Source organism: Streptomyces sp. NPDC101776 (genome assembly GCF_044766845.1).
Taxonomy (GTDB): domain Bacteria; phylum Actinomycetota; class Actinomycetes; order Streptomycetales; family Streptomycetaceae; genus Streptomyces.
The window spans coordinates 994-57,550 of sequence record NZ_JBIWMV010000009.1 but is presented as its reverse complement, the minus strand read 5'-3'; the positions used below and the strand labels follow the sequence as shown (position 1 = coordinate 57,550).

54 protein-coding genes (1 of these 54 cut by a window edge) are annotated in these 56,557 nt (G+C 71.3%); 17 read left to right on the top strand and 37 right to left on the bottom strand.

Features of this window, described 5'->3' with window-relative positions:
• A protein-coding gene (locus ACIRRY_RS26680; RefSeq protein ID WP_019059292.1) for a cell division protein SepF crosses the window boundary here: on the top strand, positions 1–39 show its 3' end. It extends 402 nt beyond the left edge of the window; 39 of the gene's 441 nt are visible here — the last part of the coding sequence; the start codon falls outside the window, past its left edge; the stop codon is at positions 37–39.
• A gap of 54 nt (positions 40–93) precedes the next feature.
• On the opposite strand, the gene ACIRRY_RS26675 is transcribed toward ACIRRY_RS26680, so the two are convergent.
• Together ACIRRY_RS26675 and ACIRRY_RS26670 are read right to left on the bottom strand one after the other, a co-directional pair.
• On the bottom strand, positions 94–1,287 hold the full coding sequence (locus ACIRRY_RS26675) for an acyl-CoA dehydrogenase family protein (protein ID WP_403977102.1): 1,194 nt from the start codon (positions 1,285–1,287) through the stop codon (positions 94–96).
• A 293-nt stretch (positions 1,288–1,580) separates the two neighbouring features.
• On the bottom strand, positions 1,581–3,188 hold the full coding sequence (locus tag ACIRRY_RS26670) for an MFS transporter (protein ID WP_403977100.1): 1,608 nt from the start codon (positions 3,186–3,188) through the stop codon (positions 1,581–1,583).
• A gap of 260 nt (positions 3,189–3,448) precedes the next feature.
• Between ACIRRY_RS26670 and ACIRRY_RS26665 the strand changes: the two genes are divergently transcribed.
• On the top strand, positions 3,449–4,591 hold the full coding sequence (locus ACIRRY_RS26665; protein WP_403977098.1) for a hypothetical protein: 1,143 nt from the start codon (positions 3,449–3,451) through the stop codon (positions 4,589–4,591).
• Between the two features lie 237 nt (positions 4,592–4,828).
• Positions 4,829–5,866: a phosphatase PAP2 family protein gene (locus ACIRRY_RS26660; RefSeq protein WP_403977096.1), complete on the top strand. Its 1,038-nt coding sequence runs from the start codon at positions 4,829–4,831 to the stop codon at positions 5,864–5,866.
• A gap of 111 nt (positions 5,867–5,977) precedes the next feature.
• On the opposite strand, the gene ACIRRY_RS26655 is transcribed toward ACIRRY_RS26660, so the two are convergent.
• The 4 genes from ACIRRY_RS26655 to ACIRRY_RS26640 form a co-directional block, all read right to left on the bottom strand.
• The gene (locus tag ACIRRY_RS26655) at positions 5,978–6,193 is read right to left on the bottom strand and encodes an I78 family peptidase inhibitor (RefSeq protein ID WP_403977094.1); all 216 of its coding nucleotides are present in this window, start codon (positions 6,191–6,193) and stop codon (positions 5,978–5,980) included.
• A gap of 263 nt (positions 6,194–6,456) precedes the next feature.
• Positions 6,457–7,458, bottom strand: coding sequence for a helix-turn-helix transcriptional regulator (locus tag ACIRRY_RS26650; protein WP_403977092.1), 1,002 nt, complete (start codon positions 7,456–7,458; stop codon positions 6,457–6,459).
• Between the two features lie 35 nt (positions 7,459–7,493).
• Positions 7,494–8,789, bottom strand: coding sequence for an ABC transporter substrate-binding protein (locus ACIRRY_RS26645; RefSeq protein WP_403977090.1), 1,296 nt, complete (start codon positions 8,787–8,789; stop codon positions 7,494–7,496).
• Complete coding sequence (locus ACIRRY_RS26640; RefSeq protein WP_403977088.1) at positions 8,758–9,318, bottom strand: hypothetical protein; 561 nt, start codon at positions 9,316–9,318, stop codon at positions 8,758–8,760. The genes ACIRRY_RS26645 and ACIRRY_RS26640 overlap by 32 nt, the downstream gene beginning before the upstream one ends.
• A gap of 122 nt (positions 9,319–9,440) precedes the next feature.
• Between ACIRRY_RS26640 and ACIRRY_RS26635 the strand changes: the two genes are divergently transcribed.
• Genes ACIRRY_RS26635 through ACIRRY_RS26625 form a run of 3 tightly spaced genes read left to right on the top strand, consistent with a single transcriptional unit; the run spans position 9,441 to position 13,431 of the window.
• Positions 9,441–9,917: a hypothetical protein gene (locus ACIRRY_RS26635; RefSeq protein ID WP_403977086.1), complete on the top strand. Its 477-nt coding sequence runs from the start codon at positions 9,441–9,443 to the stop codon at positions 9,915–9,917.
• The gene (locus tag ACIRRY_RS26630) at positions 9,917–12,796 is read left to right on the top strand and encodes an ATP-binding cassette domain-containing protein (protein ID WP_403977084.1); all 2,880 of its coding nucleotides are present in this window, start codon (positions 9,917–9,919) and stop codon (positions 12,794–12,796) included. Before ACIRRY_RS26635 ends, ACIRRY_RS26630 begins: the two co-directional genes overlap by 1 nt.
• Positions 12,793–13,431, top strand: a complete 639-nt coding sequence (locus ACIRRY_RS26625) for an ATP-binding cassette domain-containing protein (RefSeq protein WP_403977082.1) — start codon at positions 12,793–12,795, stop codon at positions 13,429–13,431. Before ACIRRY_RS26630 ends, ACIRRY_RS26625 begins: the two co-directional genes overlap by 4 nt.
• Positions 13,432–13,487: 56 nt before the next feature.
• On the opposite strand, the gene ACIRRY_RS26620 is transcribed toward ACIRRY_RS26625, so the two are convergent.
• On the bottom strand, positions 13,488–14,207 hold the full coding sequence (locus tag ACIRRY_RS26620; RefSeq protein ID WP_403977080.1) for a transglycosylase family protein: 720 nt from the start codon (positions 14,205–14,207) through the stop codon (positions 13,488–13,490).
• Positions 14,208–14,710: 503 nt separating this feature from the next.
• Between ACIRRY_RS26620 and ACIRRY_RS26615 the strand changes: the two genes are divergently transcribed.
• A complete protein-coding gene (locus ACIRRY_RS26615; protein ID WP_403977078.1) occupies positions 14,711–15,499 on the top strand; it encodes a hypothetical protein in 789 nt (262 codons plus the stop codon).
• A 37-nt stretch (positions 15,500–15,536) separates the two neighbouring features.
• Positions 15,537–15,923, top strand: a complete 387-nt coding sequence (locus ACIRRY_RS26610) for a hypothetical protein (protein WP_403977076.1) — start codon at positions 15,537–15,539, stop codon at positions 15,921–15,923.
• 96 nt (positions 15,924–16,019) lie between these two features.
• Here ACIRRY_RS26610 and der read toward each other — a convergent pair whose 3' ends face one another.
• The 5 genes from der to aroH all read right to left on the bottom strand — a co-directional run bounded on the left by der (position 16,020) and on the right by aroH (position 20,523).
• The gene (gene der / locus ACIRRY_RS26605) at positions 16,020–17,504 is read right to left on the bottom strand and encodes a ribosome biogenesis GTPase Der (protein WP_403977588.1); all 1,485 of its coding nucleotides are present in this window, start codon (positions 17,502–17,504) and stop codon (positions 16,020–16,022) included.
• A 75-nt stretch (positions 17,505–17,579) separates the two neighbouring features.
• Positions 17,580–18,167, bottom strand: coding sequence for a lysophospholipid acyltransferase family protein (locus ACIRRY_RS26600; RefSeq protein ID WP_403977586.1), 588 nt, complete (start codon positions 18,165–18,167; stop codon positions 17,580–17,582).
• 53 nt (positions 18,168–18,220) lie between these two features.
• Positions 18,221–18,916 carry a (d)CMP kinase gene (gene cmk / locus ACIRRY_RS26595; RefSeq protein ID WP_403977074.1) on the bottom strand — a complete coding sequence of 232 codons (696 nt, stop codon included), beginning with the start codon at positions 18,914–18,916 and terminating at the stop codon, positions 18,221–18,223.
• A 147-nt stretch (positions 18,917–19,063) separates the two neighbouring features.
• Positions 19,064–20,158, bottom strand: coding sequence for a prephenate dehydrogenase (locus tag ACIRRY_RS26590; protein ID WP_403977072.1), 1,095 nt, complete (start codon positions 20,156–20,158; stop codon positions 19,064–19,066).
• Complete coding sequence (gene aroH / locus ACIRRY_RS26585) at positions 20,155–20,523, bottom strand: chorismate mutase (RefSeq protein WP_403977070.1); 369 nt, start codon at positions 20,521–20,523, stop codon at positions 20,155–20,157. The genes ACIRRY_RS26590 and aroH overlap by 4 nt, the downstream gene beginning before the upstream one ends.
• Before the next feature lie 308 nt (positions 20,524–20,831).
• Between aroH and ACIRRY_RS26580 the strand changes: the two genes are divergently transcribed.
• The 4 genes from ACIRRY_RS26580 to ACIRRY_RS26565 all read left to right on the top strand — a co-directional run bounded on the left by ACIRRY_RS26580 (position 20,832) and on the right by ACIRRY_RS26565 (position 23,374).
• Positions 20,832–21,506 (top strand): hypothetical protein, encoded by a 675-nt coding sequence (locus ACIRRY_RS26580; RefSeq protein WP_403977068.1) that lies wholly within the window; start codon positions 20,832–20,834, stop codon positions 21,504–21,506.
• 27 nt (positions 21,507–21,533) lie between these two features.
• Positions 21,534–22,118: a DUF6529 family protein gene (locus ACIRRY_RS26575; RefSeq protein ID WP_403977066.1), complete on the top strand. Its 585-nt coding sequence runs from the start codon at positions 21,534–21,536 to the stop codon at positions 22,116–22,118.
• A gap of 68 nt (positions 22,119–22,186) precedes the next feature.
• The gene (locus ACIRRY_RS26570; RefSeq protein ID WP_403977064.1) at positions 22,187–22,609 is read left to right on the top strand and encodes a Rieske (2Fe-2S) protein; all 423 of its coding nucleotides are present in this window, start codon (positions 22,187–22,189) and stop codon (positions 22,607–22,609) included.
• A gap of 21 nt (positions 22,610–22,630) precedes the next feature.
• Entirely contained in the window at positions 22,631–23,374 is a 744-nt protein-coding gene (locus ACIRRY_RS26565; RefSeq protein ID WP_403977062.1) for a DNA polymerase beta superfamily protein, read from the top strand.
• On the opposite strand, the gene ACIRRY_RS26560 is transcribed toward ACIRRY_RS26565, so the two are convergent.
• The 12 genes from ACIRRY_RS26560 to ACIRRY_RS26505 form a co-directional block, all read right to left on the bottom strand.
• Positions 23,300–24,049 carry a DNA polymerase beta superfamily protein gene (locus ACIRRY_RS26560; protein WP_403977060.1) on the bottom strand — a complete coding sequence of 250 codons (750 nt, stop codon included), beginning with the start codon at positions 24,047–24,049 and terminating at the stop codon, positions 23,300–23,302. The genes ACIRRY_RS26565 and ACIRRY_RS26560 overlap by 75 nt on opposite strands.
• 3 nt (positions 24,050–24,052) lie before the next feature.
• Positions 24,053–25,075 carry an ADP-ribosylglycohydrolase family protein gene (locus ACIRRY_RS26555; protein ID WP_403977058.1) on the bottom strand — a complete coding sequence of 341 codons (1,023 nt, stop codon included), beginning with the start codon at positions 25,073–25,075 and terminating at the stop codon, positions 24,053–24,055.
• The gene (locus ACIRRY_RS26550; RefSeq protein ID WP_403977056.1) at positions 25,072–25,857 is read right to left on the bottom strand and encodes an NUDIX hydrolase; all 786 of its coding nucleotides are present in this window, start codon (positions 25,855–25,857) and stop codon (positions 25,072–25,074) included. The genes ACIRRY_RS26555 and ACIRRY_RS26550 overlap by 4 nt, the downstream gene beginning before the upstream one ends.
• A 155-nt stretch (positions 25,858–26,012) precedes the next feature.
• On the bottom strand, positions 26,013–27,284 hold the full coding sequence (locus ACIRRY_RS26545) for a pseudouridine synthase (protein WP_403977054.1): 1,272 nt from the start codon (positions 27,282–27,284) through the stop codon (positions 26,013–26,015).
• Positions 27,284–27,940 carry an SMC-Scp complex subunit ScpB gene (gene scpB / locus ACIRRY_RS26540; protein ID WP_403977052.1) on the bottom strand — a complete coding sequence of 219 codons (657 nt, stop codon included), beginning with the start codon at positions 27,938–27,940 and terminating at the stop codon, positions 27,284–27,286. Before scpB ends, ACIRRY_RS26545 begins: the two co-directional genes overlap by 1 nt.
• Positions 27,937–28,899: a segregation and condensation protein A gene (locus ACIRRY_RS26535; RefSeq protein ID WP_403977050.1), complete on the bottom strand. Its 963-nt coding sequence runs from the start codon at positions 28,897–28,899 to the stop codon at positions 27,937–27,939. The genes scpB and ACIRRY_RS26535 overlap by 4 nt, the downstream gene beginning before the upstream one ends.
• An 18-nt stretch (positions 28,900–28,917) precedes the next feature.
• Positions 28,918–29,469 (bottom strand): hypothetical protein, encoded by a 552-nt coding sequence (locus ACIRRY_RS26530; RefSeq protein WP_403977048.1) that lies wholly within the window; start codon positions 29,467–29,469, stop codon positions 28,918–28,920.
• On the bottom strand, positions 29,454–30,632 hold the full coding sequence (locus tag ACIRRY_RS26525; RefSeq protein WP_365308520.1) for a ParA family protein: 1,179 nt from the start codon (positions 30,630–30,632) through the stop codon (positions 29,454–29,456). Before ACIRRY_RS26525 ends, ACIRRY_RS26530 begins: the two co-directional genes overlap by 16 nt.
• A 360-nt stretch (positions 30,633–30,992) precedes the next feature.
• The gene (gene ald, locus ACIRRY_RS26520) at positions 30,993–32,108 is read right to left on the bottom strand and encodes an alanine dehydrogenase (RefSeq protein ID WP_403977046.1); all 1,116 of its coding nucleotides are present in this window, start codon (positions 32,106–32,108) and stop codon (positions 30,993–30,995) included.
• Positions 32,109–32,250: 142 nt separating this feature from the next.
• Positions 32,251–34,317: a tetratricopeptide repeat protein gene (locus ACIRRY_RS26515; protein WP_403977044.1), complete on the bottom strand. Its 2,067-nt coding sequence runs from the start codon at positions 34,315–34,317 to the stop codon at positions 32,251–32,253.
• A gap of 171 nt (positions 34,318–34,488) precedes the next feature.
• Positions 34,489–35,115: an NUDIX domain-containing protein gene (locus tag ACIRRY_RS26510; protein WP_403977042.1), complete on the bottom strand. Its 627-nt coding sequence runs from the start codon at positions 35,113–35,115 to the stop codon at positions 34,489–34,491.
• A 127-nt stretch (positions 35,116–35,242) separates the two neighbouring features.
• Positions 35,243–36,925 (bottom strand): CTP synthase, encoded by a 1,683-nt coding sequence (locus ACIRRY_RS26505; RefSeq protein ID WP_403977040.1) that lies wholly within the window; start codon positions 36,923–36,925, stop codon positions 35,243–35,245.
• A 511-nt stretch (positions 36,926–37,436) separates the two neighbouring features.
• On the opposite strand from ACIRRY_RS26505, the gene ACIRRY_RS26500 reads away from it, so the two are divergent.
• The 3 genes from ACIRRY_RS26500 (at position 37,437) to ACIRRY_RS26490 (ending at position 42,529) form a co-directional block, all read left to right on the top strand.
• Positions 37,437–39,239: a glycoside hydrolase family 15 protein gene (locus ACIRRY_RS26500; protein ID WP_403977584.1), complete on the top strand. Its 1,803-nt coding sequence runs from the start codon at positions 37,437–37,439 to the stop codon at positions 39,237–39,239.
• A gap of 217 nt (positions 39,240–39,456) precedes the next feature.
• Positions 39,457–40,839 (top strand): FAD-binding protein, encoded by a 1,383-nt coding sequence (locus ACIRRY_RS26495; RefSeq protein WP_403977038.1) that lies wholly within the window; start codon positions 39,457–39,459, stop codon positions 40,837–40,839.
• A gap of 43 nt (positions 40,840–40,882) precedes the next feature.
• A complete protein-coding gene (locus tag ACIRRY_RS26490; protein ID WP_403977037.1) occupies positions 40,883–42,529 on the top strand; it encodes a PucR family transcriptional regulator in 1,647 nt (548 codons plus the stop codon).
• Between the two features lie 12 nt (positions 42,530–42,541).
• Here the strand turns inward: ACIRRY_RS26490 and ACIRRY_RS26485 are convergent, their stop codons facing one another.
• The 7 genes from ACIRRY_RS26485 to ACIRRY_RS26455 all read right to left on the bottom strand — a co-directional run bounded on the left by ACIRRY_RS26485 (position 42,542) and on the right by ACIRRY_RS26455 (position 48,553).
• Positions 42,542–42,643: a CGNR zinc finger domain-containing protein gene (locus ACIRRY_RS26485; RefSeq protein WP_403977036.1), complete on the bottom strand. Its 102-nt coding sequence runs from the start codon at positions 42,641–42,643 to the stop codon at positions 42,542–42,544.
• 15 nt (positions 42,644–42,658) lie between these two features.
• Positions 42,659–42,892, bottom strand: a complete 234-nt coding sequence (locus ACIRRY_RS26480) for a hypothetical protein (protein WP_403977035.1) — start codon at positions 42,890–42,892, stop codon at positions 42,659–42,661.
• A 34-nt stretch (positions 42,893–42,926) separates the two neighbouring features.
• Complete coding sequence (locus ACIRRY_RS26475) at positions 42,927–44,066, bottom strand: glycosyltransferase family 4 protein (protein WP_403977033.1); 1,140 nt, start codon at positions 44,064–44,066, stop codon at positions 42,927–42,929.
• Between the two features lie 541 nt (positions 44,067–44,607).
• Positions 44,608–46,326, bottom strand: a complete 1,719-nt coding sequence (gene recN / locus ACIRRY_RS26470) for a DNA repair protein RecN (RefSeq protein WP_403977582.1) — start codon at positions 46,324–46,326, stop codon at positions 44,608–44,610.
• A gap of 157 nt (positions 46,327–46,483) precedes the next feature.
• Complete coding sequence (locus ACIRRY_RS26465; RefSeq protein WP_026179466.1) at positions 46,484–47,389, bottom strand: NAD kinase; 906 nt, start codon at positions 47,387–47,389, stop codon at positions 46,484–46,486.
• On the bottom strand, positions 47,386–48,201 hold the full coding sequence (locus ACIRRY_RS26460; RefSeq protein WP_403977031.1) for a TlyA family RNA methyltransferase: 816 nt from the start codon (positions 48,199–48,201) through the stop codon (positions 47,386–47,388). The genes ACIRRY_RS26465 and ACIRRY_RS26460 overlap by 4 nt, the downstream gene beginning before the upstream one ends.
• Positions 48,202–48,256: 55 nt before the next feature.
• On the bottom strand, positions 48,257–48,553 hold the full coding sequence (locus ACIRRY_RS26455) for a hypothetical protein (RefSeq protein WP_403977029.1): 297 nt from the start codon (positions 48,551–48,553) through the stop codon (positions 48,257–48,259).
• Between the two features lie 42 nt (positions 48,554–48,595).
• Here ACIRRY_RS26455 and ACIRRY_RS26450 point away from each other — a divergent pair, with 42 nt between their 5' ends.
• The gene (locus ACIRRY_RS26450) at positions 48,596–48,943 is read left to right on the top strand and encodes an SCP2 sterol-binding domain-containing protein (RefSeq protein WP_403977027.1); all 348 of its coding nucleotides are present in this window, start codon (positions 48,596–48,598) and stop codon (positions 48,941–48,943) included.
• 1 nt (position 48,944) lies between these two features.
• Here the strand turns inward: ACIRRY_RS26450 and ACIRRY_RS26445 are convergent, their stop codons facing one another.
• Genes ACIRRY_RS26445 through ACIRRY_RS26430 form a run of 4 tightly spaced genes read right to left on the bottom strand, consistent with a single transcriptional unit; the run spans position 48,945 to position 53,064 of the window.
• The gene (locus ACIRRY_RS26445; protein ID WP_403977025.1) at positions 48,945–49,844 is read right to left on the bottom strand and encodes an ABC transporter ATP-binding protein; all 900 of its coding nucleotides are present in this window, start codon (positions 49,842–49,844) and stop codon (positions 48,945–48,947) included.
• Positions 49,841–50,881 carry a FecCD family ABC transporter permease gene (locus ACIRRY_RS26440; protein WP_403977580.1) on the bottom strand — a complete coding sequence of 347 codons (1,041 nt, stop codon included), beginning with the start codon at positions 50,879–50,881 and terminating at the stop codon, positions 49,841–49,843. Before ACIRRY_RS26440 ends, ACIRRY_RS26445 begins: the two co-directional genes overlap by 4 nt.
• A 50-nt stretch (positions 50,882–50,931) precedes the next feature.
• On the bottom strand, positions 50,932–51,975 hold the full coding sequence (locus ACIRRY_RS26435; protein ID WP_403977023.1) for a FecCD family ABC transporter permease: 1,044 nt from the start codon (positions 51,973–51,975) through the stop codon (positions 50,932–50,934).
• A 60-nt stretch (positions 51,976–52,035) separates the two neighbouring features.
• A complete protein-coding gene (locus ACIRRY_RS26430; protein ID WP_403977021.1) occupies positions 52,036–53,064 on the bottom strand; it encodes an HAD hydrolase-like protein in 1,029 nt (342 codons plus the stop codon).
• Positions 53,065–53,136: 72 nt separating this feature from the next.
• Here ACIRRY_RS26430 and ACIRRY_RS26425 point away from each other — a divergent pair, with 72 nt between their 5' ends.
• A complete protein-coding gene (locus ACIRRY_RS26425) occupies positions 53,137–54,429 on the top strand; it encodes a DUF1015 family protein (RefSeq protein WP_403977019.1) in 1,293 nt (430 codons plus the stop codon).
• An 85-nt stretch (positions 54,430–54,514) separates the two neighbouring features.
• Here ACIRRY_RS26425 and ACIRRY_RS26420 read toward each other — a convergent pair whose 3' ends face one another.
• Together ACIRRY_RS26420 and ACIRRY_RS26415 are read right to left on the bottom strand one after the other, a co-directional pair.
• Complete coding sequence (locus ACIRRY_RS26420) at positions 54,515–55,444, bottom strand: hypothetical protein (RefSeq protein ID WP_403977578.1); 930 nt, start codon at positions 55,442–55,444, stop codon at positions 54,515–54,517.
• On the bottom strand, positions 55,381–56,557 hold a 1,177-nt coding region (locus ACIRRY_RS26415; RefSeq protein WP_403977599.1), incomplete at its 5' end, for a hypothetical protein. The genes ACIRRY_RS26420 and ACIRRY_RS26415, both read right to left, overlap by 64 nt.

Below are 56,557 nucleotides of genomic sequence, written 5' to 3'. Positions count from 1 at the left end.
GCCGTGCGCCGTGAGGACGGATTCTTCAACCAGAGCTGAGGCAGGGCCGCTTACCGGCCCTGCCTCCCGCAGGGTTGTCCCCGGGCCGCCGGTCTACCGGAAGGCGTCGAGTCCGGTGAGCGCCTTGCCCAGCACGAGCTGGTGCATCTCGACGGTGCCCTCGTACGTGAGCACCGACTCCAGGTTCGTCGCGTGCCGCATCACCGGGTACTCCAGTGAGATCCCGTTGGCACCGAGGATCGTCCGTGCGGTACGGCAGATCTCGATGGCCTCCCGTACGTTGTTCAGCTTGCCGAAGCTGACCTGCTCGGGACGCAGGCGCCCGGCGTCCATGCGCCGCCCCAGATGATGGGCGAGCAGAATCCCCTTGTGCAGTTCGACCGCCATGTCGGCGAGCTTGGCCTGGGTGAGCTGGAAGCCGCCGATGGGCCGCCCGAACTGCTCCCGGGTCTTCGCGTACGCGACCGCGGACTCGAAGGAAGCGCGCGCCGCGCCCATCGCACCCCACACGATTCCGTAACGGGCGTGCGACAGACAGCTCAGCGGCCCCTTCAGCCCGACGACCTCGGGCAGTACGGCAGCGGCCGGCAACCGCACGGCGTCGAGGACGAGTTCACTGGTGACGGACGCGCGCAGTGACCACTTGTGCTTGATCTCGGGCGCGGAGAAGCCGGCACTGTCGGTGGGCACGACGAAGCCGCGGATGCCGTCGTCGGTCTGCGCCCATACGACGGCGACGCCGGCCACCGAGCCGTTCGTGATCCACATCTTCCGGCCGTTGAGCACCCAGTCGCCGCCGGCGTCGCGCTTGGCGTACGTCCGCATCGCGCCCGGGTCGGAACCGTGGTCGGGCTCGGTCAGCCCGAAGCAGCCGATGACGTCACCGGCGGCCATGTTCGGCAGCCAGGTCCGCTTCTGCTCCTCGCTGCCGAAGCGGTGGATCGCGTACATGGCGAGGGAGCCCTGCACGGACACGAGTGACCGGATCCCGGAGTCGGCGGCCTCCAACTCCAGGCAGGCGAGCCCGTATTGCACGGCGGAGGCCCCGGCGCACCCGTACCCGTCGAGCGACATCCCGAGCGCCCCGATCCCGCCCAACTCCCGCGCGAGCTCCCGGATTCCGGGCAACTCCCCCTTCTCGTACCACTCGGCGACATACGGCAACACCTTGTCGGCCGCCCAGGCCCGCACGGTGTCCCGGATCGCCAGGTCCTCGGGGTCGAGCAGGTCGTCGATGCCGAGGGGGTCGGTGGGGTCGAACGGGGGCAACTTCGGGGACACGGACATGACAGACACAGCCTCCGGCAACTAAAAACTATCACCGCTAGTTACGACAACGGGCTCGACGTTACGACGCCGGGTCGGGCACGTCCACCACTTCTCCCCCCCGCCCACCCGTTTACGGGCGACGGAGGGGTGAGCGTGTGGGGTGGGGGCTGAGCGCCGCGGGCGGCCGCGACTGCGTCCGAGCGCGCCCTCTCCGGCCCACCGCCCCGCAGGCGCCAACGGTGTGGCACCCCCACGGGACACGGTCACCTCTTGGATGCCCGTAAACGGGTGGGCGGGTGGGAAAGGTTTGGTCAGGCTGGGATTCGGGACTCTGCTACTTCCCTGGGGGCAGGCACCCCGACAGCCGCCGCAGGCACCTCGCACTGCATGATCCGGGGCAACCGCAACGCCATCACCGCGCCCAGCAGCAGCAAGCCCGCGCTGACGAGCAACGTGACGTGCAGGCCGTGGACGAAAGCGTCCCGTGCCGCGTGGCGCAGGGCCGCGCCACGTACCCCACCGAGCCGCCCGGCCACGTCGTACGCCTCGCCCAGTGAATGCCCCGCCGAGACCGACGCGGAGGTCGGCACCCCGGGCACGGACCGCAGCCCGGGAGCGTACGCCGCGTTCATCACGCTGCCGAGAAGCGCGATCCCGATCCCCGCCCCGAGCTGGTACGAGGTCTCGCCGATCGCCGCCGCGCCCCCCGCCTGCGCCGGCGGAGCCTCGCTCAGCATCGACTCGTACGCCCCGAAGAGGGTCATCTCCAGCCCGAACCCGAGCAGCAGGAACCCGAAGAGCAGCAGCCCGGCGTTGTCCCGCCCACCCATCGCGGTGAGCGCCAGCACCGAGACCGCGGTGAGGCAGAACCCGAAGCACACCATCCGGCGCGGCCCGAACCGCCGGAGCATCCGCGCCCCGAACAACCCCGCCGCCATCGCCGCGAACGTCAGCGGCAGGAGTCGTAGACCAGTCTGGAGAGGGGACAGACCCAGCACCAGTTGCAGGTACTGCGCCGCGATCAGTTCCAGGCCCACGAGCGCCAGCATCGCCAGCACGATGCAGCCGACGGACGTGCTGAACGCCGGCCTGCGGAACATCTTCAGGTCCACCAGCGGATGCGTACGGCGCCGTTGTCGTCGTACGAAGAGAACCAGCAGCACCGCGCCCACGAGCAGCGGGGCCACGGTCCAGCCGCTCTCCACGGCCTCCCCGCCACCGAGCCGCTTCACGCCGAAGACGACGCCGAAGAGACCGCCCGCGGCCATCAGCGCGCCGACGACGTCCCACGGGCCGTCGCGGTCGCCGCGGGACTCGGGGAGCAGGAGTCGGCCGATCGGCAGGCTGATCAGCATCAGGGGGATGTTGACGAGGAAGACCGAGCCCCACCAGAAGTGCTCCAGGAGGAAGCCGCCGAGGAGTGGGCCGATCGCCGCGCCGACCGCGGCCACCGCGCTCCACACGCCGATCGCCACCGCCCGCTCCCGCCGGTCGGGGAAGACCTGGCGGAGGATCGACAGCGTGGCCGGCATGATCATCGCGCCGCCGACGCCGAGCAGCGCCCGCGCGAGGATCAGGACCTGGGCGTCATGGGCGAGGGAGGCCAGCCCGGAGGCGATGCCGAAGAGGCCGTAGCCGAGGAGCAGGATGCGTCTGCGGCCCACGCGGTCGCCGAGCGTGCCGAAGAGGATGAGGAGCGAGGCGCAGACCAGCGGATAGACGTCGACGATCCAGAGCAGCTCTATCGCGCCGGGTTTGAGGTCCTCGGTGACGGCGGGCACCGCGACATGCAGCACGGTGGCGTCGAGCGCGACCAGCAGCAGGCTGACGCAGAGGACGACGAGGACGACCCAGCGGTTGGCACCGGCCCCGGCCGCCCGACGGCGCAGCGCTGCGGCGGCCGTGGTCGTCCTGGACATGTACTACCTCCCAGATGTTCCCTCGCGTTCGGCGGGGCTCACGGGGTGGGGACTCCCCGTGACTTCGGTCGGAGAGGAGCGGTGTCTCCGACCCGCGCAACGAAGGCGAGTGAGCCGTCAGAGTACGCGAGTTCACGCCAATGCCACGTGGTGGACCTCTCACACTCCCCGGAGAACACGTGTGGCGTACACCACTTACCTCCCTCTCGACCACGCCCCGCCTGGTCTTCCGGTTCCGTACGCCCTCGATAATCGGGCCCGTGACCGATCTCGCAGCACCTCTGCGCCGGGCGGCCCCGGCCCTCCTCGGGTACGCCACCGTCCGCGCCCTGGGCCTGGTGGTGCTCGCGGTGTGGAGCGCGGCGCGCGGCAAGAGCGCCCACACCTTGCTGACCGCCCGGTGGGACGCCCTCTGGTACACCCGGGTCGCCGACCTCGGTTACGGCTACGAGGTCCGCCTCCCGAACGGCGACGTCCACTCGAACCTCGCCTTCTTCCCGCTGTTGCCCTGGCTGGAACGGTTCATGCACGCGGTCTCCCCGCTGTCGTACGCCGACGGCGGTCTCGTGGTGAGCCTGCTCGCCTCGCTCGCGGCGGCCTGGGGGATCTTCGCGGTCACCGACCATGTCTACGGCCGTCGCGTGGGCGTCGCCGCCGTACTGCTGTGGGCCGTGCTGCCGGTCGGGATCGTGCAGTCGATGGCGTACAGCGAGTCGCTCTTCACCGCGCTCGCCGCCTGGTCGCTGTACGCCGTGCTGACGGGCCGCTGGCCGGCGGCCGGAGTCCTTGCCCTGTTCGCCGGTCTCACGCGGCCGGTGGGGCTCGCCGTGGTCGCCGCGGTGTGGGTCGCCGGCATCACCTCTTTCGTGCGGGACCGCAGCACGGCGCCCGCGCCCGGCGCGCGGGTCTGGCCGCGCGCCCTGGGCATGGCGCTCGCGCCTCTGGGCGCCGCCGGGTACGTCCTGTGGGTCGGCCATCGCACCGGCAAGGGCCCGCTGGGCTATCTCGACGTGCAGGCGGGCTGGCGCAACGGTTTCGACGGGGGCGCCGCTTTCGCCCGTTTCGTGGGCGACAAGTTCACGTCGTTCCCGTCGGCCCTGGCCGGGGTGGGGCTGATCGCCGGAGTCGGACTGGTGCTCTGGCTGTACGTCGTGGGCGTCCGACAGGGCCAGCCGCTGCCCCTCCTGGTGTACACAGGCGTCGTCACCGCGCTCGCGCTGTGCGCGTCGAGCTACTTCGGCTCGAAACCGCGCCTGCTGATGCCCGCCTTCGCCCTGTTGCTCCCCCTCGCGCTCGCCCTGGCACGACTGCGTACGTCCAGGTCAGCATGGGTGGTGGGCGGTGTCGCACTGGCATCGGCCGCGTACGGGGCGTTCTGGCTGAACGGCTCCGGTCCGCCATGATCCACTCGTCACGCTCCATGAGCGCCCGGCCAATTCCACCCCAGCATTTGGTGAACTAATTCATAAGGGCCATAAAACTCGACCCGGCATGATCAAAGGAATTGAAGGACGGAGCCGTCCGGGATTGCGGAATCCTCGGAAATAAACCTGGCCCTGAGAGCTTTCCCACATCACATCGTCATCACAAAGCCGCTGTTTCGACGGGGATCCACACTCACTCGCTGTAACGTCGATTGAGTGCGTACCGAACGAAACCTCACCCGTCTGGACCGGGTGTTCGCGAGGCTGGACCGTGAACCCGAACGGCCGGCCAACATCGATGTGCCGAAGATGAGCCGGCACAGGGTCGTGCTGTTTGCCGCGACCCTGGCCTTCTATCTGTCGATCGTATGGCTCGTCGTGACCACGTCCTGGCTGGTCCGGTTCGACTGGCAGGTCATGTTCTTCCGGCCGTACCAGCAGTGGGCGGGCATCCACTGGTTCGTCGACTACTACGTGGTCCTGGGCCAGCGCGGCCCCACCGCGGTGATGGTCGCGGCCTGGCTGGGCTGGCGCTCGTGGCGGCAGCACACACTGCGCCCACTGCTGACCCTGGGCACCCTGCTGCTGCTGCTGAACATCACGGTCGGCGCCGCCAAGCTCGGCATGGGCCGCCTCGGCCCGCACTACGCCACTGTCATCGGCTCGAACGAGATGGGCCTTGGCGGCGATATATTTCCCAGCGGCCACACCGCCAACGCGGTCGTGACCTGGGGAATCCTGGCGTATCTGGCCTCCACGCCGGCCGCCCGCCGGTGGCTGTCCGCCGCGTCCGCGGTGACCTCGCTCGGCGTCGGTCTCGCCACGGTCTACCTCGGCACGCACTGGCTGAGCGACGTACTGCTCGGCTGGGCCGCCGGTCTGCTGGTCCTGCTCGCCCTCCCCTGGTGCGAGCCGCTGATCGCGCGCGCCGAGACCTCGATCTTCGACCTGCGCGACCGCTGGCGCGCCCGTCGCGGCCGCAGGACGCCCGCACCGGTGCCCGCGTCCCCGGTCACCGCGCCGGTGCTGCTCAAGCCGCGCGCCTCCTCCGGCGACGAGGTCCCGGCGGCCCGCGAGACGGTCACCACGAGCCGTTCGGCCCGGCCGCCCGCCCATCTCGCCCCGAGCCCGCACACGGCCCGTTCGGAGCGCACCCCGGTCACCCCGATCGGCAGCCGCCGGCCGCCGCACCCGGACCGGGTCGCGCGCGGGACCACCGGCACGGCCGCCCCCCGCCCCGTACCGGGCGGCTGACCCGGCACGTACAGACCGCGGGGCCGGTACGCACCACCATCCCCGCACCGAGAAGGCCCCGGTTCCTTCAGCGGAACCAGGGCCTTCGTCATGGGTGCCCGACGGGTGCGCTCAGCCCTTCCAGGCGCGCGCCACCGTGCCGTCGGCGACCTCGAAGTTGAGCCGTCCCACGCGGAACTCCATGGTGATGATCGCCCCCGGCGGCAGCGACCGCACGGTCGACCACCCGCGCTCCCGTGCGAGCCGTTCGGCCTCTGCGGCGTCGAGGCCCACATAGCTGTTCGGACTGTCCTGGGGCTCTGCCGGTGGAGTCGGAATGGATGCCATGCCCGCCACGCTAGCCCCTCTCCCGCTTCATCCGTCCCTCTCCGGTCACACTTCTGTCACAGGATCAGGACGTGTGTTTTGTGCTGCCTCCCTCACACGTATGAGCGGTTCCGTACGCCTTCCGCAGGCATTCGAACGTAATTCCCGCATGTCGGTCCGGCTCGCCGAATAGCCCGGCGGAAAGCACCGCGAGAACCGGCCCGGCGCCCTCATTCCATTCCGATTCCATGCGCTACGGCGGGAGCTGACACCGCATAAGAGTTTCACCGTTCCGGCACAGAATCGCCGTGGGCCGCCCGGTCGTGCCGGTCCAGCGCCCGGGACAGCCGGTCCCGCGCCGCCCTGATCCTCTCGGTCAGCCCGACGGGCTCCACGACCTCGAACTCGAAGCCCGTCATCACCACGTGGACCACCATCACGTCGAGGTTCGGGGCGCCGGTCCGCAGCAGACAGGTGGTCGGCCCGTCCGCCTCCAGCGTCCCGGCGGACGGCGAGATCCGCTCGGCGGCCTCCTGGAGGGGCACGAGCAGCCGTACGACGGCATGCGTGGCGTACGCGCGCGTGGAGACCCCTTTCGAGACGTACGCGGCGAGGTCCTCGGCCGGGGGCGGGCGCGGGGTGAAGCGCGGCCCGTGCGGCGGCCGGGGCGTGATCCGGTCGACGCGGAAGGTGCGCCAGTCCTCGCGGTCCAGGTCCCAGGCGACCAGGTACCAGCGCCGCTCGGTGCACACCAGGCGGTGCGGTTCGACGGTGCGGCGGGTGGCGGCGCCGTCATGGCTCTCGTACGCGAAGCGCAGCCGCTCGGCGTCCCGGCACAGGGCCGCCAGTTCGGTCAGCACGGCCGGGTCGACGGCGGACGGCGGCGTGTTGTGCAGCATCGGCACGGTGAACGCGTTGAGGGCGCCCACCCGGCGGCGGAGCCTGCTCGGCAGGACCTGTTCGAGCTTGGTCAGGGCGCGTACGGAGGTCTCGCCGATGCCCTCGATGCCCTGCCCGGCGGCGGTGCGCAGACCGACCGCCACGGCGACCGCCTCGTCGTCGTCCAGCAGCAGCGGCGGCAACTCGGCGCCCGCGCCGAGCTGGTAGCCGCCGCCCGTACCGGGGCTGGCGTTGACGGGGTAGCCCAGCTCGCGCAGCCGGTCCACGTCCCGGCGCACGGTGCGCGGTGTGACCCCGAGCCGGTCGGCCAGGTCGGCGCCGGACCACTCGCGATGGGCCTGGAGCAGCGAGAGCAGTCGCAGGAGTCGTGCCGAGGTCTCCAACATGGTCACAGTCTGTGGCACGTGCCGTAGGGCAGTGATCAAGGGCGGTACGGCAGTTGGGGCACCTCGAAACAGGTGGCGTTCATGTCCCCCTGCGGGACCCACCCCCTGCCGTCCTGCCACCGGGCGACCGACAGACACGTCCTGCGTGTCCTCGGCGGTTCGGTGAGCCGCTCGAAGGAGACGGGAACCAGGAGGCCGTCGGCGGTGTAGTTCTCGCTCCGGTTCATGAAGCCGTCGACGCACGCACGCGTGACGCCCGTTTTCGCGCAGGCCTTTGCCGCGTCCGTGAACCACATCGCCGCCGCCCAGCCCTCCAACTGCCACTGGGAGTGCGTCTTCAGGCCTTTGGTCGCGTCCCGGAACTCCCGTACGGCCGCCTGCGAGGTGTCGTCGAAGTCGCGGCTGGACCCGGTCGCCCACAGCGCGTTGCGGCAGCGCGGGGAGTTTTTGTAGTCCTCCGGGACGGTGGATGTCCAATTCTGTACGTTCGTTACCTTGGCGACGACGTGCGCGCCGACCTGGTCCATCGCCGCGCACAACTGGGCGTTCCCGTGCGTGTCGAGGGCGTCGAAGACCAGGTCGGCGCCCTGCTGCTTCAAGTCCGCCGCAATGGCACGGAAGTTGGGCAGCGCGAAGTCGACCTGCTCGGTGACGACCTTGTAGCCCTCCGCCTTCAGCCCCTGCTCGACGAGCCGGGCGTAGGCGGCCGAGGCGGCCTGGTTGTACGACACGACGGCGGCGGTACGGGCCCCCTGCTCGCGCTTGAAGTACCGGTAGACCTCCGTGCCGCCGTACAGCTTCCCGCCCCAGCCCGGGGTGCCCGCGCGGGGCGCGAGGCTGCCGTAGACGCCGTACAGGTGCGGCCAGGTGTCGTAGGCGGCGCCGACGGGCTGGCCGCCGATGTCGGGCACGCGTGCGTGGGAGACGCGGGAGGCGCCGGCGTAGTCGAGGGCGGTGGTGGCGACCAGGGCGACGACCTTCTCCTCGTCGATCAGCTTGTGCACGCACTCGTTGTTGCCGACGCCGCTGCCGCCGTCGTCGCACAGGCGCACCTCGACCGGGTGCCCGTCGATGCCCCCGCGCGCGTCGAGGCGGTCGAAGTACGCCTTCGCGCCGTCGCGGGGGCCGGTGAAGGTGTCGCCGCCGACCGGGCTGGTCGCGCTGGTGATGATGCCGACCCGGATCGGTGTTCCGCCGTCGGTCGTGGGCGTACGGGTGTCGCCGTGCTCGAAGTCGCTCTCCGGGAGGCGGCTGCCGCAGGCCGTGCCCCCGAGGAGCAGCAGCACCGCGACAGCGGCCTCAGCAGCCCGCCCCGGGCGACTGCGAGGCATCGCCGCTCAACGCCACCAGCGCGCACAGGGTGTTGACGGACACCTTCCAGGTGCCGTCCTGCTCGACCGTCGTCCCGGAGGCGTCCGGCAGGGCGGTGGCACCGTTCAGGGTCAGGCTGTACGTCACGGTCGCCTTGTCCGGTGCGGTGAACTCGACCTTCTGGACGTCCGCCTGGACCTGCCCGCCGCGCTTGTCCCCGCTGAAGGCCTTGAGCACCGGGCCCATCTTGTCGCCGTTCTCCAGGACGGCCTGTTTGTCCTGGGTCGAGGTGGCCGGGTCGAAGAACTTCTTCCAGTTGGCCTTGATCTGCGTCGTGGCGGCGGCCGGGTCGGCGGGCGCGGTCGCCGGTGCGCTCGTGGTCTGTTCCACGGACGGGGTCGGCGGTGGTGCGCTGCCGCCGCCCCCGCTGTCGTCGCTGCACGCCGCCAGCGCCGGGCCGAGCGTGAGCACGAGCGCCAGGGCGGCCGTAACTACCGTGCCCCGCGCGTGCGTTGTGTTCCTTCGCCTGAGATCGCTCCCGAGAACCATCTGGCTCACCGCCGGGTGTCGGTCCGGGCCGTGCTCGCCCGGTGTTTTCAGGTCAGGTGTCAGAAGGCATAGTGCAAGCCATTGGCCGGCATGGACAGACACCTGACGTGTGGGAGCCGTAAATGCGGACAGCCCGACTGCGGACCGTGCACCCCGCCCTGTGGGCCGGCTGGGCCGCGCTCGCCGCCGGCGCGGTCCTGTGCGTGATCGGCTGGTACGGCGTCTCCGGCGAGCGCTACGCGGAACGCCAACTCCCCTACCTGGCCTCCTGCACGATCCCCGGCGCCGCCCTGATCGTCGCCGCCGCGATCCTGCTCACCCACGGCCGAAGCGCCCTCGCCGCCGCGCGCGTGGAGGAGTTGTACGCCCTTCTCGTGGCCGTCGAGGCCGACGACGCCGAGGAGTCCGCGCGGGCCGCCTTCACTCCCGTGGCGGTCAGCGGGGACCTGCTGATGGTGCCCGGCGGCACGTTGTGGCACCGCGCGGACTGCCCGTTGGTGGCCGGGAAGCCGGAAGCGGTGCCGGTGGACTCGAAGCTGGTGGCGAGCGGCGAGCTGAGCCCCTGCCCGATCTGCGAGCCCGCCGAAGCCGACGACTGATGTCCTCCCTGAGCTACGACCTCACTCTCGCCGGCCTCTCCGTCGGCAGCGCCGCCGCGCTCACCGGGATCGGCCTGATCGTGACGTACCGCGCGACCGGCGTCCTCAACTTCGCGCACGGCGCCGTCGCGATGGTGTGCGCGTACGCGCTGCGGCAGTGCGTGGTGGGGTGGGGCTGGCCGCTGTGGCTCGGCGCGGTGGTGACGCTGCTGTTCCTCGCGCCCGCCATCGGGGTGGCGCTGGAACGGTTCGTCTTCCGCCCGCTGTCGGTCCTGGGCGGCGATCCGGCGCGGACGCTGGTGGCGTCCATCGGGGTGTTCGTGCTGCTGGTCGGCGGGGCGGTGCTGGTGTGGGGGCAGGGGGCACGGGACGACGCGCCGGAGCTGGTGTCGGCCGATCCCTGGGGGCAGTTGGCGGTGGTGGTCGTACTCGCCGCCGGGGTCGGGGCGGTGATCCGCTGGACGCGGTTCGGGCGGGAGCTGCGGGCGGTGGTGGACGACCGGCGACTCGCGCTGCTGGGCGGGGTGGACGCGGACCGGGTGGCGGCGGCGGGCTGGGCGTTCGGTTCCTTCACGGCGGGCCTGACGGGCGTACTGCTCGCCCCGTACGTGCGTCTGGACCCGTACGGTCTGCCGCTGCTCGTCATGGAGGTGGTGGCGGTCTCGGTGGCCGCGCGGATGCGGAGTCTGCCGGTCGCGGTGGTGGTGGCGCTGGGGATCGGGGTCGGGCAGAGCCAGTTGACGCGGTTCCATCTGCCGGGCTGGAATGGGCAGTTGGTGCAGGCGGTGGGCGCGAACCTGTTCGTGGTCGCCCTGTTGGTCGCGGCGCTGGTGCTGCCGGGTGTCGGTACGAAGGACGCGCTCCCGCGTACGGCGACGGCTCGCGTCCCGACCCCTCCCGGCGCCTGGATCGTGGCGGCGGTGCTGTTCCTGCTCCCCCTCGGCTTCGCGGGCTCGGACCTGCACACCTCGGTCCAAGTACCGGCGCTGGGCGTGGTGTTGCTGTCCCTGGTGGTGGTCACCGGGCGCGGCGGACAGCTCTCGCTGGGGCAGGCGGCGTACGCGGGCCTGGGCGCCCTGTTCACCGCGCTACTGGCGGCGGGCCGCTTCCCGGGACTCCCCCGGCTCCCGGAACTTGCCGCACTCGCGACGGCTGTCCTTCTGGTCGCCCCCTTGGGCCTGCTGACGGGCTGGCCCGCGATCAGCCGCCAGGGCCTGTCCCTCGCCCTCGCGACCTTCGCGGTCGGCGTCGGGGTCAGCCGCTTCGTCTTCGCCCAGCCGTACGCCACGTCGGGCCTGTCCCTGGACCGCCCGTCCGGCTTCGAGGGGGACCGCGCGTACTACATCCTCGAACTCGCCCTCCTCGCCACTGCGTTGCCGGCCACCCACGCCCTGCGCCGGGGCCGCACGGGCCGCGCCCTCGCGGCGATGCGGGACCACGAGGCGGGCGCGTCCGCGGCGGGCGTCCAGGTCCCGTCCCTGAAACTCCTGGCCTTCGTCACGGGCGCCGCCCTGGCCGCGCTGGGCGGCGGCATGCTCGCCATGAGCCTGCGCGCCTTCGACCCCTCGGCCTACGACCCCGTCCGCGGCCTCCTCTGGTTCGCCGCGGTGACCGTCCTGGGCGCCGACAGCACCCTGGGCGCCCTGACGGCCGCGGCCCTCCTGGTCGGGCTGGACGCGGGGGCGCGCGGCGGAGTGGCGGCGGCCCTGATCGGCGTGCTGGCGGTGTGCGTGGGCCGCTTCCCCGGGGGACCTCACGAGGCGCTGCGCGGGGCGATGGAACGGCGAAGGGCACGGCTCACGCCGGTGGGGGTGGGGGTGCGGCGGAGGTTGCGGGCGGTAAGTGTGAGGGTCGCCTCAACGGGGTTGGTGTATGCGGGCGTTGCACACCGGCGGCAACTCGGCACCGGGCGGGCGTCCGGGGCACGGGACCTGCGGGGGCACACGGCCGGGCCCGGCCCATCAGGGCTTCGGGGCGAGACGGGCACAACAGCGGCCAGCGGTACCGGCGTTGCACATCCGACCGAGCCCGACGACGGGCGGCAGCAGGGCAACGTGGCGGAACCGGCACACGGGGACGCCGCGTCCGAGCGCAGGCGCCCGCCCAGGGAAGCGCCCCCTCCCAAGTCCGCGCCGGAGGCGACCCGTCTTCGCCCAGCCCCTCCACGGACACCCCCCGCCCCACCCGTCCTCACCGCCCATACCCTGTACGCCCGTTACGGCAGTTTCACCGTGCTCGACGGAGTCGATCTCGTTGTGCGGGCAGGGCAGGTCGCCGCTGTTGTCGGGCCCAACGGGGCCGGGAAAAGTACCCTGTTCCACTGTCTGGCCGGGACCGTGCGGCCCGTGCGGGGGCGGGTTCGGCTCGGGGGGCGGGACATCACGCGGCTGCCCGCGCATGCGCGTACCCGGCTCGGGGTCGCGCGGACCTTTCAACAGCTCGCCGTCTTCGCCTCGTTGACCGTCGCCGAGAACGTGCGCGTGGGTGCCGAGCAAGGGCGGGTCGCCGAACCGGCCGCCGTGGAGCGGGCGTTGCGGTTGTTCGGGCTCGACGGGGACGTGCGGTCGCTGCCCGCCGCCGGGCTGCCCACCGGGACGCTGCGCCGGGTCGAACTGGCGCGGGCGTTCGCCGGGAGTCCGCGGGTGCTGCTGCTCGACGAACCCGCCGCCGGTCTCGACACCGCCGAAGTGGCCGCGCTGACCGTGGTGTTGAGGGCGCTGGCCGCCGAGGGCACCGCCCTGCTCGTCGTGGAGCACGACCTCGATCTGGTCGCCGACCTCGCCGACGTGGTCCATGTGATGGCGGCGGGCCGCATCGTCGCCTCTGGTCCGCCCGACCGCGTCCTCGACACCCCGGCGGCGCGGGAGCGCCCCGCATGACCATCGCCCTTCGCCACGCACGCGTGCGCTACGGCCCTCTCGAAGCCCTGCACGGCGTCACCCTCGCCGCCCCCGCACGCGGGCTCACCGTCCTGCTGGGCCGCAACGGCTCCGGCCGTACGACCGCGCTGCGGGCCCTCGCCGGTACGGTCGCGCTGTCGGGCGGCGCGGTGGTGTGGGACGGCGCCGACGTGACCCGTATGCCCGCGTACGAAAGAGCGCGCCGGGGACTGTGCCTGGTGCCGGACCGGCAGGCCGTGTTCGGGTCCCTCACCGTGCGCGAGAACCTCGAACTCGCCGCGCGGGACCACTCCGTGGCCCTCGACGCCTACCCCCCGCTCCGCCAACTGCTCCCCCGGCGCGCCGGCACCCTGTCCGGCGGTGAGCAGCGCATGCTGGCCCTCTCCCGGGCCTTGGTGGCACGCGCGCGTGTCGTGCTCGTCGACGAACCGGCGCAGGGCATGTCGCCCGCGGTCGCGGCGCACACGTACGAACTGCTGGGCGGGCTGGACGCGTGTGTGGTCGTGGCCGAGCAGCGGTTGCCGCCCGTGCTGCGCGGGCGGGCCGCCCTCGTGTACGAACTGCGGCGCGGGGCCGTCGTGTTCAGCGGCGAGGCGGCCGAACGGGAGCGGTGACGGGCAGGCCCCCGCACGGTCGACGGACCGGGCGGGGGCACAGGGAGCGGTTCGGCTCAGAGGTCGAGCTGCTGCCCGGGGACGATCAGATCGGGGTCGGTGCCGATGACGGACCTGTTGGCGGCGTAGATCTTCCGCCAGGAGGTCCCGTGCTCGGCCGCGATGCCGCTGAGGGTGTCGCCCTCGCGGACGGTGTAGTCGCCGCGGGACGTGCCGCGTGAGGCGTCGTTCGTCCCGCGGGCCGACGTCTCCGCGGGCTTCGACGGGGTCGCCTTCTTCGTCGACTTCTTCTGTGTCGACCCGGTGGCCGACCTGGTCGACTTGGTGGTCTTCGTCGACTTCTCGGTCACCGTGCCCGAAGAGGCCGCGGGTGCGCTGCCGCCCGCTCCGGCCTTGGCCGAGCAGACCGGCCAGGCACCCCAGCCCTGGGCGTGCTGGACCTTGGTGGCGACGGCGATCTGCGCGGACCTGGAGGCCTGGTCCGCGGTGGCCGCGTAGGCCGAGCCGCCGTAGGCGCGCCAAGTGCCGGCGGAGAACTGGAGTCCTCCGTAGTAGCCGTTGCCGGTGTTGATGTGCCAGTTGCCGCCGCTCTCGCACTGGGCGATGCGGTCCCACACTCCGCTGTCGGCCGCCGCGGCGTTGCCGCTTGCGGCCAGCAGTCCGAGCGGGGCGAGCAGGGCCGCCCCGGCGAGAACCGCCGTCGTACGCGCTTGGCCCTTGTGCGGGGCCTTGGAAGCGTTGTCGCGAGTGTTAGTGGTATCGGCACATTCGGACATGTAGTTCCCTCTCCAACAACACGGGGTCCCCCAAGGCGGTTCGCGGCTCCCACGCATCCACGTGGTCCTCGCGCTCCTCCCCGTCCGCCGGAAGTGGTGCTGCTTGCTGGCTTGTTCGGCCGGCGGACGTACCCGAGCGGTGCTCGCTGCACACGGCGGAGGAATGTACGGAGGTCGGCGAGCCGGTGTCGACCAACTGCCCGTCTCCGCAGGCCAGTTGACTGTTACCGCGGGTATCGGCATTTTTCGGCCACCCACTACATTCGCTGATTTCACGATTTTTCGACCAGTTGCCGACACGTGCTGTGACCCGGTTCACGCGACCAACTCCCTTGACCTTTCACAGAGTTGACATGGAGTGTCCGATTCCGCACCGAACGTGACCGTCCTCGTCGATCGGTTCGATTCGGTTCCCTCTGGAGCGTGACTCCCGCCACAGATCTTCCGTTGTCCTCTTCATGAGCCCGGGACCCACCGGGCACCGCATTCCGAGGGAGCCACCCGTGCCGCGCATGCTCGACGTCAGCGACGACGTACGCGCCGAGATCGGCGACGAAGAAGCCGACCGGCTGCTCGCCGGAGACAACGCCCCGGGCAGTTACGACTGCACGTCGTGCCGCACCCAGGGCGACTCCGAACAGGAGCGCACCAGCACCGTCCTGTTCATCGGCGACGAGACCGCCGTCCTCGCGTTCGCCCACGCCACCTGTCTGCCCTCCCAGATCGTCCAGGTCACCGAGGAGCAACTGCAGGGCGCCGTCCGCTCGATCAGCGGGAACACGCACGCCCCGGCCGGCGGACCGGACAAGGCCGTACCCGAGCAGGCCGTGCTCGGGGTGACCAGCGGACTCGTCCTGATCTCAGGGGAGTTGCACCCCGCCCTGGTGGTCGAGCCGACCGCGCCCATCGTGCGGCCCGGCTCGACCGACATCGGGGACGACTTCCTGCCGCTGCTGATCGAGCAGGGCTTCATGCCGCTCAGCGAGATCACCACCGTGCCGCCGGTGCTGCACGGCTGGTCGGTGCTGCTCGCCGCCGGCCAACTGCACGCGGTGCTCCAGCCGAACAGCAACGGCGGTTCCCCGGTGGCCTGGTGGCAGGCGCACCAGCCGCTCCAGGTCACCGACAGCTGGCGGGCCGCCGCCAACAAGCACCAGCAGGTGCTGATGTTCGCGGCTCCGGTCGGCTCGATCGGCCGCCAGCCCCGCGAGGATCTGCTGCGCAGCGCCCTGGACAAGGCCGCGGCCAACGGCAAGCTGGTCGGCTCCGCGCTGCCGCTCGCGGGCACCTGAGCCGCATCCCTTCAGGTGACCCGTCGTTTGGACATACGTGCACGCATACGACGTTCCCCGCAGCCGGCCGTACCAGTCGATCCCGTCCTCGCGATCGGACCGGGACAGCTCCGGCGGCCCATCGGCCACGCCGATCTACGACCGGCTCTACTCGGAGTGGGTCAAGACCTTCCGCTCGCTGCCGGGTGACCGCAGCGGCGAGGAGGAGCTGGGCTTCACCGCCTTCGGGCACAGCCCGCACAGCACGGGCTCGTTCAGCGGCGGGAGTTCGTACAGCGCGTACAGCGCGGGGGCCTACAGCGCCCGGCAGCAGTCGCAGTGGCAGCGCGTCGGGCAACTCGGTCACATCGGGCAGCAGCAGCACGGTCACACCGGGATGCACCACATCCCGGCCCTGCCGCCCGGCCCACGCCGGGGAATCTGACGCGGCACGCACACGAGGAGGGCGGCCCCTGTTGACACAGGGGCCGCCCTCCTCGTCGTAGAAAGGCCGTGTCGTCGAACAGCCTTACGGTGACGGCTACTTCTTCTTGCCGCGCTTCTCGCGGACCCGGACCGAGATGTGGATCGGGGTGCCCTCGAAGGCGAACTCCTCGCGCAGGCGGCGCTCGATGAAGCGGCGGTAGCCCGCCTCGATGAAGCCGGAGGCGAAGAGGACGAAGCGCGGGGGCTTGGTGCCGGCCTGGGTGCCGAAGAGGATGCGGGGCTGCTTGCCGCCGCGGATCGGGTGCGGGTGGGCGGCGACGAGTTCGCCGAGGAAGGCGTTCAGACGGCCCGTCGGAACGCGGGTCTCCCAGCCGGCCAGCGCGGTCTCGATGCCCGGGACCAGCTTCTCCATGTGGCGGCCGGTGCGCGCCGAGACGTTCACCCGGGGCGCCCACGCGACCTGGGCGAGCTCGGTCTCGATCTCGCGCTCCAGGTAGTAGCGGCGCTCCTCGTCGAGGGTGTCCCACTTGTTGAAGGCGAGCACGATCGCGCGGCCCGCCTCGACGGCCATGGTGACGATGCGCTGGTCCTGCACCGAGATGGACTCGGAGGCGTCGATCAGGATGACCGCGACCTCCGCCTTCTCGACGGCGGCGGCGGTGCGCAGCGAGGCGTAGTAGTCGGCGCCCTGCTGGAGGTGGACGCGCTTGCGGATGCCCGCCGTGTCGACGAACTTCCAGGTGATACCGCCGAGTTCGATCAGTTCGTCGACCGGGTCACGGGTCGTCCCCGCGACCTCGTTGACGACGACGCGCTCCTCGCCCGCCACCCGGTTCAGCAGCGAGGACTTGCCGACGTTCGGGCGGCCGATCAGCGCGATACGGCGGGGCCCGCCGACCGCGGTGCCGAAGGTCTGCTCGGGCGCCTCCGGAAGGGCCTCCAGGACGGCGTCCAGCATGTCGCCGGTGCCGCGCCCGTGCAGCGCGGAGACCGGGTGCGGCTCGCCGAGCCCCAGGGACCACAGATAGGAGGCGTCGGACTCACCGCTCAGACCGTCGACCTTGTTGGCCGCCAGCACGACGGGCTTCCCGGCCTTGCGCAGCAGCCGTACGACCGCCTCGTCGGTGTCGGTGGCGCCGACCTTGGCGTCGACGACGAAGACGACCGCGTCGGCGGCCTCGATCGCGTACTCGGCCTGCGCGGCCACGGAGGCGTCGATGCCGAGGACGTCCTGCTCCCAGCCGCCGGTGTCGACGACCTTGAAGCGCCGCCCGGCCCATTCGGCCTCGTACGTCACACGGTCCCGCGTGACACCCGGCTTGTCCTCCACGACGGCTTCACGCCGCCCGATGATGCGGTTGACGAGAGTCGACTTGCCGACGTTCGGCCGGCCGACGACGGCGAGGACCGGCAGCGGACCGTGACCGGCTTCGCCGATGGCCCCTTCCACGTCCTCGATGTCGAAGCCCTCTACGGCGGCGAGCTCCATGAACGCTGCGTACTCGGTGGCCTCGGCCTCTCCGAGCTCCCCGTGCTCGTGCTCCTCGCCGGAGCCGTCGGGCTGGATCTGGTCGTTCATGAAGATCGGTACCTCGTTCATCGTGGTGATCGGTGGAACCCCCGGATTTCGGGTGATCCACTACTCAAGTGTCTCTCAGCGCCCGGTGAGGCGCCTGGCACTGTCCAGGTGGGCGGCCAGTTGCTTCTGGATCCGCTCGGTCGCCTCGTCCAGTGCCTTGCGCGTACGGCGGCCGGAGCCGTCGCCCGCGTCGAACGGGTCGCCGAAGACGACGTCGACGCGGGAGCGCAGCGGGGGCAGCGCCTTTATCAGCCGGCCGCGCTGCTCCGAGCTGCCCAGCACGGCCACCGGCACGATCGGGGCGCCGCCACGGACCGCGAAGTAGGCGAGCCCGGCGCGCAGCGCGGCGAAGTCGCCCTCACCACGGCTGCCCTCGGGGAAGATCCCGAGGACCCCGCCGTTCTTCAGGATGTCGAGCGCCCGGGTGACAGCCGTACGGTCGGCGGTCGAGCGGTCCACCTCCACCTGTCCGACGGCGCGCATGAAGGGCCCGAGCGGCCCGACGAACGCTTCCTTCTTGACGAGGAAGTGCGAGGCCCGTGGCGCCACACCGATGACCATCGGGCCGTCGAGGTTGTGCGAGTGGTTGACGGCGAGGATCACCGGGCCGGTGGCGGGAACCTTCCAGGAACCCAGCACGCGCGGCTTCCACAGCCCGTACATCAGGCCGACGCCGATGCGTCGCCCGACCTCGGCGCCGCGCTCCGTAGGTGCGGTCACTTCACTGCCCGCTTCTCCCCGACGAGGGTGACGACGCACTCGATGACCTGCTGGAGCGTGAGGTCGGAGGTGTCCACCTCGACCGCGTCGTCCGCCTTCGCGAGCGGCGAGGTCTTGCGCGAGGAGTCGGCTGCGTCACGCTTCAGCAGCGCCTCGCGGGTGGCCTGCACGTCGGCGCCCTTCAGCTCACCGCTGCGGCGGGCGGCCCGCGCCTCCGGGGACGCGGTGAGGAAGACCTTCAGGTCGGCGTCGGGCAGCACGGTCGTCCCGATGTCCCGCCCTTCGACGACGATCCCGTGCTCCGCGCCGGCGGCCAGCGACCGCTGCAACTCGGTGATCCGGGCCCGCACCTCGGGCACCGCGCTGACCGCGCTGACCTTGGAGGTGACCTCCTGCGTACGGATCGGGCCGGCCACGTCCACGCCGTCCACGCTGATCGTCGGGTTCGCCGGGTCGGTGCCCGAGACGATGTCCGCCTTGCCCGCCGCGTCGGCGATCGCGGTGGGGTCGGTGATGTCGATCCCGTTGCTCACCATCCACCAGGTGATCGCCCGGTACTGGGCCCCGGTGTCCAGATAGCTCAGCCCGAGCTGCGCGGCCACGGCCTTCGACGTGCTCGACTTGCCCGTGCCGGAGGGGCCGTCGATGGCGACAATCACTGCCGGGGCGGTCCGGGCGGCGCCGTTTTCCACGGGAGGACACCTTCCTGGTGCGGGGTGGTGAGCGGGGTGGGGATGCGAGTGCGCCCCGGACAAGGTTACTGGGTGCGCGTCACTCGTCCGGCCCCCGCTCTTCCGACGCCCACACCGACGCCCGGTGCCCACCCCCACGCCGCGCGCCTACTGCCGGATCGCCCAGCCCCGCTCCCGAAGCCCCGCCGTCAGCACAGGCGCAGCCCTCGGCTCCACCATCAACTGCACGAGACCCGCCTGCTGCCCCGTCGCGTGCTCGATCCGCACGTCCTCGATGTTGACCCCGGCCATCCCCGCGTCCGCGAAGATCCGGGCCAACTGCCCAGGCTGGTCGTCGATCAGCACAGCCACAACCTCGTACACCCGCGGAGCGGACCCGTGCTTGCCGGGCACACGGACCTGCCCCGCGTTGCCCCGGCGCAGCACGTCCTCGATACCGGCGGCACCCTCACCCCGCTTGACGTCGTCGGCGGACTGAAGCGCGCGCAACGCCCGCACCGTCTCCTCCAGATCCCCGGCGACATCGGTGAGCAGATCGGCGACCGGCCCGGGGTTCGCGGACAGAATGTCGATCCACATCCGGGGATCGGACGCGGCGATCCGGGTCACATCACGGATCCCCTGCCCGCACAGCCGTACGGCGGCCTCCTCCGCGTTCTCCAGCCGAGCGGCGACCATGCTGGACACGAGATGGGGCATGTGGGAGACCAGAGCCACCGCCCGGTCGTGGGCATCGGCATCCATGACGACCGGCACGGCACGGCAGTGCGAGACCAGCTCAAGGGCGAGGTTCAGCACCTCGGTGTCCGTGTCGCGGGTGGGCGTCAGCACCCAGGGCCGGCCCTCGAAGAGATCCCCGGTCGCGGCCAGCGGCCCCGACTTCTCGCGCCCGGACATGGGGTGCGAGCCGATGTACCTCGACATCACCGACGGGTCGAGGCCGAGCGCCTCCAGCTCCCGGCGCGGACCGCCCTTGACGCTGGCCACGTCGAGGTAGCCGCAGGCCGCCCCCCGGCGCATCGCGTCGGCGAGCACCCCGGCCACCAGCGCGGGCGGCGCGGCGACGATCGCGAGGTCGACGGGCCCGTCCGGCGCCTCGTCGGTGCCGGCGCCCAGCGCGGCGGCCGTACGGGCCTGCTCGGGGTCGTGGTCGGCGAGGTGCACGACGACACCGCGCGAGACGAGGGCGAGCGCGGCGGACGTACCGATGAGCCCGGTGCCGATGACGAGCGCGGTCCTCACTGGGCGATGTCCTTGCGCAGGGCGGCCGCCGCACCGAGGTACACGTGCGTGATGTCGGCGCGGGGCTTGTCGGACTCGATGTGCGCGAGGACGCGGACCACGCGGGGCATGGCACCGGCGATGTCCAGTTCCTGCGCGCAGATCAGCGGCACGTCCGCGAAGTCGCCGCCGAGCTTGCGGGCGGCGGCGGCCGGGAAGTCGCTGTGCAGATCGGGCGTCGCCGTGAACCAGACGCTGATCAGATCGTCGGCGGTGAGGCCGTTCCGCTCCAGGACGGCGGTGAGCAGCGCCCCGACCTGCTCGTCCATGTGGCCGGCCTCGTCCCTGTCCAGCTGGACGGCGCCCCGGACCGCTCGTACCGCCACGGCTCTGCTCCTCGCTGATGTACGGCTCTTGGTACATCCAGCCTAATCAGCCCGTCCGGTACCGGTGCGCGGCGCCCGCCCCCTGAGACGGGCCACAGGGACTGCTGCCGGACCGGTTCAAGGTTCTGGGCGCGTTGCTCGGGTCCTGCGTGGCCGTCCGCCGATCGGGGCCCGGCCTCGAACCCTGCCAATGTCACCCGAATCATCCCGTTCCGCTACTTGGGGTGAGATCATCACCGTATGCCTCTTTACCCACGGCCCCGAGTCCGCTGTCATGGGCTGGAAGCTCGCCTCGGGGGAGGACAGTAATGAAGCGTCCGGGACCACTGCTCACTCTTCTGGCGGGTCTGGTGTTGGGCCTGTTCATGCTGACGCTCAACGCGACGTCGGGGACGAAGACCGCGTCGTCCTCGTACAGCGACGCGTCACCGTCGGCGTCACCGAAGAAGTCGGCGAACCCGTCACCGACCCGGAAACCGACCGTCACCCCCAGCCCGACCCCGTCGAAGTCCCCGGTCGCGAACGCCAGTTACGCGGGCCGCACCGACGACGACACCGCCTCGGTCGCCGTGTCGATCCGGGACGGCAAGGCGGTCGCCTACTTCTGCGACGGCCGCTACAAGGAGGCCTGGCTCAGGGGCCCCGTCGAGGACGACGGCACCATGAAGCTCACCGCCCCGAACGGCGCCGTGCTCGACGGCAAGCTCCAGCAGGGCAAGAAGATCCTCGGCACCGTCAAGGACGAGGGACGGAAGTACGCGTTCACCGCCGACAAGGCCGTCAAGCCGTCGGGCCTGTGGCGCGCCACGGCCAAGGTGCGCGGCGCCAAGATCGACGGCGGCTGGATCGTGCTGCCGAACGGCCGCCAGACCGGCATCGTCACCCGCGACGGCAAGGCCGCCGCCGCACCCCGTATCGACCCGGAGACCGGCACGGTCACGGTCGACGGTCAGCAGCTCACGGCACAACCCGTCACCCCCTGACCCACCGTCCGCCTCAGGGAGCCGATCATGACCGTCGACCCGAACGCCGCCACCCAGGCCTACCCCCCGCGCCCGCCCGCCCGCCACCGCGACAGCCCCGCCCGCTATCTGATCCCGGCCCTGGTGGCCGGCGCGGTGGCCGTGGGACTCGGCGTCTACGGCAAGGTCCACGACCCGGCCGGCACCGCCTTCAACCTCGCCGGCTTCAGCAGCACGGGCGCGGTGAAGTCCTGGCTCGCGACGGCCGCCTTCTTCTTCGCCCTCGTCCAGGTCGTCTCGGCCTTCATGGTCTACGGCAGGCTGCCCGGCCCGAGCTGGTCGGCGACCCTGCACCGCTGGTCGGGGCGGATCGCGTTCCTGCTGGCGGTGCCGGTCGCCGTGCACTGCCTCTACGCGTTCGGCTATCAGACGTACTCGACACGCGTGATGTGGCACTCCCTCCTGGGGTGCGCGTTCTTCGGCGCGTTCAGTGCCAAGATGCTGCTGCTCCGCTCGGAGCGCCTGCCCGGCTGGCTGCTGCCGGTCGTCGGCGGACTGGTCTTCACCGCCCTCACGCTGCTCTGGCTGACCTCCGCGCTCTGGTTCTTCCGCACGGTCGGAGTGACGACATGACCCCTCTCGGAGTGACGACTTGACCACCGTCGCAGTGACCGCACGACGAACCCTTTCGGAGTGACCACATGACCGACAGCTCGACGCGCCGCACGGTCCTCGCCACGGGTGCGGCCACCGCTGCCGCCGCGCTCGCCGCGGGATGCAGCAAGTACGGCGACAGCAACGACTCCTCGGGCTCGTCGTCCGTACAGGCCTCCGGCGGCGAGGAGTTGGCGAAGACCTCCGACATCCCCGTCGGCGGCGGCAAGATCCTCAAGGCCCAGAAGATCGTGGTGACCCAGCCGAAGAAGGACGAGTTCAAGGCCTTCTCGGCGATCTGCACCCACCAGGGCTGCACGGTGAGCACCGTCGCGAACGGCACCATCGACTGCCCGTGCCACGGCAGCAAGTTCAAGATCGCGGACGGTTCGGTCGCGGGCGGCCCGGCGCCGAAGCCGTTGCCCGCGGAGCAGATCACCGTGGAGGGAAATTCGATCCGCCTGGCGTGAACTGCCGCGTACGCTCCCGGAATGCAACCCGAGTCCCTGGTCCGCGACCACACGATCTACGCCTGCGTGATGGGTTCGCGCGCCTTCGGCCTGGCGACGGACGCGAGCGACACGGACCGCCGGGGCGTCTTTCTCGCCCCCACTCCCCTCTTCTGGCGCTTCGAGAAGCCGCCGACGCATGTGGAGGGCCCGGCGGAGGAGCAGTTCAGCTGGGAGCTGGAGCGCTTCTGCGAACTGGCCCTGCGCGCGAACCCCAACATCCTGGAGTGCCTGCACTCCCCGCTCGTCGAGCACATCGACGACACCGGTCGCGAACTCCTCGCCCTGCGCGGCGCGTTCCTCTCCCGCCGGGTCCACGAGACGTTCACGCGCTACGCGTTGGGCCAGCGCAAGAAGCTGGAGGCCGACCTCCGCACGCACGGCGCCCCGCGCTGGAAACACGCGATGCATCTGCTCCGCCTGCTCACCAGCGCCCGCGACCTGCTCCGCACGGGCACCCTGACGCTCGACGTCGGCGACCGGCGCGCGGCCCTGCTGTCGGTCAAGCGCGGTGAAGTCCCTTGGCCGGAGGTCGAGTTGTGGATGACCCGCCTGGCGACGGAGACGGACGAGGCGGCCACTCACACACCGCTCCCGGCGGAGCCGGACCGGCGCCGCGTGGAGGACTTCCTGATCCGGGTCCGCCGCGCCTCAGCCCTCCAGGCGGATCCGTACGACGAACTCGTGCAGGGCGTCGTGGGCACTCGGGGCGTCCGGGAGGACTGACGCCTCCTGCGCCGCGTCCAGTTCGCCGTGCAGACGCTCGATGTCGGCCCGCACACGCGCGTGGTCGACCTCGGCATCCCCGTGCTCACGCTCGGCCTTCACCGCGATCAGCTCCGTGACGTACGGCGGAGCCTCGACCTCCCCCACGAGCGTGGGCAGATGGGCCTGCACCTCGCCGCTGCGCATGAGGTGAATGCCGGTGAGCAGCACACGGAACGTGTAGAGCAGCGGCTTGAGTTCGCCGGTCTTCTCGAACAGCCGCCACTGGGTTTCGGCGAAACCCCGGTAGTGGTGGGCGTGATGGCTGGTGAGAACGCCCGGCGCGAGAGCGGCCAGCTCCCGGTGGGCGTCGGTGGTGTGCACGACGAGCGGGGACAGCAACTGCTCCAGCACATAGCCGTTGCGCCGCAGCATCAGCCGTACGAACTTGCGCAGGTCGTGGGTGACGAGGTCCATCTCGACGCCGTCCCGCAACCACATCTTGGACCGTGTCTCGTCGGGCTCGCGCAGGCCGACGAGTTCGGCGGTCGGCAGCAGGTGCACACCCCGCAGGTCCACGTCCGAGTCACGGGACGGGAAACCGTAGAGGTGCGCGCCGGAGACGGTGGCGAAGAGGAGAAGGTCGGGCTGCTCCGCCACCACGGGCTTGAGGTCGATTTCGAGAACGTCGATCATCCCTCAAGCGTCCCAGAGGGCCCCGAGCGCCAACAGCTCACCCCGATACTCGATCCGCCCCGCCCACTCCCCCGGCCAGGCCCCCTCCCCCAGATGCGCCCCGGCGAACGCCCCCGCGAGACACGCGATCGAGTCCGAGTCACCGGATGTGCAGGCCGCCCGCCGTAGCGCGGTCACCGGTTCCTCCACGAACAGGAGGAAGCACAACAGGCCGGTCGCCAGGGCCTCTTCGGCGATCCAGCCCGCGCCGGTGGCCAGACACGGGTCGGTCTCCGGGGAGACGGTCCATACCGCGTCCTCCAGCCGCCCGAGTATGTCCAGGCACTCGTCCCAGCCCCGCGCGATGAAGTGCTCGGGCGTGGGGTCCTGGCTCCGCGTCCACAGGTCACCGAGCCAACGGTGGTGATAGCGGGTCCGGTTCTCCACGGCGTACGACCGCAGCAGCCCGACCAGCCCGGTCGGCTCGGCGCCCTGCGCGAGCAGTCGTACGGCATGCGCGGTGAGGTCGGACGCGGCGAGGGCGGTCGGGTGACCGTGGGTCAGCGCGGACTGCAACTGGGCGGCGCCGGACCGCTGTTCGTCGTTCAGACCGGGGACGAGCCCGACCGGCGCGACCCGCATGTTGGCCCCGCAGCCCTTCGAGCCGATCTGGCTGGCGTCCTGCCAGACCCGGTCCGGCCGCTCCAACAGGTCGCAGGCCGTGAGGCAAGTGCGCCCCGGAGCACGGTTGTTGTCCGGGGAGCGGTTCCACGCCACGAACTCCGCACGCACCGGCCCGGCCATTGCGTCGGGCCCAAGTACCGCCCGGTCCATGGCGGTTCGCAGCCCCCGCCCCAGCGCCAGTGTCATCTGCGTGTCGTCGGTGACGATCGCGGGCCTCGGCAGTCCCATCTCCCGCCAGGGGCCGCACTTGGCGAGGATGGAGGGCACGTCGTTGAACTCGGTCGGGAAACCGAGCGCGTCCCCGAGGGCGAGGCCCATCAGGGCTCCCGTGGCGGCACTCTTGCGGACACCGGTCGTGGTCATGCGGGGCTCCCTTCCGAGGCCGAGGCCGAGCCCAGGGACGGCCGGAGCAGCGGCGGGTACAGGGCGACAGCGGCGCCCGCGCGGTACAACGCCGCGGGTTTGCCGCGACCGCCGGTCAACTTGGCACCGCCCGGCACCGGTTCGACGAAACCCGGTGTCGCGAGCACCTTGCGGCGGAAGTTGGGGCGGTCCAACTCGGCGCCCCACACGGTCTCGTAAACCTGTTGCAGCTCCCCCAGCGTGAACTCGGGCGGACAGAAGGCGGTGGCGAGGGAGCTGTACTCCAGCTTGGCGCCCACCCGTTCGCGCGCGTCGGCCAGGATCCGGTCGTGGTCGAAGGCGAGCGGCCCGAGCGTGTCGTACGGCAGCCAGCGGGCCTGCGCCGCGTCGCTGCCCGCGCGCGGCTCGAGCGAAGCGAGGTGGGGGTCCCCCCGGACGGAGTCTGGGGGAGGGCCGGGCAGCAGCGCGGCGAAGGCGACGGTGACGACCCGCATACGGGGGTCGCGGTCGGGCTCGCTGTAGGTGCGCAGTTGCTCCAGGTGCAGCCCGGAGACCTCCGACAGGCCGGTCTCCTCGGCGAGTTCACGCCGGGCGGCCGTCTCCGCGGACTCGTCGGGCGCCACGAATCCACCGGGCAGTGCCCACTGTCCCGCGTACGGCTCCTGGCCGCGCTCGACGAGCAGCACGTGCAGGGCGCCCGCGCGGATCGTGAGGACGGCGAGGTCGGCGGTGACGGCGAAAGGTTCGAAGGCGTACTTGTCGTAGGCCGGTGTTGTGGTCATGGTGCTTCACCCCGTTAATAGTCAGTTCGACTATAAAGAGCGGCCGCAGCCCGGCACAACCCCCCGCACCCGACAAAAACGAAGCGGCCGGCCCCGGAGAACCCGGAACCGGCCGCACTCAACTCGCGCTTGTGGAGATCGACTTACCGGGCGACCTACAGATCGACTTCCTGCATCAGCATGCCGACCTCGGTGTTCGACAGCCGCCGCAGCCAGCCCGACTTCTGGTCGCCCAGGGTGATCGGACCGAAGGACACCCGCACCAGCTTGTCGACCGGGAACCCGGCCTCCGCGAGCATGCGCCGCACGATGTGCTTGCGGCCCTCGTGGAGAGTCACCTCGACGAGGTAGTTCTTGCCGGTCTGCTCGACGACCCGGAAGTGGTCCGCACGCGCGTACCCGTCCTCCAGTTGGATGCCGTCCTTGAGCTGCTTGCCCAGATCGCGCGGGATCGGGCCCACGATGTGCGCGAGGTAGGTCTTCTTCACGCCGTACTTGGGGTGGGTCAGCCGGTGCGCCAGCTCGCCGTGGTTGGTGAGCAGGATCACACCCTCGGTCTCGGTGTCGAGCCGCCCGACGTGGAAGAGGCGGGTCTCCCGGTTGGTGACGTAGTCGCCGAGGCACTGCCGGCCCTCGGGGTCCTCCATCGTCGCGACGACACCGGCGGGCTTGTTCAGCGAGAAGAACTGGTACGACTGCGTCGCCACCGTCAGCCCGTCGACCTTGATCTCGTCGTGCTCGGGGTCGACACGCAGCCCCTGCTCGACCACGATCTCGCCGTTGACCTCGACCCGGGACTGCTCGATCAGCTCCTCGCAGGAGCGCCGCGAGCCGTAGCCCGCGCGTGCGAGGACCTTCTGGAGGCGCTCGCCCTCCTGCTCGGCGCCCGGGAAGGTCTTGGGCGGCTTGATGTCCTTCTTGCCCGCGTACCGCTCCCGGTTGCGCTCCTCGGCCCGCGCGTCGTACTCACGCGAGGTCGCCGGCACCGAACGCCCGCGCCCGGTGCCCTGGCCCTGCTTGGGGCCGCCCTTGGCACCGCCGCGCGCGGCGGCACCGCGCCCGGACTTCGGGCCCTCGTGGGACGCCCCGGGGCCTACGTCGTAGCGGCGCTCCTCGGGACGGGGATTGGCGGCGCGCTTCGGCCGGTCGTCGCGCCCTCCCGCGCTGCCCGCGCCCCTCGGCTGCGAGCCGCCGCCACCGCTCCCGCGGGAGTTGCCCGCGCCGGAACCCCGGGAACTGCCACCTGCGCCGGAGCCACGGGAACTGCCACCAGCACCGGTTCCCCGGGAGCTGCCGCCCGCGCCGGAGCCACGGGAGCCGCCGCCTCCGCCGGAACCACGGGGATTGCCGCCCCCACCGGTCCCGCGGGGGTTGCCGCGCCCGCTGTTCCTGCCGCCACCACTACTGCCACTGCCACTGCTTCGCATCAAAGTTCCGTCGTCGTCGTTTCGTCTGCATCTGCATCCGGTGCATCCGGATCGAACGACGGGACCCCTTCCAGCGTCTCCGCCTCGATCGCCTCAGCCTCAGGGAGGAAGGGCGCGAGCTCCGGGAGCTCGTCCAGGCCGCGCAGGCCCATCCGCTCCAGAAAGTAGTTCGTCGTCACGTACAGGATCGCACCTGTTTCGGGTTCCGTGCCCGCCTCCTCGACGAGACCCCGCTGCAACAGGGTGCGCATCACACCGTCGCAGTTGACTCCGCGGACCATCGAGACCCTGCTGCGGCTGACCGGCTGGCGGTACGCGACGACCGCCAGGGTCTCCAGCGCCGCCTGGGTGAGCCGGGCCTGCTGACCGTCCAGGACGAAGCCCTCGACGGCCGGCGCGAACTCCGGGCGGGAGTAGAAACGCCAGCCCCCGGCGATCAGCCGCAGCTCGAAACCGCGCCCCTGGACGGTGTACTCGTCGGCCAGCTCGCGCAACGCGTCCGCGATCCGCCGTTTGGGCCGCTGGAGTATTTTCGCCAGGTGCTCCACGGTCGCGGGCTCGTCCACGACCATGAGGACGGCCTCCAGGGCAGGCTTGAGGTCGAGTTCCGCGACGGCGGACGGGCTCGCCGGTACGCCCGTGGTCTCCTCGCTCACGCCGACTCCTCCTTGGTCTCCTTGGGCGGCTCGGGCGGCCGGTCGAACTCGTCCGTCACCACCGGCTCGCCTTCCCCCTCCCCACCGGTCCAGCGCACGATCAGATCCCCGAGCGCGATCTCCTGGTCCAGCGCGACGGCCTTCTCCCGGTACAGCTCCAGCAGGGCCAGGAACCTCGCCACGACGGTCAGGGTGTCGTCGACGTCCTCGACCAGCGTGCGGAAACTGGCCTCGCCGAGCTCCCGCAGCCGTGCCACCACGATCCCGGCCTGCTCCTGCACGCTGACCAGCGGCGCGTGGATGTGGTCGACGTACACCTGCGGCCTGGGCCTGGGCTGCATCGCCTTGACGGCGAGCCGGGCGAAGCCCTCCGGGCCGATCCGGATGACGACCTCGGGCAGCAGCTCGGCGTGGTGCGGTTCGAGTCCGACGGTCCGGGGGTAGCGCCGGGCCTCCTCGTCGAGACGCCGGTTGAAGATGTCGGCGATCTGTTTGTACGCCCGGTACTGCAACAGCCGCGCGAACAGCAGGTCCCGGGCCTCCAGCAACGCCAGGTCGGCCTCGTCCTCGACCTCCGCGGCGGGCAGCAGTCGGGCCGCCTTCAGATCCAGCAGGGTCGCCGCGACGACGAGGAACTCGGTCGTCTGGTCCAGGTCCCAGTCGGGGCCCATCGCCCTGATGTGCGCCATGAACTCGTCGGTGACCTTGGACAGCGACACCTCGGTGACATCGAGCTTGTGCTTCGAGATCAACTGGAGGAGAAGATCGAACGGGCCCTCAAAATTGGCGAGCCGGACCTTGAACACACCATCGTCCGGAACCGAAGGATCAACCTCGGTTGACGACTCGCTCTCCGCAGGAGGCGAAACCTGCTCGACCGGCGGAGCCAGTGGCCCTTTCCCCAGCGCACGCCGACGTCCGGCAGGTGTGCCGGCGGCGGGAGCGTCGTTCGAGGTCATGGCCCTCGCAGGCTACCGCTACCGCCCGCGAAGCCGGCGTACGAGAATGCTCGCGTCCCCGCGGGACTCCAGATCGGCCAGGACGACGGCGACCGCCTCGCGCACGATCCGCCCGCGGTCGACCGCGAGGCCGTGCTCGCCCCGGAGCATCAGGCGTGCGTGCTCCAGGTCGATGAGTTCCTCGGCGGAGACGTACACGGTGATCTTCTCGTCGTGCCGCTCGCGCCCGGTGGGCCGGCGCTGGGCCTGCGCTCCCTGACGCTGCTTCCGGGGCTGGGCAGAACCTTCCTGCGCCCCCTGACGTCGCCCGGAGCCGTCCGCGGACCGGCTGCGGGACTCGCCGCCGTCCGCGTCCGCCGCCACATGCTCGGCGCCCTCGCCGTCACCGCCCTGGGCGGGTACGGAATGCGGGGCGTCCTCGCCGGCGGCGGCGCCGTCGCTCTCCCCCGCCGGAGCCGGCACCCGGGCCTCGCCGTTGGCCCGGCTCCTGGGGGTGGACGACTGAAGCGCCATCCCCCCTGTCGTACGGAACAGTTCGTCGGCCCCCGGCAGACTCACTCGGCGTGACACCGGGCGAGCACCTCCCTGGCGAGCTGGCGATAGGCGGCGGCACCGACGGAGTTGGAGGCGTACGTCGTGATCGGCTCACCGGCGACCGTGGTCTCCGGGAAGCGCACCGTGCGCCCGATGACCGTGTGGTAGACGTGATCGTCGAACGCCTCGACCACGCGCGCGAGCACCTCACGGCTGTGCACGGTACGGGAGTCGTACATCGTGGCGAGGATGCCGTCGAGTTCCAACTCCGGGTTGAGCCGCTCCTGGACCTTCTCGATGGTCTCCGTCAGCAGCGCGACTCCACGCAGCGCGAAGAACTCGCACTCCAGCGGCACGATCACCTTGTGAGCCGCCGTCAGGGCGTTCACGGTGAGCAGGCCGAGGGAGGGCTGACAGTCGATCACGATGTAGTCGTAGTCGGCCATCAGCGGCTTCAACGCCCGCTGCAGGGTGGACTCGCGCGCGACCTCGCTCACCAACTGCACTTCGGCGGCGGACAGGTCGATGTTGCTGGGCAGCAAGTCCATGTTCGGGACAGCTGTCTTGAGAAGCACCTCGTCGGCCGACATGCCCCGCTCCATGAGCAGGTTGTAGACGGTGAGGTCCAACTCCATGGGATTGACGCCGAGTCCGACCGACAGCGCGCCCTGCGGGTCGAAGTCGACGAGCAGTACACGTCGTCCGTACTCCGCGAGCGCGGCACCCAGGTTGATGGTCGACGTGGTCTTGCCGACGCCGCCCTTCTGGTTGCACATCGCGACGATCGTCGCGGGGCCGTGACTGGTCAGCGGACCCGGGATCGGGAAGTAGGGCAGCGGGCGTCCGGTCGGGCCCACGCGCTCACGGCGCTGGCGGGCCGCGTCGGGCGCGAGCGTGGCCGCGTACTCGGGATCGGGCTCGTATTCGGCGTCGGGGTCGTAGAAGTGCCCGTCGGGCAGTTCGTCGTAGTCGGCGAACTGGTTGCGGGGCGTGCCCCTTCCGTCGCCGGCCATGGCGTTCACGTGATGGCCATCCATGCTCTGGTGTGCTGGCTGGGTCACCCCTGGCTGCTGGTGACCTTGGTGGGCTGCGAAGGTGCGCACAGCAACGGAGCCGACAGCCTCGAACCCCGCGGGCTCCTGGCCCCTTGCAGCCGTTCCTGGTTGACCACCCCCGGGAGAAAATGTCGACTCATTCACAAGTCGTCTTACCTCCTTGGTGACCAGGGAATTTCTCGATAGGTCAGCGTGGCACCATGCCGACGTTCGGCGACTCTATGGCGTGTCGGGTGTTCGCAGCAACACAATCCGCCGGACCCGGCCCGATGTGTCGGCAATGAAACATCCCTCTGTCAAGGGCGTACGGCAGTCGCACGGCAGGTTTCACCGGTGCACGAATCGTCTCAAGGGTTATGTTCGGCGCGAGTTGGCCGATCGCCGCAAAGTGACCATACACACACTTCCGGCCGGACCTGTCGAGCAAGGTCCGGCCGGGCGCGCGGTGTTGACGACCTGTGTTGACGTATCGCCTTTTGCTGAACGGTGACTTAGTCGACAGAGTCAGCCGAGCAGGCTCTCCAGCTCGACATGCTCCAGTCCGTGCGCTTCGGCGACCTCGCGGTAAATCACCTTGCCGTCATGGGTGTTGAGACCCTTGGCGAGAGCAGGATCACGTCGCAGCGCCTCGACCCAGCCGCGGTTCGCGAGCTCCACGATGTACGGCAGCGTCGCGTTGGTGAGTGCGTAGGTCGACGTGTTGGGCACCGCGCCGGGCATGTTGGCGACGCAGTAGAAGACCGAGTCGTGGACCGGGAAGGTCGGCTCGGCGTGGGTCGTCGGGCGGGAGTCCTCGAAGCAGCCGCCCTGGTCGATCGCGATGTCGACAAGAACACTTCCGGGCTTCATGCGCGACACGAGTTCGTTGGTGACGAGCTTCGGTGCCTTGGCGCCCGGGATGAGCACCGCGCCGATGACGAGGTCGGCGTCCAGGACGGCCTTCTCCAGCTCGAAGGAGTTGGACATGATCGCCCGGACCTTGGTGCCGAAGACCTTGTCGGCCTCGCGGAGCTTGTTGATGTCGCGGTCGAGCAGCGTGACGTGGAAGCCCATGCCGACGGCGATCTGCGTGGCGTTCCAGCCGGAGACACCGCCGCCGATGACGACGGCCCGCGCGGGCTGGGTGCCGGGGACACCGCCGGGGAGCACACCGCGACCGCCGACCGAGCGCATCAGGTGGTAGGCGCCGACCTGCGGGGCCAGCCGGCCCGCGACCTCGGACATCGGGGCGAGCAGCGGCAGCGCGCGGCCGGGCAGCTCGACGGTCTCGTAGGCGATCGCGGTGGTGCCGGACTCGATGAGCGCGTCGGTGCACTCCTTGGAGGCGGCCAGGTGCAGGTACGTGAAGAGCGTCTGGTCCTTGCGGAGGCGGTGGTACTCCTCGGCGATGGGCTCCTTGACCTTGAGCAGCAGGTCGGCGGCGGCCCAGACCTCGTCGGCGGTGGCGAGGATCCGCGCGCCCGCCGCGACGTACTCGTCGTCCGGGATCGAGGAGCCGACGCCGGCGTTCTGCTCGATGAGGACCTGGTGGCCGTGGCGCACCAGTTCGTGCACGCCGGCGGGTGTGATGGCCACCCGGAACTCGTTGTTCTTGACCTCGCGGGGGATGCCGACCTTCACGTGGATCACGGTCCTTGGCTCAGAGGGTGTGGGGCAATACATCTCATACCCGGACATGCATGAGCGCACCGGGAGACCGCAGGAGAAGGTGCGGCAGAGCCAGTTTAATGAAGGCGTTCTCGGTGTCTAGCCTTTCAATGCATCAATCTTCAGTGGATGTACTACGGATTTCGCAGGCGTTAGCGTCATGTTCCAGGGATTCGGGGGCGGGATCGCCCTCCTGGAGCTCCTCGCCCAGCATCCGCTCGGCCGTCCCGCGGTGCAGCGCGGCGGACGCCGGGTCGGCGAGCCGGTCGAGGGTGTCGGCCAGCCGCAACTGCAACGCGGCCTGCAACCGGACGTCCTCCGCGCGGCGCGCCCACTCGACGGCCTCGTGGCAGGTGAGCAGCGACTCCTCGGGGCGACCGGCGTACTCCTGGACCCGGGCCAGCTCGCTCAACGCCCTTGCCTGGGCGGGCACATCACCGTTCTTGCGGTACCCGGCGACAGCCGCCCGCCAGTTCCTCAGCGCCTCGCCGTAGCGGCCCGCGTAGGTGTGCGCGGCGGCGATCCGGCCGTACAGCCGGGCGGCGTCCGCGCGCTCGTCCCGGGCCTGGCGCTGGGCCAGCGCGCGGCCGAACCAGTCGGCGGCCCGGTCGTGGTCGCCGAGCTCCTGGTGCGCGCCGCCTACGGATTCCATCGCGCGGCCGGTCGCATACGGGTCGTTCGCCTCGCGTCCGGCGTCCAGCGCGGCCCGGTAGCGGGCCAGTGCCTCGGTCGTACGGCCGGTCTGCGCGTCCAGATCGGCGAGGTTCAGCAGCGCGGCGGCCTGCTCGCGGGGCAGGTTCCGCCGCTCCGCCACGTCGAGGACGAGGCGGTGGATGCCGTAGAGCTCGGGGGCGGCGGCCTGGGTGCCGAAGTGGGCGACCATCGCGCGCACGAGCTGGGACATCAACCGGCGCGCCAGCGTGTCGAGTTCGCCGTCGGCGACCGCGAGGCGGGCGCAGGCCAGCAGGGCGGGCTGGCTGAGGCGCAGCCAGTCGGCGGCGGCCCGGGGGTTGGGGAAGCGCAGCGAGCTGGGCATGCCGAGGAGTTTTTCCTTGGCCTGGGGGCTGTCGGTCTCGGTGATGGCACGGCAGGACTGGAGCAGCCGTACGGTCCGCTCCAGCATGCGGGCGCGGGCCAGCTGGAGTTCGGCCGGGCGGTCCTGGGTCTCGGCGAGGGCGTGCAGGAGCGGCTGGAGGCAGCCGGGGACCTCGTACTGCGGCAGCGGGGAGTCCAGGGCCCGCAGCAGTCCCGCGGTGACGAAGTCGTCCAGGGTGGTGCGGGCGCCGTTGACCGAGCAGCCGGCCAGCGCGGAGGCGGTCTGCGGGTCGACCAGGCCGGCCGGGGCGAGGGAGAGCAGTCGCAGTATCCGGGCGGCGGGGCTGGGCAGCGAGCCGTGGACGAGCCCGAAGACGCGGCTCAGCGGGGTGCCCTCGTCGCTCTCGGCGTGCAGGTGCTTGGCGAGGTCGGCGACGGCCGCCTGCGGGCGGGCGGCGAGCCAGCCGCCGGCCAGGGTGAGCGCGGCGGGCTGGGTGCGGCAGACCTCGACCAGGCCCTCGGCGGCCAGCGGGTCGACGGTGACGCGGACCGCGCCGGTGTACCGGGTGAGCAGTTCCAGCGCGGACTTGGTGTCGAGGCCGCCCAGGGTGCAGGGGCGGACGTCGGCGATGCCGGTGAGCGGGCCGCCGGAGACGGCGACGACCAGGCAGTCCGGGGAGTCCGGCAGCAGCGCGTCGACCTGCTCGGCGTCGGCCGCGTCGTCGAGCAGGAGCAGCGCCCGCCGGTCGGTGAGGGCCGCGCGCAGGATGTCCGAGAGGTCGTCCTCGGAGGCGCCGGCCGGGGTCGGCAGCTCCAGGGCGGTGAGCAGCTCGCGGGCGGTGCGCTCGGTGGGGACGGGGGTGCCGTCGGGCTCGCTCAGCCGGGCCCGGAACACACCGGCGTCGTAACGGTCAGCGACCTGCCGGACGAGTTCCTCGGCGAGCGCGGTGCGGCCGGAGCCGGGCTTGCCGGCGATGAGGAGGACCCGGGCGCGGGGGGCCTTGCGGCCCGCGATCGTGTCCAGGCCCGCGCGCTCGATGTCGGCGCGCAGCTCCTTCAACTCTCTTGCCCGGCCCAGGAATTGGCCCTCGGCAGAAGTGTCCTCGGACAGCCTCACGCCGCCGGTGTCCACCGCCTGATCCGTCACGGGCCACACTCCCGTCCCACTGCACGCGCATAGCCCGCCGGGACTCCGGATCGGGTGATTCCAGAGCCTAGTTCACGCTCTGCGACGAACCGTGCGGAGCGCGGCGGGCACATCCCCCGATCGGATCAGCCGATCGTCACACCAAAGGTCCGACCGGGGGGAGGCTTGGGTTCAGGACTCGAAGGGACGAGCGGGCCACGGCGCCTCGGCGGGGCGCAGCGCCTCGACGCCGTCGCCGTGCCGGGCGGCGACCAGGCCGAGGACGCCGACGGCGAGGCAGTTGTTGTGCAGCTCGCCGGCGAGGACCCCGCGGACGAGGTCGTCGAGGGGCACACGCGCGTGCTCCATGTCGGCCTCCTCGTCCTCGACCTCGAAGCGCACTCCCTCGGCCTCGGAGAGATCCCGGGCCAGGAAGATGCGGATGGCCTCGTCGCAGCCGCCGGGCGTGGTGTAGACGTCGGTCAGCACCCGCCAGTCCCCGGCCTTGACGTGTGCCTCCTCGTACAGCTCGCGCTGGGCGGCGTGCAGCGGGTTCTCACCGGGGATGTCGAGCAGTCCGGCCGGGATCTCCCACAGCTTCTGCCGCACGGGGTGGCGGTACTGCCGGATGACGAGCACCCGGTCCTCCTCGTCGAGGGCGAGGACGGCCACGGAGCCGGGGTGGACCTGGTAGTCGCGGTGCACGACCGCGCCGCCGGGCATGACCACGTCGTCGGTGCGCACGGAGGTCTTGTTGCCGACGAAGGGGGTCGCGGTCGCCCGGATCTCCCACTCCTCCGGGGTGTCCTTGATCGTCATGCGCTGTCCCTCCACACGTACACGAAACACACGTACACGAATCACACTTGCCGGAACGTCACGTACAAAACGGCCGGGGTGCACACCTGTTGAAGGCGCGCACCCCGATCACCGTACAACCCTTGGGCTAATTGCCCGTCTTGCGCGCCACGGCCGCCTTGACCAGGCCCGCGAAGAGCGGGTGCGGCCGGGTCGGGCGGGAGCGCAGCTCGGGGTGGGCCTGGGTGGCGACGAGGTAAGGGTGGGCCTCGCGCGGGTACTCCACGTACTCCACGAGCTTGCCGTCCGGGGACGTGCCGGAGAACTGCAGTCCGGCCTTCTTCTCCAGCTCGGCGCGGTAGGCGTTGTTCACCTCGTAGCGGTGGCGGTGGCGCTCCTCGACGTACTCCTTGCCGTCGTAGACCTCGCGCACGATGGAGCCCTCGGCGAGCTTGGCCGGGTACATGCCCAGGCGCATGGTGCCGCCCATGTCGCCCTCGCCGGCGACGATGTCGAGCTGCTCGGCCATGGTGGAGATGACCGGGTGGCCGGTGGCCGCGTCGAACTCGGTGGAGTTGGCGTCCGCGATGCCGGCGAGGTTGCGCGCGGCCTCGATCACGATGCACTGGAGGCCCAGGCAGAGGCCGAGCAGCGGGATCTTGTGCTCGCGGGCGTACTGGATGGCGCCGACCTTGCCGGACACGCCGCGGTCGCCGAAGCCGCCGGGGATGCAGATCGCGTCCACGTCACCGAGCTGCTTGGCGGCGCCGGCCGGGGTCTTGCAGTCGTCCGAGGTGACCCACTTGATCTTCACCCGGGCCTTGTTGGCGAAGCCGCCGGCCCGCAGCGCCTCGGTGACCGAGAGATAGGCGTCGGGCAGGTCGATGTACTTGCCGACCAGCGCGAGGTTGATCTCGTGCACCGGGTTGTGGACGCGGTCGAGCAGGTCGTCCCAGGTCGTCCAGTCCACATCGCGGAACGGCAGGTCCAGCTTGCGGACGACATAGGCGTCCAGGCCCTCGGTGTGCACGGTCTTGGGGATGTCGTAGATCGAGCGCGCGTCGGGGCAGGCGACGACGGCTGCCTCGTCGACGTCGCACATCAGCGAGATCTTGCGCTTGATCGCGGTGGGCACCTCGCGGTCCGACCGGAGCACGATCGCGTCCGGCTGGATACCGATGTTCCGCAGGGCCGCGACCGAGTGCTGGGTGGGCTTGGTCTTCAGCTCGCCCGAGGGGCCGATGTACGGCAGGAGGGAGATGTGGACCACGAACACGTTGTCCCGGCCGACCTCGTGGCGGACCTGGCGGACCGTCTCCAGGAACGGCAGCGACTCGATGTCGCCGACCGTGCCGCCGACCTCGGTGATGACGACGTCGACCTCGTCGGTCGCCATGCGCCGGATGCGGTGCTTGATCTCGTTGGTGATGTGCGGGATGACCTGCACGGTGTCGCCCAGGTACTCGCCGCGCCGCTCCTTGGCGATCACCGTCGAGTAGACCTGGCCCGTAGTGACATTGGCGCTGCCGTCCAAGTCGCGGTCCAGGAAGCGCTCGTAGTGTCCGATGTCGAGGTCGGTCTCCGCGCCGTCGTTGGTGACGAACACCTCACCGTGCTGGAAGGGGTTCATCGTGCCGGGGTCGACGTTCAGATACGGGTCGAGCTTCTGCATCACGACGCGCAGGCCCCGCGCCTTGAGGAGCATGCCGAGGCTGGAGGCGGTGAGGCCCTTGCCGAGCGAGGAGGCGACACCCCCGGTGACGAAGATGTGCTTGGTCGTCGTGGTGTTGCTGTTTCGGGCTGTGCTATTTCGAAACGAAGCGGGCGGCATGGCCAAGAGGGGGCTCCCGTGGTCGCGGTCTGGGGTGCGGTGCGGCTGCCCGCCCGGTGAACCCGGGTTTTTCTGGAGGAGCCGTCGCTGCGGTTCGGGGGTTTCCTGCCCACCGGTCCACGGGCTACCAGGGTATCAGCGCCCGGAGGAGATGGCTTCCGGCCACGCTCCGCGCTCACCTCGACACACACGCGGCTCACGTCGACCCGGACGCGCCCTGGTTACCTGCTTCTCACCCGTTGCTCACCCGTTCGGCCCAGGTCCGTTGGCGAGAGCGGCACACAGATCATCTACGTGCGTCGTATCCTGCTCGGACACTCGCTGCCGAGCCGGTCCGGAACACGGCACCACCCCCGCCCGTACATCCGGAACAACGAGAGCTCGTCAGTTCGTTGAGCAACGACCCCCATTTGCTTCATGGCTCAACGACGCACTACAAACGATCCCTTGACCGCACACAGCGACCGCCCCTTTTTCGTGGGGCGACGTGGCCGTTCGACTGGAGTTGCACGTGGCCGGGCGCATCGAAGATTACGCACTCATCGGAGACATGCAGACCGCGGCATTGGTCTGCGTGGACGGCACAGTGGACTGGCTGTGCCTGCCCCGCTTCGACTCGCATGCCGTCTTCGCCGGTCTGCTGGGCACGGAGGAACACGGGTTCTGGCGGCTGGGCCCCGCCCACGCCTCCGATGCCCCGCCGCCCAAGGCGGCCCGGCGCGGCTACCGCGGCGACTCGCTGATCCTGGAGTCCGAGTGGGACACCCCGCGAGGCACGGTCCGCGTGACCGATTTCATGCCCCCTCGCGACGGCGCCCCCCAGCTGATCCGCATCGTGGAGGGCATCTCCGGCCGCGTCCCGATGCGCTCGACCCTCCGCATGCGTTTCTCCTACGGCCGGGTCACCCCGTGGGTGCACAAGCACGAGGGCCGCACGGTGGCCGTCGCGGGCCCCGACTCCGTGTGGTTCGACACATCGGCGGAGACCTACGGCAAGCAGCTCACGACCTACGCGGACTTCACCGTCGCGCCGGGTGACCGCATCGCGTTCACGATCTCGTGGGAGCCCTCGCACAAGCAGCCCCCGGCCCTCCCCGAGCCGGAGCAGTCCCTGGTGGCGACCGAGGAGTTCTGGCGCGACTGGGTCGACCAGTGCACGTACCACGGCCCCTACCGCGAGGCCGTGGTCCGCTCCCTGATCACGCTCAAGGCCCTCACGTACGCCCCGACCGGCGGCATCGTCGCCGCGCCCACCACCTCCCTCCCGGAGGAGATCGGCGGCGTCCGCAACTGGGACTACCGCTACACCTGGCTCCGCGACGCGGCCATCACCCTCTCCTCCCTCCTGCGCACCGGCTACCGCGAGGAGGCCCGCGCCTGGCGCGAGTGGCTCCTGCGCGCGGTGGCCGGCGACCCGGAGAACCTGCAGATCATGTACGGCATCGCCGGCGAGCGCGAGCTCGGCGAGGCGGAGCTGGACTGGCTGCCGGGCTACGAGAACTCGGGCCCGGTGCGAGTCGGCAACGGCGCGGCGCACCAGCTCCAGCTGGACGTCTACGGCGAGGTCACCGAGGCCCTGCACCTGGCCCACATGACGGGCCTGGCCCGCAACGACTACGCGTCCCTCCTCCAACTCAAGCTGATCCGCTACCTGGAGAAGCACTGGGACGAGCCCGACGAGGGCATCTGGGAGGTGCGCGGCCCGCGCCGCCACTTCGTGCACTCGAAGGTGATGGCCTGGGTCGCGGTCGACCGCACGATCAAGCTGATCGAGTCGGGCGACGCGGACGGCCCGCTGGAGAAGTGGCGCGAACTGCGCGACGACATCCACCGGGACGTGTGCGAGCGCGGCTACGACAAGGAGCGCAACACCTTCACGCAGTCGTACGGCTCGAAGGAGTTGGACGCCTCGCTGCTGCTCATCCCGCAGATGGGCTTCCTGCCCCCGGACGACAAGCGCGTGATCGGCACGATCGAGGCGATCCAGCGCGAGCTGTCCACCCCGGACGGCTTCATCCTGCGCTACCCGACCTCGGGCGAGGACGAGGGCGTCGACGGCCTCCCCGGCGACGAGGGCGCGTTCCTGGCCTGCTCGTTCTGGATGGCGGACGACCTCGCGATGATCGGCCGCGTGGACGAGGCCCGCAAGCTCTTCGAGAAGCTCCTCTCGCTCCGCAACGACCTGGGCCTCCTCGCCGAGGAGTGGGACCCGCGCCTGCAACGCCAGGTCGGCAACTTCCCGCAGGCCTTCAGCCACGTCCCGCTGATCGACACGGCGCTACGGCTGACGGCTTCGGGGGCCTACGGCGGCTGAGCCCGTCGGCGTACGCGAAACGGGCCCGCCGGATCGGAGGACGATCCGGCGGGCCCGTCCCGTACTGCTCCGGGTCCCGGCGGGGAACGGGAAGCCGCCCCACGACACCCCGCCCTCGACCGTCAGGGACGGCCGGGTGAACCCACAGCGCGACTGCCGGGCCGAGCGCGCCTACGCTGGAAGCATCACATATGCCCCTTTCTGGAAGGGGACGGCCATGGCCTCCCTCTCTACGGCGGGCGCGGCCCTTGTCGCGTTGCGCGAGGATCTGGTCGGCGACGTGTTCGCCCCGGGGGATCAGGGTTACGACGACGCCCGTCTCGTCTTCAACGCGATGATCGACCGGCGTCCCGCCGTGATCGCCCAGTGCGTGGACGAGGCCGACGTCGTACGGGCCGTGCGTTTCGGGCGCAAGCTGGACCTGCCGATCGCGGTGCGCGGCGGCGGGCACAGTGTCGCGGGCATGGCGGTGGGCGACGGGGCGCTCGTCGTGGACCTGCGCCATATGCGCGCGGTGACCGTGCACCCGGCGGCCCGGGCGGTACGGATCGCCGGCGGGGCCACCATGAGCGAACTGGACGCCGCGACCCAGGAACACGGCCTCGCCACCACCGGCGGCCGGGTGTCCACGACCGGGGTCGGCGGCTTCGTCCTGGGCGGCGGCAGCGGCTGGCTGGACCGCGCCTTCGGACTCGCCGTCGACAACCTGCTCGGCGTCGACCTGGTGACCGCCGACGCGCGCGTGGTGCACGCGAGCGCCGAGGAGAACCCGGAACTGTTCTGGGCCCTGCACGGCGGCGGCGGGAACTTCGGCATCGCCACCGCGCTCACCCTGAGACTGCACGAACTGCCCCGGTTCTCCGTCGCGTTGATGATGTACGACCCCGAGCACGGCCCGGAGGTGGTCCGCACCTACCGCGAGATCATCGAGACCGGCCCGCAGGAGGCGAGCGGCGGAGTCATCTATCTCACCGGCCCGCCCGAGGAGTTCGTGCCCGAGCACCTGGTCGGCACACGGCTGTGCGGCGCTCTGCTCACCTACGCCGGGGCCGAGGAGGATCTGCGCAAGCTGGCCCAGCCGCTGCTGGCCCTGCCGCACGAGGTCGAGGTCGTCGCCGCGCTGCCGTATCCCCGGTTCCAGACGATGCTCGACGATCCGCCGAACCTGCGGAACTACTGGTCGGCCGAGTATCTGACGGGCGCGCCCGACGAGCTCACGGACGTGTACTGCGCGCTCGGCGAGAGCATGCCGGTCCCCACGGGCACCCAGCACGTGCTGTTCCCGCTGGGCGGCGCGATCGCCTCCGGCCCTTCCGAATTCCCGGTGCCGTACCGGGACGCGCCCTGGGCCGTGCACCCCTTCGGCATCTGGGAGGACCCGGCCGACGACGAACGCTGCATCGCGTGGGTCAAGGACGTCCGCGCCCGGGTCCGGCCCTGGAGCACCGGAGCGGTCTACCTCAACTTCGTCGGCGACGAGGGCACGGACCGCGTGACGGCGGGCCTGGGCGCCGAGAACACCCGGCGGCTCGCGGCGGTGAAGCGGGAGTACGACCCCGACAACGTTTTCCGCTTCAACCACAACATCGCGCCGGCCTAGGCCGAGATGTGCGGAGGGCATCCGCGCAGGTAGCGTCCGCTTCATGGACAGCCGTACGGACAGCACATTCGACAGCCAGGGCGCCGGTATCACCGTTCAGCGGGCGCTGGAGCTGCCCGGGCTGCGCAGCGGGCTGCCGGAGATCCTGGCGGGCGCCGACCGGCTCCAGCGGACCGTGCGGTGGGTGCACGCGGGCGAGGTCCCGAACATCGCCTCCCTCCTCAAGGGCGGCGAACTCCTCCTGACCACGGGCTACGGCCTCGGCACGCGCCCGGCGGAGCAGCGCGCGTTCGTCCGCACCCTGGCCGACCGCGGCATCGCGGCCCTGGTCGTCGAACTCGGCCCGCGTTTCACCCGGCTGCCCGCCACCCTCGTCGAGACGGCCCGGGCGACCGGTCTCCCGCTGGTCCAGCTGCACCGCGAGGTCCCGTTCGTCGCGGTCACCGAGGAGATCCACACCGAGATCGTCAACGGCCACTACGCGCTGCTCCAGCAGGCCGAAGAGGTCCACCGCCGCTGTACCCAGGCGCTGCTCGGCGGCGGTGGAATCCCCCAAGTCCTGGGCATCCTGGCCGACTTCAGCGGCAACCCGGTCTTCCTGGAGACCCCGGACGGCCAACTCCTGTACGCGGCGGGGTCCGGACCCGAGGGCGCCGACCCGCTCCAGGTGTGGGAGGGGCTGCGCGGCCCGCACAAGGACGCCTCGCCGTCCGCCGGTTCGGTCGTGGTGGACGTGCCCGGAGGCGGTCCCGGTACGTGTTCGGTGCGGGCGCGGATCGTGCTGCTTCCGGTGCGGGCGCCGCTCGCCCCCGTGCACCGCATCGCCGCCGAACGGGCCGCGGGCATCCTCGCCGTGGTCCTGATGCAGGCCCGCCAGGAGGAGGAACTGGCGGCGCGCGGACGCGGCGACTTCCTGACCGACCTCGCCGAGGGCCGCATCGCCGCCGAGGACGCCCCGGCCCAGGCCCGCGTACTGGGCTTCAAGCCCGGCACCAGCCCGCTGCTGCCGGTGGTGATGCGCCTCGGCGACGCGCTGGCCGCACCCGGCGGCGGCTGGGCGGTCCTGGCCCGCGCGGTCGCGGAGGAGCTGGCCTCGGTCGGTGTCCCGGTCCTGCTGGGCGTACGACCGGTGGAGGGCCGCGTCCCACTCCTCCTCGGCCTGCGCTCGGAGTCGGAGCGGTCGGCGGTCGCGGACCGGGTGGCGGCGGCGCTGCGGGCGGGAGTTGAGCGGGCGGGGATGCAACGGCCGGGCGCGCAGCCGCCGATCGTGGTCGTCGGGGTGGCCGGCGGCTGGGCGGCGGCCTCGGCGGGACTGCGGCACGCGGCCGAGACGGCGACGGCGGCCCAGGGCCTGTCCGACCGCCCCTGGTACGACGCCCGGCGCCTGGACATCGAACTGCTGCTGTGGCGGCTGCGCGACCATCCCGACCTGGCGGCCTTCGTGGACCGCGCGATCGGCCCGCTCCGCGACCACGACAACCGCTCGAAACCGCCCCTGCTGCCCACGCTGGAAACGTACTTGGCGCACGCGGGCCGCAAGGCGGAGACGGCCCGCGAACTGCATCTCAACCGGCAGACCCTCTACAACAGGCTCGCCCGCATCGGGGAGTTGCTCGGCACGGACCTCGAAGACCCGCAGACGGTACTGGCGTTGAGCCTGGCGCTGCGGGCGCGCAGACTCGTGCCCTGAGTCCGTGGGCCGCTACGAGTTCTTCGCCGCCCGGGCCCGACGGGCCGCGACCGTCGTCCGGCTCGCGCACGCGTCGGAGCACAACCGCCGTGTCCGATTCCGCGACTGGTCCACGAAATAGTCGCCTCATCAGGCCGCGGCGCAGCGCCCCGGCGTCACCGCCCGATCCCCGGCCTCGATCAGGGCGAGCTGGGCGACGATCAGCCGACCGGCCCAGCGCTCGGCCGGAGTGCCGTTGCGACTGAAGTGGATGTGCCGGCCGGCGTTGTGGTCGGACAGGTGCGTCTCGGGCGGACAGTCGCGCGGCAGGCGGTGCACGGCCCCGGGAGCCGCGCCGACCGACTGCGCCAGCGCCGTGCGCACGAGGTCCGGCAGCTCGCCGTAGGCGCCGCCCGTCTCAGGTCAGCGGCAGGGGCTGGGTCAACTCGTCGTAGACGCTCAGCACTTGGGCGACGGTCTCGTCCTCGGTGGGCCAGGTGGCCGCCTGCCGGGCACCCTTCTCCCGCAGCAGTTCCCGGCGTTCGGGGTCGCGCAGCAGTCCGGTGACGGCGTCGGCGAGGGCCTTCGCGTCGCCGTAGGGCACGAGTGCGGCGGCGTCGCCGACGAGTTCGGGGATGCCGCCGACGGCGGTCGCGACGAGCGGCACGCGGGCGTGCAGGGCCTCCTGGGCGATCACCGAGCGGGACTCCCAACTGCTGGGCAGGAGTGCGAGATCGGCGGCGGCGAGGAGTTCGCCGACGTCGTCGCGCCGGCCGATGAGCCGGACCGGCAGCTCCTCGTCCTCGATCCGCCGCTGCAACTCGCCCCGCAGCGGCCCCTCCCCCGCGATCACGAGCAACGGCGTCGGATCGAGCCGGCACCAGCCGCGGGAGGCGTCCAGGAGCGTGTCGTAGCCGCGCTGCCGGTCGAGCGAGCCGACGGCGATGAGCAACGGGCGGTCGGCGACACCGAGTTCGGCCCGCAGCTTGGGGCTCAGCCGGTCGGGGTCCTCGTGGTCCACGGCGGCGCGGCGCGGCCCCGGCAGTGCGACGGCGGCGAGCCGGGCGTCCCGGGCGCCCGTCCGCCGCGCCCGGTCGACCAGATCGGACGTCGCCCCGAGGACGACGACGGCGGCCTTCACGACCCGCCGCTCCAGCAGCCGCAGCAGATGGGCCCGCGCTCCCTCGGCATGGGCGCGGTTGTGCCACGTCACGACGAGCGGGGTGCGGCGGCCGCTGAGCGCGAGGACGGCGCGGAAGGAGGCGTGCAGCCCGTGCGCGTGCACCAGGTCGGCGTCCGCGCAGGCGGCCCGCAGCGCCGCCACGGACGCGGGGTCGCTGCTGCGCGGCACGTGCACGTGTTCGGCACCGGCACCCGTGAAGTCGTAGGTGTGATCGGCCTCGGTGGGGGCGCACACCGTCACCCGCACGCCCCGTGCGACGAGCCCGGAGGCCAGGGAGCGCACATGCGCGCTGCTGGCGGCATCGCCCCCGCCGAGCACCTGCACGGTGCGCAGCGGCGACTGGCCGTGCGGTGAGTGGCTGCTCACGGGGGTCACGTGGCCGGGGCTCCTGGTTCGGCGACGGGCGGTCACGAAGAAAGTACAGAAGGATCGGACGGAGGGGGTGTACCGCACGCTTCCTACGCGTTCCGTCCCAAGGATGCCAGCACGTACGGGTGTTCCGACAACGCCTCAGGAGTCGGGGGCCGTACGGGTGGGCAACACGGGCGGGGCATGTCACCCGTACGAGTGAAGGCGTACGCCTCCTTCACACCGAGCGTGCGAACTCGCTCACCTGATCGCCGTGGACAGCCGCGGCCACGACAGCGGCGGCATGCGCCACGAGCCCGGCCCGTCCGTTGACCTCACTGTCCCGGAGGGCGGAGAGATGAGCCCGGAGACCCCGCCGTGGGTTACCCGCTCCAGCGCCATCGCCGTACCCACCGCACACACCCGGCGGCCGGCCGAACGCGCGCTGTGGCAAGGGCGGTTCCGGCGACGACGGCCGGAACCGCGTACAGATCGACGGTCCGGCCGACGTGGTTCTTCCGCTCCCAGGGATCGCCAACTCCCTTGCCGCGCAAGGCGACCGAAGCGCTCAGCCGTCCGCGCGTGCCGTCGCCAGCAACTCCTCCGCGTGTGCGCGGGCCGTCTCCGAGTCCTCCTGGCCGGCCAGCATCCGGGACAACTCCCTTACGCGGTCCTCGCCTTCGAGGACCTTCACACCGGAGCGGGTGACGGACCCGTCGTTGGTCTTCTCGACCAGCAACTGCCGGTCGGCGAAGGCGGCGACCTGGGGAAGGTGGGTGACGACCACGACCTGCGCGGTCTTCGCGAGCTTCGCGAGCCGCCGCCCGATCTCGACGGCCGCCTTGCCGCCGACACCGGCGTCGACCTCGTCGAAGAGATACGTCGGTACGGGATCGGTCCCCGCGAACACGACCTCCACCGCGAGCATCACGCGCGACAGCTCACCGCCGGACGCGCCCTTGGCGATGGGCCGCGGCGGAGCACCGGGATGCGGGGCGAGCAGCAACTCGACCTCGTCGACGCCCGACGGGCCGTAGGCGACCGCACGACCCCCGACCTCGACGCCCTCCGGGTCCTCGGCCTGCCGGATCTCGAACGACACACGCGCGTGCGGCATCGCGAGGGACGCGAGCTCGGCGGTGACGGCCGCGGCGAACCGCGCGGCGGCCTCGGTCCGGGCGTCGGTCAACGCCTGCGCCAGACCGCCCAGTTCACCCCGCAGCGCGTCCCGCTCGGCGGTCAGCTCGTCGATCCGCTCGTCGTCGCCGTCGAGTTCGGTCAGCCGCGAAGCCCCCTGCTCGGCGTACGCGAGCACGGCCGCGATGTCCTTGCCGTACTTCCGGGTGAGCGCGTTGAGGGCGGCCCGCCGCTCCTCGACGGCGGCCAGCCGCAGCGGATCGGCGTCCAGGTCGTCGGCGTAGCCCGCCAACTCCCCCGCCACATCGCCCAACAGGATGCCGATCTCCCCGATCCGGTCGGTGAGCGAGGCCAGTTCGGGGTCGTGCGACCGTACGGCCTCCAGCGCCCGCTGCGCACCCGCGACGAGGGTCGCCGCGTCGATGCCCTCGGGGTCCTCGGGGTTGCCGGCGAGCGCGGCATGCGCGGCCGTGGCGGCGGACGCCAACGCCTCGGCGTGCCCGAGCCGTTCGGCCTCGGCGGCGAGTTCCACGTCCTCCCCGGCGCGAGGTTCCACACCGGCGATCTCGTCGAGCCCGTACCGCAGCATGTCGGCTTCCTGGGCCCGCTCACGCGCACGCGTGGTGATCTCGTCCAGCTCGACGGCGACGGCCCGCAGCCGCCGGTACGCCTCGCCGTACTTGGCCAACGGCCCGGTGACGGCGTCCCCGGCGTACCGGTCGAGCGCCTGCCGCTGCCGGGACTGCTTGAGCAACCCCTGCTGATCGGTCTGCCCATGCACGGCGACCAGCTCGTCGGCCAGTTCGGCGAGCACCCCCACCGGCACGGACCGCCCGCCCAGATGCGCCCGGGACCGCCCCTCGGCGGAAACGGTACGGCTGATCAGCAGCGTCCCGTCCTCCAGTTCGGCACCGGCCTCCTCGGCCCGCAGCAGGGCGGAGCCGCCCGGAGGGACGGAGATCCGCCCCTCCACCACCGCGTTCTTCGCCCCGATCCGCACCAGCGCCGGGTCCGCCCGCCCTCCGAGCAACAACCCGAGACTGGTGACGACCATGGTCTTGCCCGCACCCGTCTCACCCGTCACAGCGGTGAACCCCGGCGACAGCTCGACGACAGCGTCGTCGATGACTCCGAGCGACCGTATCCGCATCTCTTCCAGCACGGTGAAGACCTTACGAGGTAGGGCGGGACAAGCGCGAGGCACCCTGTCACCCGGGGGAGTGTCCCGACCCGCTTTTTAGGGGCGCGGGGCTGTGTCTATTTGCGGCTCCGCCGCGTGGGCGCGCTCAGCCCTCACTCAGCCGCGCTTAATGAGGCGCCCCCCGCCACCCCGAAACAGGCAACGCGAACTTCGCAACAAGTCGATCCGTGAACGACGCATGATGCAGCCGAGCAAGCCGCACAGGCACAGCCCCCCGCCTCACCTCGACCCGAGCCCCCGCAGGCAGCTCAACAGTCCGCCGCCCGTCACACCACAAAACCCCCGGGGGGATGTGCGGCAACACCTCAACGGCCAACACAGAATCCGGCGAGGTCACCAACGGCTTCGCGAACAACGCATGCGCACTGATCGGCACCATCAACAACGCCTCGACCTCGGGCCACACCACAGGCCCACCCGCGGAGAAGGCGTAGGCGGTAGACCCGGTGGGCGTCGCACAAACGATCCCATCACACCCGAACCCGGTCACCGGGCGCCCATCGATCTCCAGCACGACTTCCAGCAGCTTCTCGGCGCCGGCCTTCTGCACCGCCGCCTCGTTCAACGCCCAGTCCGTGTGCACGATGTTCCCGTTCTTGTGCACGACGACATCGACGGTCATCCGCTCCTCGACCTCGTACGCCCGGGTGACCACCCGGTCCACGACCTTGTCGAGATCGTCCCGCTCGGCCTCCGCGAGGAACCCCACGCTGCCGAGGTTGACGCCGAGCATCGGCACCCCCGACGCCCGCGCGAACTCCGCGCCGCGCAGCAGCGTGCCGTCACCGCCGAGGACGATGAGCAGCTCGCAGCCCTCAAGGCACTGCGGGGTGGCCTCGGTGACCGTCTCCACCTCGTCGGGGAGCGGCAGGTCGCGTGCCTCGTACTCCAGGACGCGCACTCCGATACCGGACTGCAGCAGCCCCTTCACGACCAGCTCGGCGCTCCGGATGGCCGCAGGGCGACCCGTGTGCGCGAGCAGGAAAACAGTACGAGCTCGGTTCTGTGTCAACGCGGCCCCTCCGCCACTGCACGGTCAACATCGGCCGGGTCCAGCTCGGGTGCGCCGGCCCGCAGCCACAGAAAGTACTCGACATTCCCGGACGGCCCGGGCAGCGGGCTGGCGGTGACGCCTTCCACCCCGAGCCCCGACTCGGCCGCCCGCCGGGCGACTCCGCGCACGGCCTCGGCCCGGAGCTCGGGGCTGCGCACGACGCCCCCGCTCCCCAGCCGTTCCTTCCCCACCTCGAACTGCGGCTTGACCATCATCACCAGGTCCGCGTCCGGCTTCGTGCACCGCGCCAGGGCGGGCAGCACCAGCCCGAGCGGGATGAAGGACAGATCCCCCACGACTAGATCCACAGGCTCCCCATCGATCGCTTCAAGCGTCAACTCGCGTACGTTCGTACGGTCCTTGACGGTGACGCGTTCATCGCTCTGCAGAGACCACGCGAGTTGTCCGTACCCGACGTCCACGGCGACGACCTGCGTGGCACCCGCCCGCAGCAGCACATCGGTGAAGCCTCCGGTGGACGCGCCGGCGTCCAGCGCCCGCCGTCCCTCGACCACGAGCCCCCGCGGCACGAAGACCTCCAGCGCGCCCGCGAGTTTGTGGCCACCGCGCGACACGTAGTCGGGGTCCCCGTCGTCCGCTACGACGACGATGGCGGCCGCGGTCTCCACCTGGGTGGCCGGCTTGGTCGCGACCGTCTTGCCCACGGTGACCCGGCCGGCGGCGATCAACTGGCTCGCGTGCTCCCGCGACCGCGCGAGCTTCCGTCGGACCAGCTCGGCGTCGAGACGTCGGCGTGCCACTCCTGCCACGTTCGGTTCAGCTCCTGTTGGTGTACGGCAATCGATGGGGGTGATCCGAAGGATCTCATTGAGGGGCGGTGGTCGGGTGACGGGTGGGAGCCGGAGGTCCCGGGCGGGCGTCGAGCGCGGTGAGCGCGTCGCGCAGCCCCCGGTGTACATCCTCGTACACCTCGACATGTCCGTCCGTGGCGAGGTGGTCGGTGTCGGCCAGCCGCCCGAGCTGGGCGTCGACGTCGGCGTTGCCGCTCGGGGTGCGGTCCACGTTCAGGGGCGCGGGGGCGGCGGGGTCGTACGCGGGCTCCGCCTCTGGAACAGCCTCGGCCGCCGTCCCGGCCTCGGCCTCGGGAACTGAGTCGCTCATGCCCAGACGCTACCCCGACGGCCTGGGGTACCGTCGATCACGATGGCAACGATCGAAGAGTGCCGCGTCGCACTCGAGAAGCTCTCCGACAACATGCAGAAGGCCGACGGGAATGTCCGCGCAGCGGCGGCCATGGACCGTTCGGTCAGCTGCCGGATCACCGACCTCGACACCACGTTCGTCGGCCGGCTCACCGGCGGCCGCATCGTGGTGGACGAGACCGTGCAGGGCCTTCCGGCGGAGAAGGCCCAGATCAGGCTGACCATGGCCGGCGACGACCTGGTGGCCATGGTCGACGGCGGCCTGAACTTCGCGAAGGCCTGGGGCTCGGGCCGGGTGAAGCTGGAGGCCAACGTCTTCGACCTGTTCCGCCTCAGGAAGCTTCTGTAGTTCACGAAGCTTCTGCGGCGGCCACCTTGTCGAGGTCGGTCCGCGCCTGCGTACGTGCCTTGCGCGCGGCCGGCACCACCAGCGGCGTCCCCGTCTCCGGGTCGTCGATGACCTGGCAGCGCAGCCCGAAGACCTCCTCGACCAGTTCGGCCGTGACGATGTCGCCCGGGGCACCCTGCGCGATCACCGAGCCCTCCCGCAGCGCGATGAGGTGGGTGGCGTACCGGGCCGCGTGGTTGAGGTCGTGCAGCACCGCGACCAGCGTGCGGCCCTGCTCCTCGTGCAGCTCGGCGCACAGGTCGAGGACGTCGATCTGGTGCTGGATGTCCAGGTAGGTGGTCGGCTCGTCGAGCAGCAGCAGGGGTGTCTGCTGGGCGAGCGCCATCGCGATCCACACCCGCTGCCGCTGCCCGCCGGACAGTTCGTCGACATAGCGATCGGCCAGCTCGGCGACACCGGTCTGCGCCATCGACTCCTGTACGACCCGCTCGTCCTCCTGGGACCACTGGCGCAGGATGCCCTGGTGCGGGTACCGGCCGCGGCCCACGAGGTCGCCGACGGTGATCCCGTCGGGCGCGATGGACGACTGCGGGAGCAGGCCCAGGATGCGCGCGACCTTCTTCGCCTGCATCGACTGGATGACCTGCCCGTCGAGCAGCACCCGGCCCTCGCTCGGCTTCAGCATCCTCGACAGGGCGCGCAGCAGCGTGGACTTGCCGCACGCGTTCGGGCCGACGATCACCGTGAAGGAGTTGTCGGGTATCTCCACCGACAGCTCGCGTGCGATGACACGCTGGTCGTAGGCGAGGGTGACGTGCTCGGCGGACAGGCGGTTCACGGCGCTCCTTCGGTTGGCCTCGTTCGCCGAGGTGTTCGTATCCGCGTTCTTCTCCGCGGTCATATCCGGCCCGCCTTGCGCTCGGTGACCAGCAGCCACAGCAGGTAGACCCCGCCGAGGACTCCGGTGACCACGCCCACGGGCAACTGGTCGGCGCCGAAGGCCCGTTGGGAGGCCCAGTCGGCGGTGACCAGCAGGGTGGCGCCCATGCACAGCGAGGGCACCAGGTTGGGACCCGGCGAGCGGGTCAGGCGCCGGGCGAGCTGCGGCGACGTAAGCGCGACGAAGCCGACCGGTCCGGCGGCGGCGGTCGCGGCCGCGGTGAGCAGCACGGCGGCCACCATCAGCAGCAGCCGGACGCGCTCGACGCGCACGCCCAGGGCGTACGACACGTCGTCGCCCATCTCCATCATCCGCAGCCCGCGCGCGTTCACGAGGACGAGCGGCAGCAGGACGGCGCACAGTGCCAGGAGCGGCCAGACCTGGGTCCAGTCACGGCCGTTGAGGGAACCGGTCATCCACACGACCGCGCGGGCCGCGTCGACGAGATCGGCCTTGGTGAGCAGATAGCCGTTGACGGCGGTTGCCACGGCCGAGACGCCGATGCCGACCAGGACGAGCCGGTACCCGTGCACCCCCTGCTTCCAGGCGAGCAGATAGATCGCGACCCCGGTCACCAGACCGCCGACGAGCGAGCCGAGGGTGACGGCGGTCGCGCTGCCCGAGAACAGCACGATCATGACGAGCGCCCCGGCCGTCGACCCCTGCGAGAGGCCCAGCACGTCCGGACTCCCCAGCGGATTACGGGAGATGGACTGGAACAGCGCACCCCCGAGCCCGAGCGAGGCGCCGACCAGCAGCCCGACGAGGACGCGCGGCAGCCGCAACTCGTTGACGATGAACTCCTGGCCCGCGTCACCGCCCCCGAACAGCGTCTTGAGGACGTCACCGGCCGGGATCGGGAAGTCACCGGTGCCGATCAGTACGACACTCGCGGCGAGCGCGCAGACGAGGAGGAGGACGACGACCGCGAAGGCACGGAGGTCGAGGCGGAAGGAGAGACCACCGGTCCGTACGGCCCGGTCACGGGAGGCCCGCAGTGGGGGAGCCTGCACAGCCGGGCCGTCCTCCGCCGTCGTACGAGAGAGATTCACAGCTGAGTCGTCCTTCGGCGCCGTACGAGGTAGATGAAGACCGGACCGCCGATGACCGCGGTGACGATGCCGACCTGAAGCTCCGCGGGCCGCGCGATCAGCCGGCCGAGCACGTCGGCACCGAGCAGCAGCACGGGCGACAGGACCGTGGCGTACGGCAGGATCCAGCGCAGGTCGGGGCCGGTGAAGGAGCGCACCACGTGCGGCACCATCAGGCCGACGAACACGATCGGGCCGCAGGCGGCGGTCGCCGCGCCGCACAGCACGGTCGCGGAGAGCATGGCGAGCGCCCGGGTCCGGTTGAGGTTGGCGCCGAGGGCGCGGGCGGTGTCGTCGCCCATCGCCACCGCGTTCAGCGGCCGGGCGAGCAGCAGGGAGATCACCGTGCCGACCGCGAGGAACGGCGCGACCTGGGTGATCGTCGAGCCGGTGGCCGAGGCCAGTGAACCGACCGTCCAGAAGCGCATCCTGGAGAGCGCCGCGTCGTCCATGATCATGACGGCCTGGAGATAGCCGTAGAGCGCGGCGCTGATCGCGGTGCCGGCGAGCGCGAGGCGCACGGGCGTGGCACCCCGGCTGCCGCCCAGGAACCAGACCAGCGCCCCGACCACCGCCGCGCCCGCGAAGGCGAACCAGACGTAGCCGCTCAGTGACGTGACACCGAAGTACGTGATGGCGGTGACGACCGCGGCCGAGGCGCCGGCGTTGATGCCGAGCAGTCCGGGGTCCGCGAGCGGGTTGCGGGTGAGCGCCTGGAGGACGGCGCCGGACAGCCCGAGCGCGGCACCGGCGAGCAGCCCGAGGAGCGTACGGGAGATCCGGTCGCCGACCACGACGTCCGTGTACGTCCCCGAATCATGGAACAGGCCGTGCCACACATCCCCCAACGGCAGCGATTTCGCGCCGATCGCGATGCTCGCCAGGGAGACGAGCACCAGGAGCGCCACGGAGGCGAAGAGCCCAAGGACACGTATCGCCCGGCGGGTTGGGGGCGCGGGGGCGGACTCCGCGCGCTGTTCTGGGGGACTGTCGACCAACACGAGGTTAGGTTAGCCTACCCTCGCATTCCGCCTGGAAGGTGTGGCCCCTGAGCGCCCTGTTCACAGCCCCAGTCTCGCCAGCGCCTTCTCCCCGTCCAGCGCGCAGGAGCCGTCCCCCGCCGCCGTCCAGGCCGCCGCACAGAGCGCCCGGAGCCCGTCCAAGGGCTCGCCCTCACCGTCGAGTTCCAGCCGGTCACGGCCCGCCGTCGCGGTCCAACCCCCGCACCGGAAGCCGTCTCCCGCCCCGGTGACCTCGGGCTGACCGGTCAGCATGCCCCGCAGATCGGCGTCGACGTACGTCGGACGGTGCTGCGGCGGCGCGGCCAGCAACTGGGCGCCGTCGGTCACACCGGTCAGGACGAGCAGCGAGTCGACCTCCCCGTTGAACGCCCCCTCGATGTCCGTGTCCAGCCGGTCCCCCACAACCAACGGCCGCTCTGCGCCCGTCCGCAGGATCGTCTCCTTGTGCATCGGCGGCAACGGCTTCCCCGCCACCTGCGGCTCGGCCCCGGTCGCTATCCGTACGACCTCCACCGCCGCGCCGTTGCCCGGCGCGATACCGCGCGCGCCCGGGATCGTCAGGTCGGTGTTGGACGCGAACCACGGCACCCCGCGCGCGATCGCGTAACAGGCCTCCGCGAACCGCGACCACACCAGGTCGGGCCCGCCGTACCCCTGCACGACCGCCACCGGCTCGTCGTCGGCCGAGTCGACAGGCTCCAGCCCGCGCTCGCGCAGCGCGACCCGCAGCCCCTCCCCGCCGATCACCAGCACGCGAGAGCCGGCCGGCACCTGCTCGCTGATCAGCCGGGCGACGGCCTGCGCGGAGGTGATGACGTCATCGGCCCCCGTCGGAATCCCCAGCTCGGTGAGATGCTCGGCAACGGCATCCGGCGTCCGCAGCGCGTTGTTGGTGACATAGGCGAGCCGCATCCCGCCCGCGCGCGCGGTGGCGAGCGAGTCGACCGCGTGGGCGATCGCGTTGCCCCCCGCGTACACCACCCCGTCGAGGTCGAGCAGCGCCGTGTCGTACGCCTCGCTCAGGGCCCGGCCACTGCCCTCGGGACTCGTCCTGACGCTCTGGCTCATTCCACATCGCTCCTCGTTCGATCGCTTTCACCCGATCATCCCGCACGCCACTGACACACGTACGATGCCGGGATGAACACCGCAGGTCACTCGGAAGCAACGGAGCGCCGAGGCCTGGAACTCACCCCGTTCCGAGGCCTCCGCTACGACCCCGACCTGGTCGGCAGCCTGGCCGCCGTGACGTCCCCACCGTACGACGTCGTCGTACGCCCCGACGGTCTGCACCATCTCCAGAACTCCGACCCGCACAACATCGTCCGGCTGATCCTCCCGCAGGCCACCACCGTCGGCGCCCGCAACGAACAGGCCGCCGACACCCTGCACCGCTGGCTCTCCGAGGGGGTCCTCACCACCGACCCCGAGCCGGGCCTGTACGTCTACGAACAGAGCGACGGCAACGGACTGTTGCAGCGCGGCGTCATCGGCGCGCTGCGTCTGTCGGACCCGTCGGAGGGCGTGGTCCTGCCGCACGAGGACGTCATGCCGCACGTGATCGCGGACCGCGCGGCCCTCATGCGCGCCACCTCCGCGAACCTGGAACCCCTGCTCCTGACCTACCGGGGCAACGGCTCACCGGCCGACACGACGACGGTCGTCGAGCGCATCGCCGAGGACCCCGCCCTCCTCTCGACCACTACGGAGGACGGCTACAGCCACCGGCTCTGGTCGGTCACCGACCCCGCCGACCTGGCCCGCATCCAGACGGACCTCGCCCACCACCAGGCCCTGATCGCCGACGGCCATCACCGCTGGGCGACCTACCGACGTCTACGCGCGGAGCACCCCTCCCCCAGCCCCTGGGACTACGGCCTGGTCCTCCTCGTCGACACGACCCGCTACCCGCTCCGCGTCCGCGCGATCCACCGCCTTCTGCACGGACTCCCGGTGGCCGAGGCGCTGTCGTCCCTGGACGGCCTCTTCCGCGTGCGACACCTGGAAGTACCCCTCCCCGAAGCCCTGGAGGTCCTGGCCGACGCGGCCTGCGCGGGCAACGCCTTCCTCCTCGCCGGCGACGGCGCCTTCCACCTGGTCGACCACCCGGACCCGGACCTCCTGGCCCGTACGATCCCGGCCGACCGCCCCGCCGCCTGGCGCACCCTGGACGCCACGGTCCTGCACGCCACTCTCCTGGACCATGTCTGGCTCATCCCCGAGGATGACCCGACGCGCATCGCCTACATCCACGACACCGCCGCCACGGTCCGCAAGGCCGAACGCGACGGCGGTACGGCCGTGTTGATGCACCCCGTCCGCGAGGAGGTCGTACGCGACCTGGCCCTCCAGGGCGTCACGATGCCCCGCAAGTCGACGTCCTTCGGCCCGAAACCGGCGTCGGGGCTGGTGCTGCGCGCGCTGGACGTCTGAGACGCCACCACCACCGACTCCGGAAACGGGAAAGGGCGGGATCCCGGTACCGGGATCCCGCCCTTGTCACTGACGTGCGGTGTCGTCAGTCCTTGTCGTCTTCTTCTTTGACGACGACTTCCTTGGCAACGTCTTCTGTGACGACGTCTTCTGTGACGACGTCTTCTGTGACGACGTCTTCCTCGGCCTCGACCTCGGCTTCGGCTTCGGCAACGACGTCTTCGATGTCGTCGTCCTCGTCGTCCTCGTCGTCGAAGTCGGCTTCCGCCTCGTCGGCCACGGAGGCCTCCTGGGGCTCGGCCACGTCGTCGCGCTCGTCGTCATCGTCCTCGTCCTCGACGAACGCGTCGACGAACTCGACACCGTCCATCTCGGCGAGCCGGTCCGACGCGTCCGTGCTGCCGTCCTTGTCGGACTCCACGGCCTTGGCGAACCACTCCCGCGCCTCGCCCTCACGGCCGGCGGCGAGCAGGGCGTCGGCGTAGGCGTACCGCAGTCGCGCGGTCCACGGCTGCACGGTGTTCGAGGCCAACTCGGGGCTCTGCAAGGTGACGATGGCCGCGTCGAGCTGGTCCATGTCACGCCGGGCACCGGCCGCGACGAGCCGCATCTCCACCTGCCCGGCCTTGTCGAGCTTGTGCACCTCGGGGGCCCCGGCCATCTCCAGCGCCTTCTCCGGCCGCCCGAGCCCACGCTCGCAGTCGGCCATCACGGGCCACAGATCCACGCTGCCGGTCATCCGCCGCGCGGCCCGGAACTCGGCCAGCGCCTCGCTGTACTTCTGGTTCGCGTACGCGGCGAACCCGGCCGCCTCACGTACGGCGGCGACGCGCGACGCCAGTCGCAGGGCGATCTTGGAGTAGGCGTAGGCGCTCTCGGGGTCCTCGTCGATGAGCCGGGCGACCATCACCAGGTTCTTGGCAACATCCTCCGCGAGCCCCTTCGGCAAGCTCAACAGCTCCTGCCGTACGTCCTTGTCGATCTCCTCGCCCGTGACATCCTCGGGGATCGGCAGCCGCTTGATCGGCTCACGGTCGCGGTCACGCTCGTCCCGGAACCGGCTGCCGCCACCACGGCGGTCGTCGCCCCGACGGTCATCACGCCGGTCGTCACGGCGGGGGTAACCACCTCGGTCGTCGTCACGCCGGAACGCGGGACGCTCGCCACGGCTGTCGTCCCGACGGAACCCTCCGCGATCGCCGCCACGGTCATCGCGACGGGGGCCGGCAGGACGGTCGTCACGGCGAGGGCCGGCGGGCCGGTCATCACGACGCGGCGCCGAGGAACGGTCGTCCCGCCCACGGAACCCACCACGGTCGCCACGGTCGTCGTCGCGGCGGAAGGCCGGACGCTCGCCCCGGTTGTCACGGTCGTCGCGACGGAACGGCGGACGCTCACCACGGTTGTCGTCCCGACGGAAGGGCGGACGCTCACCACCACGGTCATCACGACGCGGACCGGCAGGACGGTCGTCACGGCGGGGGTAACTGCCACGGTCACCACGGTCGTCGTCACGCCGGAACGCGGGACGGTCGCCGTCGCGGCGGTCGTCCCTACGGTCATCACGACGGAAGGGCGGACGCTCGCCACCCCGGTTGTCGCTCCGGTCGTCGCGCCGGAACGGCGGACGCTCACCACGGTTGTCGTCCCGACGGAAACCACCGGGACGGCTTCCGCGATCGCCGCCACGGTCATCGCGACGGGGGCCGGCAGGACGGTCGTCACGGCGGGGACCGGCGGGCCGGTCATCACGACGCGGCGCCGAGGAACGGTCGTCCCGCCCACGGAACCCACCCCGATCGCCACCGCCACCACTACTGGCACCGCTACCGCCACGGTCGTCGCGGCGGGGGTAGCTGCCACGGTCACCACGGTCGTCGTCACGCCGGAAGGCCGGACGCTCACCCCGGTTGTCACGGTCGTCGCGACGGAACGGCGGACGCTCACCGCGACTGTCATCACGCCGGAAACCACCACCGGCACCGCGGTTGTCGTCCCGTCGGAAGGGCGGACGCTCGCCACGGCTGTCGTCACGCCGGAAACCACCACCGGCACCGCGGTTGTCGTCCCGTCGGAAGGGCGGACGCTCGCCACGGCTGTCGTCACGCCGGAAACCACCACCGGCACC

Coding starts and splice junctions, on each gene's coding strand:
- ACIRRY_RS26675 (WP_403977102.1), bottom strand. CDS start 1,287: ATGTCCGTGTCCCCGAAGTTGCCCCCGTTCGACCCCACCGACCCCCTC.
- ACIRRY_RS26670 (WP_403977100.1), bottom strand. CDS start 3,188: ATGTCCAGGACGACCACGGCCGCCGCAGCGCTGCGCCGTCGGGCGGCC.
- ACIRRY_RS26655 (WP_403977094.1), bottom strand. CDS start 6,193: ATGGCATCCATTCCGACTCCACCGGCAGAGCCCCAGGACAGTCCGAAC.
- ACIRRY_RS26650 (WP_403977092.1), bottom strand. CDS start 7,458: ATGTTGGAGACCTCGGCACGACTCCTGCGACTGCTCTCGCTGCTCCAG.
- ACIRRY_RS26645 (WP_403977090.1), bottom strand. CDS start 8,789: ATGCCTCGCAGTCGCCCGGGGCGGGCTGCTGAGGCCGCTGTCGCGGTG.
- ACIRRY_RS26640 (WP_403977088.1), bottom strand. CDS start 9,318: ATGGTTCTCGGGAGCGATCTCAGGCGAAGGAACACAACGCACGCGCGG.
- ACIRRY_RS26635 (WP_403977086.1), top strand. CDS start 9,441: ATGCGGACAGCCCGACTGCGGACCGTGCACCCCGCCCTGTGGGCCGGC.
- ACIRRY_RS26630 (WP_403977084.1), top strand. CDS start 9,917: ATGTCCTCCCTGAGCTACGACCTCACTCTCGCCGGCCTCTCCGTCGGC.
- ACIRRY_RS26625 (WP_403977082.1), top strand. CDS start 12,793: ATGACCATCGCCCTTCGCCACGCACGCGTGCGCTACGGCCCTCTCGAA.
- ACIRRY_RS26620 (WP_403977080.1), bottom strand. CDS start 14,207: ATGTCCGAATGTGCCGATACCACTAACACTCGCGACAACGCTTCCAAG.
- der (WP_403977588.1), bottom strand. CDS start 17,504: ATGAACGACCAGATCCAGCCCGACGGCTCCGGCGAGGAGCACGAGCAC.
- ACIRRY_RS26600 (WP_403977586.1), bottom strand. CDS start 18,167: ATGTACGGGCTGTGGAAGCCGCGCGTGCTGGGTTCCTGGAAGGTTCCC.
- ACIRRY_RS26580 (WP_403977068.1), top strand. CDS start 20,832: ATGAAGCGTCCGGGACCACTGCTCACTCTTCTGGCGGGTCTGGTGTTG.
- ACIRRY_RS26575 (WP_403977066.1), top strand. CDS start 21,534: ATGACCGTCGACCCGAACGCCGCCACCCAGGCCTACCCCCCGCGCCCG.
- ACIRRY_RS26570 (WP_403977064.1), top strand. CDS start 22,187: ATGACCGACAGCTCGACGCGCCGCACGGTCCTCGCCACGGGTGCGGCC.
- ACIRRY_RS26565 (WP_403977062.1), top strand. CDS start 22,631: ATGCAACCCGAGTCCCTGGTCCGCGACCACACGATCTACGCCTGCGTG.
- ACIRRY_RS26560 (WP_403977060.1), bottom strand. CDS start 24,049: ATGATCGACGTTCTCGAAATCGACCTCAAGCCCGTGGTGGCGGAGCAG.
- ACIRRY_RS26555 (WP_403977058.1), bottom strand. CDS start 25,075: ATGACCACGACCGGTGTCCGCAAGAGTGCCGCCACGGGAGCCCTGATG.
- ACIRRY_RS26550 (WP_403977056.1), bottom strand. CDS start 25,857: ATGACCACAACACCGGCCTACGACAAGTACGCCTTCGAACCTTTCGCC.
- ACIRRY_RS26545 (WP_403977054.1), bottom strand. CDS start 27,284: ATGCGAAGCAGTGGCAGTGGCAGTAGTGGTGGCGGCAGGAACAGCGGG.
- ACIRRY_RS26535 (WP_403977050.1), bottom strand. CDS start 28,899: ATGACCTCGAACGACGCTCCCGCCGCCGGCACACCTGCCGGACGTCGG.
- ACIRRY_RS26510 (WP_403977042.1), bottom strand. CDS start 35,115: ATGACGATCAAGGACACCCCGGAGGAGTGGGAGATCCGGGCGACCGCG.
- ACIRRY_RS26505 (WP_403977040.1), bottom strand. CDS start 36,925: ATGCCGCCCGCTTCGTTTCGAAATAGCACAGCCCGAAACAGCAACACC.
- ACIRRY_RS26495 (WP_403977038.1), top strand. CDS start 39,457: ATGGCCTCCCTCTCTACGGCGGGCGCGGCCCTTGTCGCGTTGCGCGAG.
- ACIRRY_RS26490 (WP_403977037.1), top strand. CDS start 40,883: ATGGACAGCCGTACGGACAGCACATTCGACAGCCAGGGCGCCGGTATC.
- recN (WP_403977582.1), bottom strand. CDS start 46,326: ATGCGGATACGGTCGCTCGGAGTCATCGACGACGCTGTCGTCGAGCTG.
- ACIRRY_RS26455 (WP_403977029.1), bottom strand. CDS start 48,553: ATGAGCGACTCAGTTCCCGAGGCCGAGGCCGGGACGGCGGCCGAGGCT.
- ACIRRY_RS26450 (WP_403977027.1), top strand. CDS start 48,596: ATGGCAACGATCGAAGAGTGCCGCGTCGCACTCGAGAAGCTCTCCGAC.
- ACIRRY_RS26445 (WP_403977025.1), bottom strand. CDS start 49,844: ATGACCGCGGAGAAGAACGCGGATACGAACACCTCGGCGAACGAGGCC.
- ACIRRY_RS26430 (WP_403977021.1), bottom strand. CDS start 53,064: ATGAGCCAGAGCGTCAGGACGAGTCCCGAGGGCAGTGGCCGGGCCCTG.
- ACIRRY_RS26425 (WP_403977019.1), top strand. CDS start 53,137: ATGAACACCGCAGGTCACTCGGAAGCAACGGAGCGCCGAGGCCTGGAA.